Consider the following 56778-nt stretch of genomic DNA (forward strand, 5'->3'; position numbering starts at 1 on the left):
ACCGCACCGTCCTGACCCGCATGGGGGTGCTCAAGGACATCGAGGCGCTCCAGACCGGCGGCACCGACCAGGTGATCGTCGACGCGGACGGCCACAAGGTGGCGGTCATACCCGGCGAGTTCACCGGCGGCGAGATCGAGATCAAGCGCGGCGACCTGTCCAGGGTCTTCTACGAGAAGACCGCCGCGAGCTGCGAGTACGTCTTCGGCGACTCGATCACCTCGCTCACCGAGACCCCCGGCGGCGTGCACGTCACCTTCGAACGCTCCGCCCCCCGCACATTCGACCTGGTGGTGGGGGCGGACGGCATCCACTCCAACGTCCGCCGCCTCGCCTTCGGCCCCGAGGCCGACTACGTCAAGCACCTCGGCTACTACTACGCCCTGGTCGACGTCGAGGGGGACTTCGGCACGGTCTCGAAGATGTACAACGAGCCCGGCAGGATGGCCGCCGTCGGCGGGCCGAAGGCGCCCGCGTTCTTCGTCTTCGCCTCCGAGCGCCTCGACTACGACCGGTACGACATGCGGCAGCAGAAAAACCTGCTGACCCGCGCCTACGCCGGCATGGGCTGGCAGGGCCCGGCGCTCATGGAGGCGGTGCGCCGCTCCCCGGACGTCTACCTCGACTCCATCAGCCAGGCCTCCATCGACCGCTACAGCCAGGGCCGCGTGGTGCTGCTCGGCGACGCCGCGTACGGCAACACCCTGGCCGGCTTCGGCACGGGCCTGGCCGTGGTCGGCGCGTACGTGCTCGCGGGCGAGCTCAAGCGGGCCGGCGGCGATCACCGCGTGGCCTTCGCCCAGTACGAGGAGCAGTTGCGCGGATACGCCAAGATCGCCAAGAACGGCAACGCGGGCCCCTTCCTCGCCCCTCGCACCAGGAAGGGGATCCGGATGCGGAACTGGATCTTCAAGTACAACTTCCTGTTCGGTTGGATGATGAAGATGACCGACAAGTTCGCGAACGACATCGTCCTGAAGGAGTACTGAACTTTTTTCACATCTGTCACATCCAACCCACACATGAACAAGATTCAGCAGATTGCCGCCCTGTCCCTGCTGCCCGCCGCCGCGGCCCTGATCGCCCTGCCCGCCCAGGCCGCGGAACGCCCCACCTGCCCCGTCCCGACCAAGGCGGAGGCGAAGCGGTCGGCCGACAGCAAGATCGACAAGCCTGCCAGGGGCGCCACCGCCATCAAGGGGGTCCGCGTCAACCACATCCCGAAGGGCTTCACCTACGGCACGGTCGCCGTCAACAAGCACGACGGCATCACCGAGTACGGCTACCAGTGGTCCGACGACCGCGACGACGTGGACCGCAAGCACCGCTCACTCTGGGTCAGGGTCGTGTGCTGGCCGAAGGCGAGCAAGCCGGCGCAGCTCAAGAACGGGCCGTTCGACATCGGGACGTTCTCCGGCGACACCGAGACCGTGAAGATCGGCGGCCGTCAGGTGCTCACCCAGGAGGGCGACGGCGCGCTCGGCCACGGCCGGTACGCGGGCTGGGTCGAGCGCAAGGGAGTCGTCGTCACCGTGATGGCCAGCACGCCCCTCGTCCCCGAACTGTCGAAGATCATCGAGGGGATCAGGCTCTGAGCAGGCCGACCCCGCCGTCGATGCGGAGCTGCGGGGTGCCGTCCAGAAGGGGGATGTGGGGCTCGTCGTCGCCGAGGTGCCAGTCCTGGACGGGCACCAGGCCCGGCTCCATCAGCTCGAACCCGTCGAACAGCTCCAGCACCTCCTCCCGCGTCCGGAACCGCGCCTGCGCGGGGGTGCCGTGCGTCGCCATCGTGAGCTGGGCGATCGCCTCCTGAGCGCTCTCCGCCATCGCGTGGGTGGCCACCAGACAGCTGCCCGGCACCATGCGCTTCCTGAAGGCGGACACGATGCCGCCGGGGTCCTCCTCGTCCATCACGTAGTGGAGCACCCCGACCATCAGCACGCACACCGGCTGCTCGAAGTCGATCAGGCCGGTGACGCTGGGGTCGGAGAGGACGTCGTCGGGGCGGCGCAGATCCGCCTGGATGCTGGCGATGCCCGGCGAGTCGGCGAGCAGCACCTGCGCGTGCAGCCGCACCACGGGGTCGTAGTCCACGTAGACCACCCGGCAGGCCGGGTTCACCGAGCGGACGGTCTCGTGGATGCTGGGCGAGGTCGGGATGCCGGTGCCCAGGTCGATGAACTGCCGCAGGCCCTGCTTCGCCAGATGGCGGACGGCCTCGACCTGGAACTTACGGTTGGCCCTGGCCACCAGGCGGGTGTCCGGGGCGACCGCGAGAAGCTTCTCCGCCACTGCCCGATCGACCGCGAGGTTGTCCTTGCCGCCGAGCAGATAGTCGTACACCCGGGCGGAGCTGGGGACCGTGGGGTCCACACCGGGCGGAACGCGTTCTAGCTCGGTCACTGGGGGCCGTCTCCTTCCACGCGTGCGACTCCGAACGTCATACTACTCGGCAGTCCCGCACGTAATAGGGCATATTCAGCAGGCCCCCTTCAGCCGGGCCAGGATACCGAACAGAACAGGTTCTCGCCTGCCCGCCGATCAGGAGAAGCGGGTCAGGAGCCCCTCGGCGGCGGCGAAGCCGGCGACCACGTCGGCCGCCGTGCGCCGCTCGCGCACCATCCCCACGGCCTGCCCGGCGTAGATGCAGGCCGTGTCGAAGTCGCCTTCGGCCCGCGCCGCCGCCAGCCGGGCCGGGGCGTCGTCGTCCGCGGCCAGCTCGTCCTCCCGCCCCGCCCACTGGTCGAAGAACGCGTTGCGCAGCGCCCGCCCGCCGAACTCGGGCGGCCAGTCCAGGCGCTGGGCGATGTCGAACACCCGCCCGTACGCGGTGCCCGTCTCCTCGGCCGCCAGCAGGCGCTCGGTGGCCGCCGCCGAGAGGGCCGTCTCCGCACACCCCATGAAGGCCGTCCCCACCCAGGCCCCGGCGGCGCCGGCGGCCAGCACGGCGGCGAGCCCGCGCGCGGTCGAGATGCCGCCCGCCGCCAGCACCGGGACGCTCACCGCGTCGAGCACGCTCTGCAGCAGCGGCAGCGTGCCCACCGCGTCGCGCCCGTGACCGCCCGCCTCGGCCCCGCGCGCCACGACCGCGTCCACCCCGGCCTGCTCGGCCGCGCGGGCCTCGTCGGTCGTGCCCGCCTGGGTGACGACCGTGATGCCCGCCTGCCGCAGCTCCTCCACATAACGTGCGTACGGCCCGAAGCTCACCGAGACGAGCGTGGGCCGCAGCTCGAGCACGGCGTCGAACTGGGCCGGGTTGCCGGTCAGCGCCCAGGCCATGAGCCCGATCCCGTACGGACCGCCGCTCGCGACTGCGGCCTCCTTGGTGATCCACTCTCCCGTGGCCGCGCCGGCGACCCCGATCATGCCGAGCGCGCCCGCCTCGGAGACGGCGGCGGCCAGCCGGCCCGCGCCCACCCCCGCCATCGGCGCCCCCACCACGGGCACCGCCAGGCCGAACCGTTCGGTAAGCCATGTGCGCAAGGTCATCCCCCCTAGAAAACCCCTGTTGAGGCCAGTCTTCCACGGCCTTCCCGACCCCTGGACCGGAAAATAGAGCCGGATGACCGATGCGCTCGCGGCACACACCTGTGCATCCTGGTGGGGAACGGCTTTCGTTCCGCAGCGGAGAGGAGTCACGAGCGCATGGACAACGCGGCAGGCCGCCCGACCGTGGTCTTGGACAATGGCGTGGTCGGCAGGGTCATGCTGGCTCATCCCTCCAGGCGCGACCTCGTGCTCGTGCTCGGCATGGACGGCACCCTGCTCAGCTGCCAGCTCGACGACATCGCCTGCGTGGTCGGGGGCAAGCCCCTCTGCCGCGACGGCTGACCGGCGGGCCCCGACAGCACTCTAGGCACTGGTCACGATGCCGCCGATCAGGCTCGCGGCCGCGAAGTCGTTGGTGAGCCGGTTCTTGGTGAGCGCGAACGCGGTGCCGGTCGCCGTGTCGGCCCAGGCCGCGCTGCCGCCCGCGCCGGGCACCCCGAACACCGTCGGGCTCGCCTCGGCGGTCGAGCCGGGGCCGCCGATGCCGTACCCGAGCCCCCAGGTCGTCGGCATGCCGAACACCTCGTCGACCCCGCTGGAGGCGACCGCCGTCACCTCGCGCAGCCGCTCGGGCGAGATCAGCCGCGTCCCGTCCACCTCGCCGAGCAGCGCGGCGTACATGCGCGCGATGGCCCGGGCCGAGGTCTTGCCGCCCGCCGGGATGTCGGAGGACAGGTAGTCGGCGCGGTTGCCCAGCTCGGCGGTCGGCATCAGCGTCAACGGCCCCGCCTTGAACATCGGCAGGTCCGCCGGCATCTCGCCCCACGCCGCCGGGTCCACCGGCGCGTCCTCCAGCCTGGCCAGCCGGTGGTGCTCGGTCTCCGGCATCCCGAAGTAGAGCTCGTCCGCCACGCCCAGCGGGCCCGCCACGTCCTCCAGCAGCACCTGCGAGATGGGCTTGCCGGTGACCCGCCGGACGATCTCGCCGACCAGGAATCCGAACGTGTACGCGTGGTAGCCCACCTTCGTGCCCGGCTCCCACCACAGCTCGGCGTCCTCCAGCGCGGCGACCATCTTGTCCCAGTCGCAGACGTCCTCCGGCGTGGTGTCGAGCGGCACGCCCGGCACGCCCGCCGTGTGCGACAGCACGTGCCGTACGGTCACGCCCTGCTTGCCGTGCCGCCCGAACTCCGGCCACAGCTCCGCCACGGGGGTGTCGTAACCGAACAGGCCGCGCTCGGCCAGCACGTGGGCCACGGTCGCGGTGGCGCCCTTGCCGATCGAGAAGTTGTAGAAGGGCGTGTCAGCCGTGACGGGCCGCCCGGTCCCGGGGTCGGCCACGCCCGCCACCACGTCCACCACCTGGATGCCGTCCCGGTAGACGGCCACCTGGAGCCCGCGCTCCGCGCCCGACTCGACGAGCCTGTCGGCGGCTTCCTGCACCTGCTGCTGGAGATCACTCATGAGGGGTTCTGTCCTTTTCACTGTGAGAACTAGACGGTACCGTACTCACATTGGTACGGAACTGTCTAGTACTGTGTTTCCGTCGAAGGGCGAAGGGATGGGCATGGCACCGGAAGAGGACGGCCGCACGGCACGCAAGCGCAGGCAGATCATGGATGCGGCCCGGCCGGTGTTCCTGCGCAACGGCTACGTGGGCGCGAGCATGGACGAGGTGGCGGCGCTGGCGGCGGTCTCGAAGCAGACCGTCTACAAGCACTTCACCGACAAGGAGCAGCTGTTCACGAGCATCATCCTCGACACGACGACCCAGGTCGACGGGCTGGCCAAGCTCATCACCGCGGCCCTCGACGACAGCGAGGACCTGGCCGAGGACCTGGGCGAGCTGGCCCGCCAGTTCCTCGGCGCGCTCATGCGGCCCGACGTGCTCCGCCTGCGCCGGCTGGTGATCGCCGAGGCCGACCGGTTCCCCGACCTCGGCCGCACCTGGTACCAGCAGGGCTTCGAGCGCTCGCTGGAGACCCTGGCCGCCGCCTTCGAACGCCTCGCCGGCCGCGGCCTGCTCCGCCTGGACGACGCCGAGCTGGCCGCCCAGCACTTCGTGGGCCTGCTGCTGTGGATCCCGGTGAACAAGGTCATGTTCTGGGGCGGCGGCGACCACTACACCGAGGCCGACCTCGAACGGCTCTCCGAGGCCGCCGTCGCCGCGTTCCTGCGCGCGTACGGGGCCTCCCCGACCGGCAGGGCTAGGTCAGATATCTCCTGAGCCCGGCGGCCAGGGCGACGGCCATGCGCTCGCGGAAGCCGGGGTCGGACATCTTGGCCGCGTCGCCGCGGTTGCGCATGTTGCCGCACTCGATGAACACCGCCGGGCGCACGGAGAGGTTGAGCCCGCCCAGGTCGGTGCGGGTCTGCAGCCCGTCAACCCCGGTGTAGGTGGCGTACGGCAGGCCCGTGCCGTCCCGGTAGGCGTTCCTGATGTCCACCCCGAGCCGCCGGGACGGCTTGATGATCTGGTCGTTGTGCCCGGAGACCAGCCCCGGCATGATCACGTGGAAGCCGTGCCCGCTCGGCACGGCGCCGTCGCCGTGGATCGACAGGACCGCGTCCGCCCTGGCGTCGTTGCCGATGGCGGCCCGCTCGGTGACGCACGGGCCGACGCCCTTGTCGTCGGGCCTGGTGAGCACGACCTTGGCGCCCAGCTTCTCCAGGATCGGCTTGAGCCGGTTGGCGACGTCCCAGGTGAAGGCGTGCTCCGGGTATCCGGCGTTGGTCTGCGTGCCGGTCGTGTTGCAGGGCTTCCTGCCGGTGATGATGTCGACCTGCCGGTTGATCTCCGCGGGGTGCGCGGCGTTGCCGCCGTTGTGGCCGGGGTCGATCACCACGATCTTGCCCGCGAGCGCGCCGGGCGTCCGGCCGGGGGACGGCGTCGCGGGCAGCGCCGCCTCCTGTGCGGCGGGCACGGCGCCGCCGCACGCGGTGGCCAAGGCGGCCAGCGTGACGACCCACGCGAATCCGGTCCGGTACGCGCACATGATCCCGACCGTACCGGCTGCCGTGCGGCAAACCCAAGACCCGCCTGACCTGCGCGTTCGTGTCGCGGCTCGGGCTCGACCCGCTGGCGCGGCCCGCCCCGCTCGCGCCGGCCGTGATGGTCTGTCCGGCGGTGACGAACTTCGCGGCGCCGCGCGACGTACCTGAGGGTGATCCGCTGACCTGGATTCTGCCTGAGGTTTACGGGGTATCTGCGGTAATTGGGGTGATATGGGCGCCAAGGCGGCGACCGCCCAGGACGGCGTACGACGATGACGAGAGGAGCCTGGGCGATGAAGCAGCAGACGTGGGCGATGCGGCCGGTCATCCGCCACGCGACGGCGGACGACGCGGGACGGGTGGCGGAGCTCATCGCGACCGCGTTCTCCGGGCTGAGGGTGGTGCACTACCTCGTGCCGGAGCGCAGGGAGCGGCACCGGGTCATGACCGCCAACTTCCGGATCCTCGTGGACCACGCCGTCGAGCACGGGGAGATCCACCTCATCGACGACGGGCCCGCGGTCGCGGTCTGGTTCCCGCGCACCGCGCCGCTGCCCCAGCCGGCCGACTACGACCGGCGCCTGGCCGAGACGACGGGCGAGTGGGCCGATCGCTTCCGCGCGCTCGACGCGCTGTCCGAGGCGAACCATCCGGCGGAGCCGTACCACCATCTGGCCTTCCTGGCGGTCCACCCGGACCGCCAGAACGAGGGGCTGGGCTCGGCGCTGCTGCGCTACCACCACGCGCGGCTGGGCGGCGTGCCCGCGTATCTGGAGGCCAGCGACCCGCGCAACCGGGACCTGTACGCCCGCCACGGCTACCGGCAGGGTGAGCCGTTCGCGCTGCCGGACGGGACGCTGTTCTGGCCGATGCGGCGCCCGGCCTGAAAGTTTCAGAGTTTCCGCAGGCCGTTGACGGGACGGCGCCGGGAAAGGAGGATCGGAGGGCTCCGATTGGGAGCGCTCCCATCCCCCCTAAGGACCTCCATGACCCGAAGCCGGGCCGCCTTACTGGCCCTCCTCACCATGGTCGCCCTGTCCCCCGCCACGACGGCACTGGCGGACGAGGGACCCGAGCAGATCGTCAACGGCACCTTCGACTCCGGCACCGCCCCCTGGTGGAGCACCGCCAACACCACCCTCGCCATAGACGCGGGCCGGCTCTGCGCCGACATCCCCGGCGGCACCGCCAACCCGTGGGACGTGATCATCGGCCAGAACGACATCCCGCTGGTGGCCGGCGACACGTACGCGTACCGGTTCAGCGCCTCGGCGACCCCCGCCAAGGTCGGCAAGGCGCTGATCCAGCTCCCGGTGGACCCGTGGACGCAGTACCTGTCGGCGAACCCGGAGCTGAGCGTCTCGGGCAACGACTACTCCTACACGTTCACCGCCCCCGTGTCGCTGCCGAACTCCCAGGTCGTCTTCCAACTGGGCGGCAGCGCCGAGCCTTGGAGGTTCTGCATGGACGACGTGTCGCTCAAAGGCGGCGCCGACCCCGAGGTGTACGAGCCCGACACGGGCCCGCGCGTCCGCGTGAACATGGTCGGCTACCTCCCCCAGGGCCCCAAGAACGCCACCGTGGTCACCGCCGCGACCACGGCCCTGGACTGGGAGCTCAAGAACGCCGACAAGCAGACGGTCGCCAAGGGCCGGACCACCCCCAGAGGCGTGGACGCCAGCTCCGGCCAGAACGTTCACACGCTCGACTTCGGCTCCTACCGCAAACCCGGCAAGGACTACACGCTGACGGTCGACGGCGAGACGAGCCGGCCGTTCGACATCGCCTCGGACATCTACGACCAGCTCCCCACGGACGCGCTGAAGTTCTACTACACCCAGCGCAGCGGCATCGAGATCCTCGACAGCCTCAGGCCCGGCTACGGCCGCCCCGCCGGCCACGCCGGCGTCGCGCCGAACCAGGGCGACGCGAGCGTCCCGTGCCAGCCCGGCGTCTGCGACTACTCGCTCGACGTCAAGGGCGGCTGGTACGACGCCGGCGACCACGGCAAGTACGTCGTCAACGGCGGCATCTCGGTCTACCAGCTCATGGCCGCGTACGAGCGGGACAAGGCGGCCTTCAAGGACGGCCAGCTCGCCATCCCGGAGAGCGGCAACGGCCGGCCGGACATCCTGGACGAGGCCCGCTGGGAGCAGGAGTTCCTGCTGAGCATGCAGGTGCCGGAGGGCAAGCCGTTCGCGGGCATGGCCCACCACAAGATCCACGACCGGAACTGGACGGGCCTGCCGCTGCTGCCGCACCTGGACCCGCAGCCGCGCGAGCTGCACCCCACCTCCACGGCCGCCACGCTCAACCTCGCGGCCACGGCGGCCCAGGCGGCCAGGCTGTTCGCCCCGTACGACCCGGCGTTCGCGGCCAGGAACCTCAAGGCCGCCCGCAGGGCGTGGGCCGCGGCCAAGGCCAACCCGGCCAGGTACGCCGACCCGAACGACGGCACCGGCGGCGGCGCCTACAACGACGCCGACGTGAGCGACGAGTTCTACTGGGCGGCGGCGGAGCTGTTCATCACGACGGGCGAGAAGGAGTTCAAGGACTTCGTGCTGGCCTCGCCGCACCACACGGGCGACATCTGGCGTGACCGGGGCTTCGACTGGGGCAACACCGCCCAGCTCGGCCGCCTCGACCTGGCCACGGTGCCCAACACCCTGCCCGACCGGGCGCGGGTGCGGCAGTCCGTGGTGGAGGGGGCCGAGAAGTATCTGGCGGTCCAGCGGGCGCACCCGTACGGGCTGCCGTACAACCCGCCGGACTTCGACTGGGGCTCGAACAACCTGGTGCTGAACAACCTGGTCGTCCTGGCCACGGCGTACGACCTGACCGGCCACGAGAAGTATCGCGCGGCCGTGCGCGAGGGCATGGACTACATTCTCGGCCGCAACGCGCTCAACCAGTCGTACGTGACCGGCTACGGCGAGGTCGCCTCGCGCAACCAGCACAGCCGCTGGTACGCCCACCAGCTCGACCCGGCGCTGCCCAACCCGCCGCGCGGCACGCTGGCCGGCGGCCCGAACTCCGGCATCCAGGACCCGCTCGCGCAGCGGCTGCTGAAGGGGTGCAAGCCGCAGTTCTGCTACATCGACGACATCGAGTCGTGGGCCACCAACGAGCTGACCATCAACTGGAACTCCCCGCTGGCCTGGGTCTCCGCGTTCCTGGCCGACAAGAGCGGGCGGTCCGACTGCCGGGTGCGCTACACGGCGCACGGCTCGGGCACGTTCACCGGCCAGATCGTGATCGAGAACACCGGCAGGCAGAGCGTGGACGGCTGGACCCTGCGCTGGTCCTTCCCGGGCGGCCAGCGCGTCCGGCAGGACTGGGGCGCGGCGCTGTCGCAGTCCGGCCCGGTGGTGACGGCCAGGAGCGCCGGAAAGATCAAGCCGGGCAGGTCCGTGACGTTCGGCTTCGTGGCCACGAACCCCTCGGGCCCCAACCCGTCCCCCGAGGTCTTCCACCTCAACGGCGAGCGCTGCGGGTGACCCGCCCGCCCGGCGGCCTCTCCACGAGGGGCCGCCGGGCGTTGCGAACGCTCCGTTGAACGGAATACTGTCAACCCCATGCCCAGGGGAACCTCCGAAGTCAGCGAGCCGATGTTCTTCGTGCTCGCCGCCCTACGCGCCGGCCCGCTGCACGGCCACGCGATCAGCAAGTCGATCAAAGAGCTGTCGGCCGGCCGGGTCCAGCCGTCGGTCGGCACCCTCTACGGCATCCTGGAGCGCCTGAACGAGCGGGGCGTGATCACCGTGGACCGGGAGGAGACGGTCAACGGCCGGAACAGGCGCTACTTCCGGATCACCGACGAGGGACAGTCCCTGGTCGAGGCCGAGGCCAGACGCATGCAGCAGGCCGCCTCCCTCGTGCTGCGCCCCATCACATGACCGCTACCGTGCCCCAGCCCATGACGGCCCTCGAACGGCGCTACCGCCGGCTGCTGCTGGCCTACCCGAGGCAGTATCGCGCGGCGCACGGCGACGAGCTGCTCGAAGTCCTGCTGGAGTCGGCCGACCCCGGCAGGAACGTCCCGGTGCTCAGGGAGGTGTGGGGTCTGCTGGTGGGCGGCGTGCGTAGCCGCATCGTCCACTTGGCGACGGGCAGCGCGTGGGAGGACGGCGTGCACCTGGGCATCACGGCCGTGGCCGCCGCGAACCTGGCGGAGCTGCTGCCCTACGCGGGCGCGGTGCCGCTGTGGACGCTGCTGTCGGCGCTGGCACTGCTGGCCGTCCTGCGCGGCCGGCTGGCGGTGGCGTTCCCGGTCACGCTCGTCGCGGGCGTGAAGGCGGTCGCGGTCGCGGGTGGCTGGCAGGCGTTCGAGCCGACGCTGCTGCCGGTGTACCCGTCGGCCCTCACCGGGCGGGCCCTGTTCGAGGACAGCAGCCCCTTCGCCGTGGCCTGCGCGTACGCGGTGGTGCTGCTCGGGCTGCTGGTGCTCATGTCGAGAAGGCGGCAGCCGCCGCGGATCCGGTCGTGGTGGTGGCCGGCGGCCGTCGTGGCCGTCGCGTGGGCGGGCCCTCGGTGGATGGAGCAGGACACGATGTTCCCGATCAGCCTGAGCCGGATCGTGGCGGAGGCGGCGGCGTTCGGGCTGGCCATAGCGGGCTGCTACCTGGCGCGCGACCACCGGTGGGCGCTCGCGTCGGGCATCTACCTGCTGGTGAGATCGGTCGAGCTGACCGTCCACGCCGATGCCCTGTCCAGGCAGCACCTGGCCTACTGGGGCTTGCTGACCGTGCTGGCCCTCGGGGCCGCTTCCGTGCCGTTCCGGAGGCGGCGGCACTGCCTGGATTGACCATGCTCCGTTAAACGGAGTATGGTCTCCCGCCATGACGAGGAAGACGCTGCCTACCGCGCTGCTCGCCCTTGCCGTCCTCTGCGGCTGCGGGGGCGCCGCAGAGACCGCCGCCACCCCGCCGTCCCCCAGCGCGGCGACGGCGGCGGCCAAGGACAAGAAGCACCAGCTGGAAGCGGCCAAGGCCGACTGCATGAAGCAGAAGGGCTTCAAGTACGTCGCGTGGGTGCGGCCGGAGCCGCCCCAGAGCGACGAGGACCGCCGCCGGGACGCGGGCGACTACCAGGCCATGCGGAAATATCGCGAAAAATACGGCTTTGAGGTCTTCGCCGAGTACATCTACCCCAAGGAGCTGAACGCCCCGGCGGCCCAGGGGGAAAGCCCCGATCAAGACCCGAACATGAAGATCCAAGGGGCGCTCTCGGAGGCCCAGCTGGGCGCGTACCACAAAGCCAAGGACGCCTGCATGGCCACGGCGGGCAAGCAGGTCCTCGGCGTGACCCTGAAGTCGAGCCTCGACTACTACAACCAGATAGCCCTGACGAGGAAGCGCGCGACCGCCACCACGATCGACACCGACCCCAAGCTGGTGGAGCTGGCCACCGCCATGGCCACCTGCCTGAAGGGCAAGGGCTACGCCGTCACCGACACCACGCCGACGGCCCTGGCGAAACGCGGCCGGGACGTGTTCACCGCCCAGCAGGACAAGCTGGGCCGCGAGCAGGACGACACCGTGCCCGACATCGCGCCTCCGGCGAAGAAGGGCGAGAACCAGCCGATCCACATGCCGTCGCTCACCGCCGAGCAGGCCCGGCCCTACCTGGCCAAGGAGATCAAGGCCGCGCTCGACGACCTGGAGTGCGGCAAGGACTTCTACCCGGTCTTCGCGCCACGCAAGTCGGCGATCGACGCGCAGGTCAGGGCCCAGTTCGCCTACTGACAGCCCTGAACGGAGGACGGACTTCGCCATGCTCACCAGATTCACCATGACCGCCACCGCTCTGCTGGCGCTGGCCGCGCTCTCGGGCTGCGGGGGCGTCACCGAGAGCGCCGCGCCCTCGCCCAGCTCGACCGCCGCGGGCAAGGAGGTCCAGCTCGAGGCGGCCAAGGCCGACTGCATGAAGCAGAAGGGCTTCAAGTACGTCGCGTACGTGACGCCGCACGAGCCGGCCACCGAGGACGACAAGAGCCGCGTAGCTGGCAACTACCAGGCAATGCAGAAATATCGCGAAAAATACGGCTTCGGGGTCTTCGCCGAGTACATCTACCCCGACACCTTCAACACCCAGGCCGGCAGCCCCGAGAACAACCCGAACGGGAAGATCCAGTCGTCGCTGTCCAAGGCGCAGCTGCAGGCGTACCGGAAGGCGATGGACGCCTGCCAGGTCTCGGCGGCCAACAAGGTTCTCGGCCTGAAGCTGAAGTCGACGGAAGACTTCTACGAAGCGCAGTTCAAGGCCTCCGTCCGGGCCCGCAAGGACAAGCTGAACACCGACCCCGAGCTGGTCGAGCTGGCCACCGCCATGGCCACCTGCCTGAAGGGCAAGGGCTACGCCGTCGGCGACACCGCGCCGGTCGCCATGTCCGATCAAGGACAGAGGACGTGGCAGCTCAAGCAGGACAAGCTGGGCCGGGAGCAGATGGACGACGTGCCCGACGTCGCTCCCCCAGCCGAGGACGACAAGGTGCCGATGTACTACGTCCCGACGCTCACCCCCGAGCAGGCCAGGCCGTACCTGACCAAGGAGATCAGGCAGGCGCTGGACGATCTGGAGTGCGGCAAGGACTTCTACCGCGCCTACCTGCCGAAGGAACTGTCGGTCCAACGGCAGGTCAGCGCCCAGTTCGGCATGTGACCAGCTCATGAAGTCACCGCGCAAGCTCCTCACCGGCGTCGTCGCCGGAGTAGTGATCATCGCGGGCGCCGGCTGGGCCGTGGGCTCCCGGCTGCGCTCCCCCGCCGACGAGGCGGCTCGCCGCGCCGCGCCGCGGGCCTCGCTCGTCACCGCCGCCGTCGAGCGCCGCAAGCTCGTCAGCACCGTCGTGGTCAGCGGCACGCTGGAGTACGGCTCGCCCCTGCCGGTCACCCTGGCCGGGGCGGTCGGCGGCACGTCCGAGCAGCAGCGGGCCACCCGGGCGCCGCGCCAGGGCCGGCTCGCGGAGGGCGCGGTCTTCCTGGAGGTCAACGGCCGCCCGGTGTTCGCGCTGCGCGGGTCCGTACCGATGCACCGCACGATCGCCCCCGGCAGCAAGGGGGACGACGTCAAGCAGCTCCAGCGGGCGCTGCGCAGGCTGGGGTACGGCGGTCCCGTCTCCGGCGTGTTCGACCGGGCCACGATCGCCGCCGTCACCCGCATGTACACGAAGAAGGGGTACGAGGCGCAGCAGCCGACGCTGACCGACCGGCAGGCGTACGACACGCTGCGCAAGGCCGTACAGACCGCCCAGGAGACCCTCGCCGCCGAGAAGAAGGCGCTGGACCAGGGGCGCGACGTGCTGCCGATCAAGATGAGGCTGGCCAACGCCAAGGCGGACCTGAAGGCGGCCGAGCGTGCCCTCCGGGAGGCCGAGGCCCGGCTGGTGACGCCGGAGGACGAGACCAGGATGGCGGCGGCCGAGGCGGCCGTGCGCGCGGCGCAGGAGAAACTCGTGGAGGCCGAGCAGGCGCTGGCCGAGGCCAGGAGGCAGCCCACGCCGGCGGCCACCGCCACCGCCACCCCCCAGCCCACGGCCTCCACCGACACGAGCCTGCTGGAGCTGCGGGTCCAGAACGCCCAGGCCGACCTGGCGGCGGCCCTGGAGGCGCGCGAGCGGGTCGCGGAGGAGGCGCGGCAGGCCAGGGAGAAGAGCCTGGTGGAGCTGCGCAGGGCCGTGCGGACCGCGAAGGAGGCCAGGGCCACCGCCGAGCAGGCGCTGCGCCAGGCCAGGCAGCTCTCCCCGACCAGGCTCAAGGTGGCCAACGCCGGTAAGGACGTGGCGGCGGCCAAGGGGATGCTGGCCGAGTTCGCGCGCACGTACGGGACCTCCATCCCGCCCGGCGAGGTGGTGTTCCTGCCGAAGCTGCCCGCCCGGGTGCGCAAGGTCTCGGTCAAGCAGGGGCAGCAGGTCGAGAAGGAGGTCGCCACGGTGACCAGCTCGGCGTTCACGGTGACGGGGTCGGTGGAGGCGACGGAGGCCGAACTGCTGCGCACGGGCATGGAGGCGGCCATCGAGCTCGACACGGGCAAGACGTACAAGGCGCGCCTCACCGCGATCGGCGAGCAGGCCAAGGTGCCCGGCGCCGAGGAGGCCAAGGACGGGTCGGAGCCCGTCCTGATCACGCCCGCCTCGATGAAGGGGCTCAAGCCGGGCACGGCGGTGACGGCGCGGGTGACGGTGGGGGCGACCAAGGAGCCGGTGCTGGTCGTGCCGGTGGCGGCCGTGATCACGGGGGCGGACGGGAGGGCCCGGGTACGGGTCGAGTACGCCACGGACCGGACCAGGGACGTCGAGGTGCGCACGGGCCTGACCGCCGACGGGAACGTCCAGGTCGCCGGCGCGCTCAAGGAGGGCGACCGGGTGGTGGTCAGCGGTGCCTGAGCCGGTGATCTCGCTGGCGGAGGTCAGCAGGGAGTTCGCCGCCGAACCGCCGGTCCGGGCGCTCGACCGCGTCACGCTCCGGGTGGAACGGGGCGACTACCTGGCCATCGTCGGCCCGTCGGGCTCCGGCAAGTCGACCCTCCTGAACGTGCTCGGCCTGCTCGACCGCCCCAGCTCGGGCAGCTACCGCCTCGACGGCACGGAGACCACCACCCTGCGCGACGGGGCCAGGACCAGGTTGCGCGGCGACCGGATCGGCTTCGTCTTCCAGTCCTTCCACCTGCTCTCCCACCGCAGCGTGGTCGAGAACGTCATGCTCGCCGAGATCTACGGTCGGCATGCGCGTAGGAGCAGGCGGGAGCGGGCCCTGGCGGCGCTGGAACGAGTCGGCCTCGGCCACCGGACCGGGTTCGCGCCCGACCGGCTGTCCGGGGGCGAGCGCCAGCGCACGGCCATCGCCAGGGCCCTCATGGGCGAGCCGTCCCTGCTGCTGTGCGACGAGCCCACGGGCAACCTCGACAGCCGCAACACCGAATCGGTGCTCGACCTGTTCGACGAGCTGCGGGGGCAGGGGATGACGATCGTGGTCATCACCCACGAGCAGGAGGTCAGCGAGCGGGCCGGGCGCCGGGTGCGGATCACCGACGGCGTGCTGGTGGAGGAGGAGTGATGCACGTACGGGACCTGCTCGGGGAGGCCGTGGCCGGCATGCTCGCCCGGCCGGTGCGCTCGGCGCTCACCACGCTCGGGACCGTGCTCGGCATCACCACGCTGGTCATCACGCTCGGCGTGGCCGCCACCGCGGGCAACCAGATCGTCGGCCGCTTCGACGCGCTGGTGGCCACGGCCGTCACGGTGGAGGTGCCGGAGTCGCCGAACGCGCCGCTCGTGGAGTGGGACGCGATCGACCGGCTGACCAGGCTGCGCGGCGTCGAGTCCGCCGCCGCGCTGGCCGAGTCGGACGACAGCGCGAACCTGTCGGTGCGCTCCAACGACATCGTGGACCCGACCAGGGTCACCGCGCAGTCGTTGACCGTGCTGGCCGCGACGACCGGGCTGCCCGAGGCGGCGCGCGGCCGGATGGTGCAGGGCAGGTTCTACGACCTCGGGCACATCGAGCGGCGCGACCGGGTGGCGGTGATCGGCGACCAGGCGGCCAAGCTGCTCGGTGTAGGACGCCTCGACCGGGCGCCGGCCATCTTCATCGGCAAGCACGCGTACACGGTCATCGGCATCCTGGGCGATCTGCGCCGCGAGCGGAACCTGAGCACCGCCGTGTTCGTGCCGCCCACGGTGGGCAGGCAGTTCGGGCTGCGGGACGTCACCAGGGTGCTGGTCAACACGAGCCTGGGCGCGGCGGACCTGGTGGCCCGGCAGGCGCCGACCGCGCTCAGCCCGGGGAACGGCGACATGCTGCAGGTGGTCGCCCCGCCCAGCCCCACCAGGGCGCGTGACCAGGCGCAGGACGACGTCAACGCGCTCTTCCTGATCCTCGGCCTGGTCTCGCTCGTGGTCGGCGCGGTCGGCATCGCGAACGTCACCCTCGTCACCGTCATGGAACGCGTGCCGGAGATCGGCCTGCGCCGCTCGCTCGGGGCGGCCAGGCGGCACATCGCCGCGCAGTTCCTGCTGGAGTCGACGCTGATCGGCCTCGCGGGCGGCGTGATCGGCGCCAGCCTGGGCGTCGTCACGGTGGTCGCGGTGTCGGCCGCCAAGCAGTGGACGCCGCTGCTGGACGTGCGCCTGGCCGTCGCGGCGCCGGTGGCCGGAGCCCTGGTGGGCCTGCTGGCCGGGCTGTACCCGGCGCTGCGGGCGGCCAGGATGGAGCCGGTGGACGCGCTCAGGTAGCGTAGACGGCCGACAGGAACCGTACGAGCACCGCCTCCCTGGCGGCCGCGGGCAGCGCGTCCAGGATCGCGTTGACCGTCGCCATCTCCGGCTGCCCCGCCTCCGGCCGCAGGTCCACCCCCACGGAGGAGGCCAGCGCGGCGAAGTCCGCCTCGCCGAGCGCCTCCAGGTCCGTGGCCGCCACCAGCTCGACCAGCCCTTCGGGCAGCACGACGGGCCCCCGCTCCCGGGCGGCCTCGGCCGACTCGGCGATCACCTTCAGCATGTCCTCGACCCCCGCCAGCGTCACCCCGGTGACCGTGATGTGCAGGTTGGCCGGGATCCCGGCGTACGAGAGCTGCGGCTGCAGGAACCAGCCCCGCGCCCGCGCCTCGTCCGCCAGCACGAACACGTCGATCCCGTCCCCGGCGAACGCCACCAGCGACGACTCCGGCTCGCCGAGCACCCGCAGCCCGGGGATCCGCGCGAGCCCTTCGCGCAGCTTGACCGTCGCCTCCAGGGTCGCCCGGCCCAGCTCCAGGTAGCCCTCCTCACCGAGCGCCTGCAGCGTGGCCCAGGCGCCGCCGAGCGGCCCGGCCGACCTGGAGCTCTGCACGGTCGCGTTGACGATCGTGTAGCCGGGCCAGGCGGCGGAGGCGAAGTACGCCTTGCGCCGCATCGCGGGATCGGCGAAGAGCACGACCGAGGCGCCCTTGGGGGCGTACCCGAACTTGTGCAGGTCGCACGAGAGCGAGGTGACGCCCGGCACGGACAGGTCGAACGGCGGGACCGCCGCGCCCGCCGCGCGCAGCCACGGCAGCAGCCACCCGCCGACGCAGGCGTCCACGTGGCACGGCACGCCCGCCGCCGCGGCCACGGCGGCGACCTCCTCGACCGGGTCGATCACGCCTTGGGGGTAGGAGGGCGCGGAGGCGACGACCATGATCGTGTTCTCGTCGATCGCGTCCGCCACGTCGCGCGCCCGCACCTTGTACGTCTCCAGGTCCACCGGGACGGCGACGACCTCGACGCCGAGATAGTGGGCCGCCTTGTGGAAGGCGGGGTGGGCGCTCACGGCGAGCACCAGGTTCGGGCTGGCCTTACCCGCGGCGTCGCGGGCGGCCTTGACCGCCAGCATGATCGACTCGGTGCCGCCGCTGGTGAAGATGCCGTGGCCGCCGCCGAGCAGATCCGCGACCGCGCCGACGACCTGCCGCTCCATCTCGACCACGCTGGGGAACGCGGTCGGGTCGAGGCAGTTCACCTCCAGCATCTCGGCGTACGCCCGCGCCGCCGCCTCGTGGACCTCGGCCCGGCCGGTGTCGTAGACGTAGGCCGTCACCTGGCCGCCGCGCACGGGTAAGTCGCGCGACCTCATCCTGGCCACCTCGGCCAGCAGCTCCTCGGTGGTCCTCGCTCTGGGGTTCACGTGGGCTCCTTCGTGCGGGGGTCGCCGGGCAGGCCGAGCGTGCGGTGGACGCTCAGGTGCAGATGGGAGCGGAAGCGGCGCAGGGCGGCCCGATCGCCGGCGGCCCTGCGGCGGCCCTCCGCGTCCAGCACGCCGCCCTTGGCGAACCCGTGCACGGACCAGATGACCGTCCACATCGCGTACTCGAGATCGACCTGCTCGTCGATCAGCCCGGCCTCGACCGCGGGCCGGACGGCGGCGGTCACCGAGGCCACCAGCGGCTGCACGTACTCGCGCTCCAGCTCGGTGATGTCGCTGGCGTCGGAGAGCCAGCGGTGCATCCACAGGGCGGGCACCTCGGGGTTGTCCACGCAGAAGTCGAGGTAGTCGTCCAGCAGCCGGTGGATGGCCGCGACGGGGTCGTCACCGGGCAGCCGGGCGAGCGCCAGGTCCAGGGCCGCCTTCTCCGCCCGGTGCGCGCGCTCCATGACGGCCAGGTACAGCTCGCGCTTGCCACCGACGTGGTAGTTGACGGTGGCGATGTTCATCCCCGCCGCCTCGGCGATCTGGCGCGTGGAGGTGCCGTCGAAGCCGAGCGCGGCGAACAGGTGGGTCGCGGCCTTGAGGATCAGGTTGACCGGTCCGCTGTCCATGCGGCCGAAGGTAGTACCACCCTTACCTTTCGGTCAATCACTTGATGGAGAGCCGGCTCAGTCCGGCGCCCAGTACTTCACCATGATCTTGTCGAGCTGCTGCACGACCGGTTGCCAGCTCGGCGGCAGCGTGTAGCGGCTCACGCGGTGCTTCTTATAAACAAGCGTGTACTTGAGGAAGTCCGCCCCCTGCGGGGTGGCCTCGGACCGCCCGAGCTTCAGCCCCTTGAGGGACGTGCGCAGCCTGCGCTCCTCCTTCCCGGTCAGGCACTTGTCGACGGTCGGCCCCGTACGGTGGCTGAGCCGCACGCAGCCGTTCGCGTACACGACCACATGGTCGTTCAGCCCCGCGAAGCCGCCTTGCTTCCAGTAGTCGATCAGCACCTTCTTCGGCGCGACGGCCGCCTGCGCCGGGGCCTGGACCGCGGACACGGTGAGGGCCGGCAGGAGCACCGGCACGAGCACGATTCGCCACATCTTCTTCACACCTCCTTGGACGGATGGGAGCGCCGAACGGCTCAGTCTCAGCCGAACTGGTCGGCGTTCTCCTTGGTGGCCGGCTTCACGGGCACGGCCACCGCCTTCGGGAGGTCCTCCCCCTTGGCGGCCTTCACCGCGGCGTCCACCGCCTGCTGCCCCAGCAGCCTGGGCTGCTGGGCGACGGTGGCGGAGAGCGTGCCGGCCCGGACCGCCTTGATCGCGTCGGGCGTGCCGTCGAACCCGACCACCTTGACCTGCCCCCCGGCCCGGCCCCCCAGGGCCTTGACCGCGCCCAGGGCCATCTCGTCGTTCTCGGCGAACACGCCGGCGAGGCCGGGATGCGACTGGATCAGGTTCGTCATGACGTCCAGGCCCTTGGTCCGGTCGAAGTCCGCCGGCTGCCGGGCCACGACCTTGATCTCCGGGTACGCGGCGATGCCCTCGGCGAACCCCCTGCCGCGGTCGCGGGAGGCGGAGGTGCCCGGCACGCCCTGGAGCACGGCCACGCTCCCCTTCTCGCCGAGCAGCTTTGCCAGCTCCTGGGCGGCGAGCCGCCCGCCGGCCACGTTGTCGGAGGCCACGGTCTGGGCCACCTCGGCGCCGTTGACGCCGCGGTCGGCGGCGATCACCGGGATCGCGGCCCGGTCGGCCGCCTTGACCGCGGGGGCGGCCGCGTCGGAGTCGACCGGGTTGATGATGATCGCCTTCATGTTCTGGCTGGTGAAGTTCTGGACCTGGTTCACCTGCTGCGACGGGTCGTTCTGGGCGTCGGTGACGGTCAGCCTGGCGCCCAGCTTCTTGGCCTCGGCCTGCGCGCCGTCCCGGAACTGCACGAAGTACGGGTTGTTCAGCGTCGACACCGACAGGCCGATCTTGACGTCGCCCGTGGCTCCCCCGCCGCCGCACGCGGCCAGGCCGGCCAGCGCGACCCCCGCTATCAGCATGCGCATGATCTCTCCCCCTAAGTGGTTCCCCTGCGCCGCAGGGTGTCGACGAGCACCGCCAGGGCGATGACCACACCGATCACGACCTGCTGCCAGAACGCCGAGACCGACAGCAGGTTCAGGCCGTTGCGCAGGACGGCCAGGATGAGCGCGCCGACGAACGTGCCGAGCGCCCTGCCCTTCCCCCCGGACAGGCTGGCGCCGCCGATCACGACGGCCGCGATGGCGTCGAGCTCGTACCCGGCCGCGGCCTGCGGCTGCGCCGAGGCCAGGCGGCTGGCCAGCACGATCCCGGCCACCGCCGCGAAGCCGCCGGACAGCGCGTACGTGATCAGCTTCTGGCGGCCGACCTTGATGCCCGACAGGCGGGCGGCCTCCTCGTTGCCGCCGATGGCGTACATGGCGCGGCCCGCGTACGTGCGGTTGAGCATCACGGCGGCGATCACCCCCATGACCACCATCACGATCACGGGGACCGGCAGGACTCCGCCGGCCGTGTCGCCCAGGTGCGAGACGGCCTCCGGCATCGGGATCGGGCTGCCCTGCGAGATGACCAGGGCCAGGCCGCGGGCGATGCCGAGCATGGCCAGCGTGGCGATGAACGGCGGCAGCCTGCCGTACGCGATGAGGACCGCGTTGACCAGCCCGCACGCCACCCCGACCAGGAGGGACAGCAGGGTGGCCGGTGGCCACGGCAGGCCGGCGACGGTGGCGGTCCAGGCCAGGACGATCGCGGAGAGCGCCGCGACCGAGCCCACGGACAGGTCGATGCCGCCCGTCACGATCACGAACGTCTGCCCGAACGCGAGGATCGCGGTGACGGCGGCCTGGACGCCGACGTTGAGCAGGTTCGTCACGCTCAGGAAGTCGGGCGACAGCAGCGACAGCGCCACGACCAGCACCACGAGCGCCGCCAGCGCGCCGTTCTCGGCGAACCAGGCGGCCGCCGGCGACCGGCGGCCCGGGAGCGCGTCACTCGGCACGGGAACCCTCCACCTCTGACCGGCGGCCCAGGAGCGCATCACTCGGCACGGGAACCCTCCACCTCTGACCGGCGGCCCAGGAGCGCATCACTCGGCATGGGAACCCTCCACCTCCGCGACGGCCAGGGCCATCACGTCGTCCTGCGTGGCCCCGGCCGCGCGCAGCTCGCCGACGAGCCGCCCCCGCGCCATGACCAGGATCCGGTCGCTCATCCCGAGGACCTCCGGCAGGTCGCTGGAGACCATCAGCACGGCGTCCCCCTCGGCCGTGAGCTCGTTGACCAGTTCGTAGATCTCGACCTTGGCGCCGACGTCGATGCCGCGCGTCGGCTCGTCGAGGATGAGCACGCGGGCGTCGGCCACCAGCCACTTGCCGATGACGACCTTCTGCTGGTTGCCGCCGGAGAGCGTGCGCACCTCCTGGTCCAGCCCGGCCATCCGGATGCCGAGCCGCTCGGCCGCCTTCGCGGCGGCCGAGCGCAACCTGGCACGATCCACGAAACCGGCCCTGGTGGCGTCGCGCATGGTGACCAGGCCGAGGTTCTCGGCGACGCCCGCCTGCGGCACCAGGCCCTGGCCCTTGCGGTCCTCGGGCACGAGGCCGAGCCCGGCCTCCATGGCGGCGTGCACGTCGCCGGGCGGCAGCCGCGTCCCCCGCACGGTGACCTCGCCCTCGTCGTAACGGTCGGCCCCGAACACCGCCCGCACCACCTCCGTACGGCCCGCGCCCACGAGCCCGGCCATCCCGACCACCTCGCCGGCCCGCACCTCGAACGACACGTCGCCGAACGCGCCCCTGCGGGTCAGCCCGGACACCTCGAGCAGCGGTTTGCCCCGCCTGGGCAGCCGCCGCGGGTACTGCCGGCCGACGGGCCGCCCGACCATGAGGGCGACCAGCTCGTCCCTGCTGGTGTCCGCGGGGACCCGGGCCACGGACCTGCCGTCGCGCAGCACGGTCACCCGGTCGCCGATCTCGGCGATCTCCTCCAGGTGATGGGTGATGAACACGACCGCCACGCCCTCGTCGCGCAGCTGCCGCACGATCGCGAACAGCCGGGCGACCTCGCCCGTGGTGAGCACGGCCGTGGGCTCGTCCATGATCAGCACCCGGGCGTCCAGGGCCAGCGCCTTGGCGATCTCGATCATCTGCATGCGCGCGATGCCCAGCCCGGCGACCGGCGTACGCGGGTGCACGTCCACGCCGACCCGCTCCAGCAGCCCCCTGGCCTGCTGCTCCATGCGCCCGGTGGCCACGAACCCGAACCTGCGCGGCGGGCGGCCGAGCGCGAGGTTCTCCGCGACCGTGAGCTGGGGGACGAGGTTGAACTCCTGGTAGATGGTGGAGATCCCCAGCCGCTGCGCGTCGCCCGCGGTGCGGAGGTGCACCGGGCGGCCGTCCATCAGGATGCGGCCCGCGTCGGGGTGGCAGGCGCCGGAGAGGACCTTGATCAGCGTGCTCTTGCCCGCGCCGTTCTCGCCCAGCAGGACGTGCACCTCGCCGGTGCGCAGGCCCAGGTCCACGCCGTCGAGGGCGACCACGCCGGGGAAGGTCTTGCGCAGCCCCTCGGCCTTGAGAATCTCCTCGCTCACGTGGTGGTCCCTATCCGCTCACGAGGCCCGCGAACCACTGAAAGCCCAGGTCAGGGTTATTGCCTTGCTGAGTGGGGAGTGAAAATGGGATGACGTCCTCGCGCCTGCGCATCGGGGTGCCCGTCTCCCTGTCGGGCAAGCACGCCCGTTTCGGCGGGCAGGTCCGGCTCGGCCTCGAAGTCTGGCAGTCCTTCCACCCGGCCGTGGAGCTGATCGTCGAGGACGACCACAGCGAGCCCCGCTCCCTGGACGTCGTGCTCCCCCGGCTGGCGGGGCAGTGCGACCTGCTGCTGGGGCCGTACTCCACGCAGCTCATGCGGCGGGCGGGGCGCATCGGCGCGGCGCTCGACATGCTGATCTGGAACCACGGCGGTTCGGGCGACGACGTGCAGGCGGCCAACCCGGGGCACGTGGTCTCCGTCCAGACGCCGGCCGGCCGGTACGCCGAGCCGTTCGTGCGCCGGCTCGCGGAGAGCGGCGACCGCAGCCCGCTGCGGATCGTGAGCGGCAAGGGGCGCTTCGCCCTGCAGGTCGCGGAGGGCGCCGCGCGGGCCGCGCACGCGGTGGGCATCCCGGTGGTCTTCGGCGGGCCGGTGGACGACTCCTGGAATCTCTTCTGCGCCGGGGCCTTCGACGAGGACGTCGAGGTGGTCAGGCGGGCCGGGCGCGCCCGCACCATCTGCGCCGTGGCCGCCGGGGTGCGGGAGTTCGGCGCGGCCGTCGGCGACCCGCGCGGGATCTACGGCGTCGGCCAGTGGTTCCCCGGCGGCGGGGGCGAGGTGGCCTTCGGGCTGTCCGAGCGGGAGTTCGTGGCGGCCTACGAGAGGCGGACCGGGGTGCCGCCGAACTACATCGCGGTCCAGGGGGTCGCCGCGGCGATCATCGCGACGCACTGCGCCGCCCGGGCGGGTGGCACCGGGCGGGCGGAGCTGTGGTCGGCCGCCGCCGGCCTGGAGGCGGCGACCCTGTTCGGCGACTTCGCGATCGACCCGGGCACCGGGCTCCAGACCGGCCACCGGGCGGTGCTCACCCGATGGGAGAGCCAGGGGCCCGTGGCCGCCTGATGCCAGGCGGCTCCGGGGTCAGGTGGCTCCGGGGGTCACGATGGCGATGCCCAGGCACATCTCGTCACTGGTCCCGTCGCCCCACACCACGTACCGGGGCGGCAGCTTCCGCAGCTGGGGCAGCTGGGCGCGCAGGCCCGCGTCGTGCGTGCAGGTCACCCGTACGACGTCGCCCTTGCTGACCGTGACGGGCTCGGGCAGGACCCGCAGCGACTGGTCGTCGAAGTTGTACTCGGGCACGTCCAGGAGCGTCCGCGCCTTCGGCGTGCCGGGGTTGAGCTCGACCTTGATGGCGCGGCCGAGCAGGTGCATGTGGCCCGCCATGGCGTGGACCGTGGCGGTGCCCTCGACGGGCATGTCACAGTGCTGGGTCGGCCCCGGCTTGCTCGGGCCGCAGTACTTGGCGAGGAGCGCCACCTGGTCCTTCAGCTCCTCGCCGAACCTGGCGCCGACGTCCTTGACCGCGGCGGCCCGGTCGCAGAGCGGCCCCGACTCCTGCGGCGTGCACGGAAGCTCGACCGGCGCCTGGAACAGGGCGGTCTCCAAGGGCCGCAGGGACTGGTCCGTCACGCGGAGGCGGATGCCCGAGCGGTCGGTGCCCGGCTTGCCCGCCACGCCCAGCAGGTTGTAGTGGACCTGCATGACCAGCCGGCTGCCCGGCGGCAGCTCGTAGCCGTACCTGGGGTCGAGCAGCGTCTCGCTGGTGCCGGGGGCCCAGTGCGCCACCCATGAGGAGTCGCCGACGCCGTCGTCGCCGAAGCACGTCCAGCCCTGGCCGGGGGTGCGCTGGTCGATCTCGCGCGCCTTGGCGGCGTGCTCGGGGTCGATCCTGAAGAAGATCGCGTGGTGGACGAGGTCGAGGTTCTGGGGCTGGAACTGGGCGCCGGTCAGGAAGACCTTGCTCGCCGGCTTGGGGTCGATGAGGAAGCAGCGGTAGTCGTCCGTGCCGCCGTTGGGCGGGTTCGGCGTGTACGGCTCCGCCATCGTCAGGTTGACGAACCGTTCACCGGCCCGCAGCGGGACCGCCGCGACCGTGGCCTTGGCCGCGTGCCCGGTGTGACCCGGGTGACCGGCCGGCGTGGTGGTGCTCCGGGCGCCGCACGAGGCGAGCAGAACGACCGCGAAGAGCAGGGCGGCCGTCCGGGCGAGTCGATTCATACCTCAACACTCGCCCGGGAAGCGGCCCCGGGCATCCTGCCACGGGACGTTTCCGTTCGCCCCGTGGTAGGACTCCGGCATCCGACCTGAGTCGACACCGGGCTAGCCGGCGAGCTCCTCCAGCTGCTCGGGGGTGGCGCCGAGGCGCTCCGCCTCGGGCACCAGGGCGGCCACCTCGTCGCCGCGGCCCTCCTGCCTGAGCATCTCCGCGTACGCGTAGACGGCGCTCAGCCAGCCCGCGGCGATGCTCTCCTTGAAGTGCTCCTCGGCCGCCTTGGTGGCCCCGCGGCTCTGGTAGATCAGCGCCAGCTCCTCGTGCGCGGCGTTGGAGCCGTCCTCGACCGCCTGGTTGAGGTGCCCGACCGCCTCGTCCACCCGGTCGTTGGCCGCGAGGAACTCGCCGTAGTAGTAGTGGGCGCCCTCCTCGTCCTCTTCCAGGCCCGCCTGGAAGTCGGCCTCCGCCGCCTCCGTCTCGCCCTGGTCGGCCAGGAACCTGGCCCGCGTGACGTGCGCGTTCGGCACCCCGTCCGTCACGGCGCGGTCGTAGAGCGCGCGGGCCGCCTCCGTGTCGCCCATCTGCTCCTCGGCCGCGGCCAGCTTCAGCAGCGCCGTGGACCCGCTCTGGTCGCCGATCTCCAGGCCCTTGCGCAGCCACGCGGCGGCCGCCTCCGGGTCGCCGCGGTCGAGCTCCAGCCCGCCCAGGTTGCTGTACGCCAGCGCGTCGCCCTGCTCGGCGGCCCGGCGGAGCAGCTGCTCGGCCTCCTCCTGGCGGGAGTCGTCCTCGCTGAGGAAGGAGCCGAAGTCGTTCAGCGCCCCGCGCTCCCCGCGCTCGACCGCCTTCCGGTACCACGCCTCGGCGCGCTCGCGGTCGCCCACGGCGTCGGCCCAGATGGTGGCGGCGCGCAGCGCCCGGTCCGCCTGCTCCTGGAGCAGGGCGGCCTCCGCGCCGCGCCCGGTCTCCACGAGCAGGTCGGAGAGCCAGTCGAGGGCGTCCGGCTCGCCCTTGGCCAGGGCCTCGCGCAGCACGGACTCGGCCGCCTCGTCCTGCCCGAGGTGGAACAGCATCTCGCCGTGGCGCGTCGCCGCCCCGGGCACCCCCTGCCGCGCGGCCTCGGCGTAGAGGGCGGCGGCCGCCTCCAGGTCGTCCTCCTCAGCCAGCCGGTCGGCCCTGGCGAGCAGATCGTCAACGCTCACGTCGCACCTCCCGGATGGCGCTGTCGCGGTCAGCCATTATTTCTCCGCCGCTTGTTCGGGTTCAGCGGGATCCTACGCCGCCCGCCGTGATTGGCCGCCCCCTCGTGCCTGTCCTTGGAGGATTTGCGCGCGTTGCTGTCATGCGGTTTGCGGTTCTGCTGGTTGAGCCCATTGTCCTCGCCGCGCTTACCCTTGCCTCGACGCCCTCCGCTCTGGCCTTGGCCCTGGTCGCCATTGCCATTGCCATTGCCATTGTTATTATTATTGTTATTGTTGTTTTTCTTTTTGCCGAAAGTGGCGATGTTGGGGTTGTCCAGGTGGTCGCGGCCCGCGGTGGCCGGCCGCATCGGGACGTTGCGTCCGCCTGCGCCGGCGAGTGCGGGAGTGCCTCCGGGGCCGCCGGGGCGGCGGAGGTTGTCCAGGACGCGGCGCATGGGTTCGGTGATGCGGCGGCGGATGATGGGGGCGATGACTTTGCCGGTGCCTTCGCCGCCTTCGTGGAGGATCTTGCCGACGGCTCTGCGGGCCATGAGGGTGCGGGCGGTGGCGTAGGTGACGCCGAACGCGCCGCCGAAGGCGAGGGCTTTGTAGACGGCGACGGTGGTGGAGATGGCCTGGGTGCCGGCGGCGACCTTGACCGCCGAGACGACGGAGGCGCCGGCGTCCAGGACGGCGGGGGCCAGTTTCATGGCGTTGCCGGCCTGGGCGAGGTGGCCGCCGCCGTCGCCGCCGGTTCTGGCCCAGTGGGCCTGGGCGCTGGCGCCGCCCTCGCCGCGGTAGACCTGCTGCACCCCGCGCATCGAGGCATCGGCACCGCTGGCGGCCGGCACGCTCGCAGCCTGCGCGACCCGCGACGCGTTCCCCTCAGCCCTTACGTCGTCCTCGTCGAGGTTCGGCCACGGACCCAGCATCGCCATCATCCCGGCCGCCGCCGGGGGCAGGGTCACACCCATGTGCGGCCGAGCTGCTCGGTGTTCTGAACGTTGGCGGCCTCCGTCTCGGCCGTGTTCCTGACCGCCTTCTGCAGGCCCTCGCCGGTCCCGCTCATCTCCGCTGACAGTCCGGTGAGCGCGGCCATCGCCGTCGCGCGGCATTCGGCGTACGCGTTGGTGAAGACGGCGAACAGGCCGTCATCCCCCCAGGAGGACACCCCGTCCCCACGTGCCTTGAGCGGCTGGAGAGCGGCGTCGTAGTCCTCACCATGGGCCCTGATCCGCGAGGCTTCCTGCCCCACCGCCCCCAGAGCGATCTCGAGTCCCGTCATGGCGAATGACCATATAGTGACATATCACGGTCTGCGCAACATTTCGCGTTAATGAGCGCCACATCGCCGAGTAATGATCTTGCTGGGGTGTGTCTAGACTTGGCCACCTGGTCCGCTCTCCTGACCATCGGAGGTCGCCATGTCCTTCCCCACGCCCGAGCAGGACGCCGCATACCTGGAGGATTACTTCGCCCAGGGCCGGCGGGCCATCCGTGACCTGCGCGCGGCACAGGCCGCCATCCAGCAGTTGGAGGGCCAGGCCAAGAGCAAGGACGGGCTGATCGAGGCGGCCGCCGACGGGCTGGGCGGGCTGACCCGCCTGCGCATCGACCCGCGCGCCCTGCGGCTCGGCGAGGCGACGCTCGGACGTGAGGTGACCGCCGTGCTCCAGGCGGCGCAGGAGGACGCGGCCCGCAAGGCGGGAGCGATCGCGGACGAGGCCATGGGCGCCGCGAACCTGCCCGAGCCGCTCGACGAGACGTTCGTACGCCGGCGGGTCGAGCAGGCGGCCCGCGATCTTCTTTAGGCTCGGAGGCAAGTGTGTACGGCCATCCCTACGACCCGGCCAACATCAGGGAACAGGACGTGGACGAGGTCGCCCGCCAGGGTGAGCGGATGCTGGCCTGGCTGGAGACGGCCCAGGAGGACCTCGAAAAGATCGTCGGCACCGGCGAGGCGGCCGCCGGCCAGGTCAAGGCGACCGTCGACGTCAACGGGCGCGTCCTGGACGTCCGGTACGGCCCGCGCGCGACCCGCCTGAACAGCCACGAGCTGGCCGAGCAGACGCTCGCCGCGGTGGGCGAGGCGTGCGCGGACGCCCAGCGCCAGACCCAGGACCTCATGCGCGAGGCGCTGCCCGGCTACGACCCCGTGGAGGCGAACGCCCAGTTCGAGCGGGTGCTTGACGACTGGCGGTGACCTACGAGGTGGGGAACGTCGCCTCGACCCGGAAGCCGCCCTCCCGGTCCTCCCCGGCCTCCAGGGTGCCGCCCACCAGCTCCACCTGCCGCCGCAGGTCCGGCAGCCCCATCCCGGGCCCGGCGCCGCCGACCCAGGCGTCCGGCTGCCCGGGGGTGTTGCGCACGGCGATCCGTACCGATCCCGGGCGATAGCGCACCAGCACCAGGACCTCCGCCCCGGGCGCGTGCTTGCGGACGTTGGTGAGGGCCTCCTCGACCACCAGGTACGCGGTGCGCCCCACCACGCCCGAGACGGGCACCGGCGTGCCGTCCACCACCAGCTCCGCGGGGACGCCCGCGGAGGCCGACTCGGTGACCAGCGGCCGCAGGTCGGGCAGCGGCAGCCCCAGGTCGAAGCCCTCCCCGGTGCCGCGCCGCAGCAGCGCCACCATGTGGCGCAGCTCGTCCAGCGCCTCGAAACCGGTCGCCCGGATCTCCTCCGCCGCCGCCCGCGCGCGCTCGTCACGCGCCGCCATGGCCAGCACCCCGGCCTGCAGGACCATCCGGCTGACCCGGTGGGTCACGACGTCGTGCATCTCGCCCGCCAGCCGTTCGCGCTCGACCCGCTGGGACCGCTCCGCCAGCTCGCGGTGCAGGCGCTCCCTGACGGCCACGTACATGCCGTACAGGGTGGCCAGGGCGAGCGCCGCCTCGGTGCGCAGGATCAGCGGCAGGCGGTCGGGGAGTGACAGGACGGCCAGGGCCAGGATGATCACTGGCAGCCAGCATTGGATGCCGCGATACCGCTCGGCCGCGAACGCCATCGCGCCGTACGCGGCGAAGGCGCCCGTGGGCGGCCAGACCGGCGCCCCGTCCGGCAGCGGCACGTGCCAGACCACCGACAGCACGGGCAGGGCGATCGCCGTACCCGCGCTGACCCAGGCGACGGTGAGCGGTGCCCTGCGCGTCCAGAGCACCGGCACCGCCGCCGCGAGCAGGACCACGAGGACCGGGCCGGTGTAGCCGGTCGCCAGCGTCAAGCCTCCCGCGGCCAGGACCGCGACCGCGTCGATCGGCCGCGGACGGACACCGTCCACCGGCTCATCGTACGATCACGCACCGGCCCTGCCCAGCCTCCAGCCGACTGGGGTCAGATCTTGGTGATGCGGACGGCGTCGGCGATGACATAGCCCGTCCCCGAGGTCCACCGGCTCACCCCGACCACGTTGTACGTGCCCGCCGCCAGCGTGTACGTGCCCAGCACCCGCCACTGCCCGCCGCCGGTGCGCTGGTCCACGGTGACCGTCTGGTTCCCGCCGGAGGCGGCGACGATGTACGGCGTCGCGCTGTTGTAGCCGGAGTCGGCCGGATACCACACCTCCACCCGGTACGTCCCGGCGCTGGGGATGGTCGTCTGGTACCAGGCGGGATCGCTGGCCGAGACCGGGTTGGCGAAGCGGTAGTCGTCGCCGTGCAGCTGCCCGGAGAAGGCGGACGTGCCCCAGTTCGAGCTGGCGGTGAAGCCGGGGTCCGAGTTGTCGATCACGACGCTGAACCCGTCGCCGGACGATCCCACGGGCTTGCCCGCGCTGGGCGCGCTCTCCTGGTGCGTGCGGTTGAGGGCGGTCACGTAGTACGTGAACGCCCCGGAGGCGGCGGACGGGTCGGTGAAGGACGTCTTCCGCGTCGTCGTGACCAGGTTGCGGGCGTCGGCGAAGGAGCAGGGGTCCGCGGTGGACTGCAACCCGTTCACCCGGTACACCGCGTAGTACGTGCCCGAGCCCGTCCACGCGAGCTGGACGCCGGTCGAGCCCTGGGTGGCCGAGGTGATCGCGGGCGCGGGCGGCGCCGCCGCCGAGCCGCGGGCGGGCAGCAGCGCGGGCCTGGTGTAGTGGGCGTTCATCACCCGGGTGATCGACCCGATCCGGTCCGCCTTGACGTCCTTCGCGCTGAAGAAGATGTCCCCGGCCACCTCGGGATGCCGGCGGTTGTCGGTCAGGTGGTCGCTCAGCTCCGCCGGGTCCTGCCAGGCGGCGTCCTGCCCGGAGGCTCCGGCGCGGTAGGCGGCCTGGCCGACGACGAGCTGCACGCCGGTGCCCCGCACCTGGTCGGACCACCAGGCCGTGAGCACCTCGTAGGCGGCGGCGGAGAAGCCGATGTGCCAGTAGATCTGGGGCGCGATGTAGTCCACCCAGCCCTGCTTGACCCATTTGCGGCTGTCGGCGTAGATCTCGTCGTACGACTCCAGCCCCGACGTGCGCGAGCCCAGCGGGTCGCTCGCGGCGTTGCGCCAGATGCCGAACGGGCTGATCCCGAACGCCACGTGCGGCTTGGCGGTGTGAATGCGTTGGCCCAGCTCCTGCACGAGCAGGTTGACGTTGTTGCGCCGCCAGTCCGCGATCTTGCTGAACCCGCCGCCGTGCTGGGCGAACGTGCCCGAGTCGGGGATGGTCTGGCCGTCCACCGGATAGGGGTAGAAGTAGTCGTCGAGGTGCACGCCGTCCACGTCGTACTTGGAGACGGCGTCCATGATCGCGTCCTCGATGAAGGCGCGGACCGCCGGGATGCCCGGGTTGTAGTAGAGCTTCCCGCCGTAGGCGAAGCGCCAGTCGGGATGCTGCCGCGCCGGGTGCGTGGACACGAGCTTGTTCGGATCGGCGTGGTTGGCGATCCGGTACGGGTTGAACCAGGCGTGGAACTCCAGGTTGCGCGCGTGCGCCTCGTTGACCATGAAGGCCAGCGGGTCGTACCCGGGGTTCATGCCCTGGGTGCCGCTCAGCCACTGCGACCACGGCTCGAACGGTGACGGCCAGAACGCGTCGGCCGTGGGCCTGATCTGCACGACCACGGCGTTCATCCGCTTCTGCACGGCCAGGTCCAGCCACGCGCGGAACTCGGCCTGCTGCTTCGCCGCGCTCAGCCCGGTGTCGCTGGGCCAGTCGATGTTCGCGACCGTGGAGATCCACATGGCTCTGAGCTGGCGTTTCGGGGTGGCCGCGTCAGGCGTGCAGGCGGCCGCGGCGGCGGAGAAAGTGGAGGTCACAAGGTGGACGAGTACGGCGAAGGCCGCGAGAGCGGTACGCAGCGCGATCACGAAGAGAAGTTTCAGCGCGTTCAGAAGAAAGTGCAATAGTCTTCACCGCTTCGGTGGGGCCCAATCTCGGGGCGCAGAAACACGCACCACGTCAGGCGCGCCCGCTCTCTTTGCAGCGGCACTCATACCTCTTCCCCGGGGACGACCTCGACACCGGACGATCGCCGTCAAAGGGGCGAAAAGTTTCACCTAACACGCGAGTAATGTCAATTATCGACATATGTCAAGGCGTGCCATACGGTGGGCGCGTCTAGCGGTCCACCCCGGAGGTAGCGGGTTCCGCGCGCCGACGGTGCGCCGCTTACCACCAACGAGGAGCTCCCCATGACTCTCGCCCGCACGCGATTAGCGGCCCTCGCCACCTCGATCCTCGCCGTCCTCCTCATCGCCGCCGGCCAGCCCGCCCTGGCAGTGGCCAAGGACAGCCCGCTCCAAGCGGCGTTCGCCAAGGCGGCCGCCGCTCAGGACGTCCCCCGCGACCTGCTCGTCGCGCTCGCCTACGCCGAGACCCACCTCGACGGCCACAAGGGCGAGCCCAGCGCCAGCGGCGGATACGGCGTGATGCACCTGGTCAGCAACCCGACCAACCACTCGCTCGAGAAGGCCGCCGAGCTGACCAAGCTCCCGGCCGACAAGCTCAAGGCCGACGACGAGGCGAACATCCTCGGCGGCGCGGCCGTGCTGCGTTCCCTCGCCGACGGGCTGGGACTCGACGAGACGGCCAGGAAGGACGCCGGGCGCTGGTACCAGGCCGTGGCCAAGTACGGCAACGCCACCTCGCCCGAGCTGGCCCGCCTCTACGCCGACGCCGTGTACGAGCAGCTCGGCCTCGGCATCGACATCCGCGGCGTCCAGGTCAAGCCCCAGGAGGTCACCGCCGACCGGGGCGAGCTCGCCAAGGCCCGCCAGCTGAACGCGCAGGCGGAAGTGGCCAGCCCCGACTACCCGCCGGCCGCCTGGGTGGCCGCCAGCTCCAGCAACTACACCGCCTCCAGCCGCCCGTCGTCCTACGCCATCGACCGGGTGATCATCCACGTCACCCAGGGCTCGTACGCCGGCACCATCTCCTGGTTCCAGAACTCCGCCGCGCAGGTCTCCGCCCACTACGTGGTCAAGTCCTCCAACGGCGCCATCACCCAGATGGTGCGTGACAAGGACATCGCCTGGCACGCCGGCAACTGGACCTACAACACCAGGTCCATCGGCATCGAGCACGAGGGCTACGTCAACGACGCCTCGTGGTTCACCGACGCGATGTACCGGGCTTCCGCGGCCCTGACCAAGGCCATCTGCGACAAGTACGGCATCCCGAAGGACCGCAGCCACATCATCGGGCACAACGAGGTCCCGGGCGCGACCCACACCGACCCGGGCTCGTACTGGAACTGGACCACGTACATGAACTACGTGACCGGTGGCGGCACCCCGTCGTGGTCGACGACCATCGACAACACCACCTCCGGCCAGTTCACCGCCAGCGCGAACTGGGGCACCTCCACCTACTCCAGCCAGCGCTACGGCGCGGACTACCGCTACGCCGACCCCGTCGCCGCCAGCGATCCGGCGTGGTACTCGGCGACCATCCCGAGCGCGGGCACGTACCGGGTCGAGGTCTGGTATCCGGACGATCCCGGGTACAACAGCTCGGCGCCGTTCATCGTGGCGGCGTCGGGCGGCAACCAGACCGTCTACGTCGACCAGCGCTCCGGCGGAGGGGCCTGGAAGAGCCTGGGCACCTTCTCGCTCAGCGCCGGCACGTACAACGCCGTCGGCGTGAGCCGCTGGACCTCGGGCACGGGCTACGTCATCGCCGACGCGGTCCGCATCAGCCGGGTCTGAAGAAGTCCGTACGGCTCGCTCCCTTTGTGAGGGGGCGAGCCGTACTGATTTTTCTGTCCCGCTATGGTCATCTGGCATGACGGAACTTGAGACTTCAGGCCGCCCATGGCTGTAGTGCTCCCCCCAGAAGCCGCCGGGATGATGGCGATGCTGGGTCCGTGGCCGAACCTCGACGAGGACGACGTAAGGGCAGAGGGCAACGCGGCCCGGCTGGCCCAGGCCGCTAGCGTGCCGGCCGCCAGCGGTGCCGACGCCTCGATGCGCGGGGTGCAGCAGGTCTACCGCGGCGAGGGCGGCGCCAGTGCCCAGGCTCACTGGGCCAGAACCGGCGGCGACGGCGGCGGCCACCTGGCCCAGGCCGGCAACGCCATGAAACTGGCCCCCGCCGTCCTCGACGCCGGCGCCTCCGTCGTCTCGGCGGTCAAGGTCGCCGCCGGCACCCAGGCCATCTCCACCACCGTCGCCGTCTACAAAGCCCTCGCCTTCGGCGGCGCGTTCGGCGTCACCTACGCCACCGCCCGCACCCTCATGGCCCGCAGAGCCGTCGGCAAGATCCTCCACGAAGGCGGCGAAGGCACCGGCAAAGTCATCGCCCCCATCATCCGCCGCCGCATCACCGAACCCATGCGCCGCGTCCTGGACAACCTCCGCCGCCCCGGCGGCCCCGGAGGCACCCCCGCACTCGCCGGCGCAGGCGGACGCAACGTCCCGCTCCGGCCCGCGGGCCACGGTGCGCCGACCGGCCCCCGTTCCGTCCAGGACGGCATGGCCAGCATGGGCCGCAACAACAAGAAGGGCCGCAGCACCGGAGGCGGTCGCGGGTACGACACGCGGCACGCCGCAGAGCGCAAGGAACAGCGTGACATCAGCGACTCCGACGTCAACCGGACGCTGTCCGAAGGCACCAAGAAGCCCGGCAAGACGCCGGGGACGTCCGAGTACGAGGGGAAGGACGGCGTCGTCGTGATCCGGAACAACTCCACCTTTAAGATCGTCACCACCTTCAGGCGGAACAGGAACCGGGGTTGACGTGCGCATCGAACACGACGACGAGAACGACGTCGCCTACATCTACCTCGTGGACCGCATCGGGCCGGGCGAGGCGGCCAGGCAGATCGTGGTCGAGGCCGACGGGGTGCCGGGCGAGGTGATCCTCGACCTGGACGAGCACGGCGTGCTGCTGGGGCTGGAGATCCTCGGCGCGTCCCACGTCCTGCGGCCCGAGACCCTGGCCACGGCGGCACACGACGACGACGCCGACACCACCGAGTGACCCCGGTCTAGGCGGTGGCGCCGCCGTCGATCACGTGGTCCTGGCCCACGACGAAGCTCGACTCCGGCGACGACAGCCACAGCGCCGCCGCGGCGACCTCCTCCGGCGTGGCGACCCGGCCGATCGGCAGCGCGCCCCTCATGCGCTCGTCCCGCTCCTCCCGGGTCTCGCCGGGCCGCGTCGCCATGGGCGAGTCGATCGGGCCGGGGCTGACGGCGTTGATCCGTACGCCGTCCGCGATGTGGTCGCGGGCGGCGGTGCGGGTCAGGAAGCTCACCCCGGCCTTCGAGGCGGCGTACGCGGCGGCCCCGGGCAGCCGCCAGTGCGCGCCCAGGTTGGAGGCCACGTTGACGATGACCCCGCCGCCGTGGGCGCGCATGTGGGCGATCTCGTGCTTCATCGACAGGAACACGCCCTTGAGGTTCACCGCGAGCGCGGTGTCCCAGACGTCCTCGTCGTAGTCGGCCAGCGGCGCGAGCATGCCGAAGACGCCGGCCGCGTTGAGCGCGACGTCGAGCCCCCCGTACCGGGAGACCGCGGCCTCGACCATGGCGGCGACCTCGGCCGACCGCGTGACGTCCACGGCGAACGCGCTCGCCCGCCCGCCCCGCTCCTCGATCACCTTCACGACCTCGGCCAGCCTGGCCGTGTCGCGCCCCGCGACCAGCACGGAAGCGCCCTCACCCGCGTACGCCAGCGCCGCGGCCCGTCCCAGGACGCCGCTCGCGCCGGTGACCAGGGCGACCTTGCCCTCAAAGCGATTCATCTATTCCATACCAATCGTTCTCAAATTTGGATGGCAACCATGGCCTGCTCGACCGCGTCGCGCAGGCGGCGCGGATCGGGGTCGGCCCGGCCGAGGACCTTCACGCCCTGCAGCAGCACGAGCAGGAACCTGGCCAGCGCGTGCGGGTCCTTGCCCGCCGGGATCTCGCCCTGCGCCCGCGCCCTGACCAGGGTGGCGGCGAGCAGGGCCTCCAGCCCCGCCCAGCTCTCCGTCACCTTGCGGGACACGGCGGCGTCGCGCGTGGCGAACTCCACCGCCGTGTTCACGACCATGCAGCCCCGCCGCAGCTCGTCGGCCAGGCACTCCGCGACGTACGAGTCGAGGAAGGCCCGGACGGCGGGCAGCGCGGGCCCCGGCTGGGACAGCCGCTCGACCACGTTGTGCTGCTCCAGGTAGCGCTCCAGCGCCTTCAGGTAGAGCTCGCGCTTGCCGCCGAAGGTGCCGTAGATGCTCGCCCTGGCGATCCCGAGGTGCTCCACGAGGTCCGCCATCGACGTCGCCTCGTATCCGCGTTCCCAGAACAGCTCCAGAGCCTTCTGCAACGCGACCTCGGGATCGAACTCCTTGCTCCTCGCCACGGGTGCCAAGCTAGCACATTTGAGAACGATCGATCCAGTTACCTAGGAGTGAGCACCCATCGCCAGGAGCCGTCCTTGTCGGAGTCGCGGTTCGCGCTGAGCTGCGTCGTCCGCCGGCCGTCCACGCTCACCAGGACCAGCCCGTTGTTGAACTCGCTCTGGCACGACCCGGCGCACCCCAGGGCGAGGACGTTGTCGTCGTCGGCCCAGGCGTGCAGCTGCAGCACCTTTTGCTGTCCGACGACCTGGCCCGTCCCCGCGTCCGTGATCTTGGTCGGCAGGCCGTCGGGGCCCAGGACCAGGCGGCCGTTCGGGGAGGTCGCCGAGATGCCCGAGTAGTCCACGTACCGCTCCCCCTTGGGCCACTCCGCCTCTTCGCCGTCGAGGGTGTAGAAGACCCGGTCCGGAGTGGTGCTGGTGGGGGCCCAGAGCATCGTGCCGTCCAGGCTCCAGCCGAGATCCTGCCGGCCGTTCCCGTTGAAGATCTTGTCGTCGGTGAGCATCGCGTCGGCCATCGGCGGCAGCTCGTGGTAGGCGGCCGTTCCCGCCTCGGCATCCACGATGTAGTAGCCGGTACGGGGGCTGTACCCGGTCGGGTCCACGTGGTCGCCCTTCCCCCGCTCGACGTCCGGATAGCTGGAGTACGCCGTGGCCAGGACCTTTGTGCCGTCGGGGGACCACGCGACCGACCCGACCGGGTGTTCCAGGTCGATCCACTTGAGGATCTGCCGGGTGTTCAGGTCGAGGATGCCCAGCCGCCTGCTGATCAGCTCCCCCTCCAGCACGGCGGCCACCTGCAGCCCCGGAGCCACGTCCACCCAGGCCCACGAGGTCTCCTCGTAGCCCTCGGTCCGCGGGTCGTACAGCGACCAGGTGCGCCTGACCCGCTGCTCGTCGTCCGAGACCCGCTCCAGCCTGGTGGTGTAGTACGCGGACACGGCCATGCGTCCCGCGGCGATCAGCTTCACCGGCGGGCTGTGCTCCGTGTCGGTCCGCACGTCGGTCGGCGCGGGCGACGGGCGAGGGGGCAGCGTGACGCCGGTGGCCGCGTGCATGGTGGCCTGCGGGTCGCGTAGGGCCGGCTCGGTGCCGCGCAGGCCCACGGCGAACACGGCGACCGCCGTCACCAGCCCCACGGCCACCGCCGCCATGCCGGCGGGCTTCCAGGCGCGCCTCCGCAGCGCCCGGTCCGCCAGGTCGTGCGGCACCCTCGTCTCGTCGGCCCACTCCTGCAACGTGTCCCTGAGCAGTCGTGTCATTGGGCCACCTCCAGTTCCCGGGCCAGTTCGGGGGCGATCTCGCGCAGGCGGGCCAGCGACCTGTGCGCCGTGCTCCTGACCGTTCCGACGGAGCAGCCCAGCGCCCGGGCCACCTCCCGCTCGGGCAGGTCCTCGAAATACCGCAGCACCAGCACGGTGCGCTGCCGCGCCGTGAGCCGCGCCAGCGCCGACCGCAACACCATGCGCAGCTCGCTCTGGTGGTTGAGGTCCCGGTCCGCCAGCTCGGGCGGCGCCGCCTGCACGACCTCGCCGCGCCGCCGGCTCGCCCGCCACCAGCTGATCTGCTGGCGGTACATGATCTGCTTGGCGTACGCCTCGGGCGCCTCCACCCGCCGCCACCGGCTCGCCAGCTTCGCCAGCGCAGCCTGCACCAGGTCCTCGGCCGCGTGCTGGTCACCACCGGTGAGCAGGAACCCGAGCCGCATGAGTGCGGGGGAGCGCGCAGAGACGAACTCGCGGAAACGTTGTTCGTCCGCGACGTCCACGATCACCTCCAGGGGATAGTCGTCACCCCCTCAGACGCCCTCTGGCCACCCCGCTATGCGTCTTCCACCAAAGCCAGAGGGTTGGGTACGGGCACGGCCCGCATGTCGCCGCCCCCGGCGTTCAGCCAGCGCAGGAGCAGGTTGGCCTTGGCCGGGATGTGGGTGGCGGCCAGCAGATCGCGCAGCTCGTCCGGATCCCCGTGATCCTTGCCGCACCCCGTGAACACCGTCCTGGCCCGTGCCCACAGCTCCTCCCGCAGCCCCGGATGGCGCTCGGCGACGGCCCCCGCGATCTCGCAGAGGTTGTTGGTCACCAGGCAGTACACCAGCCGCTCCCACGCCCGCGCACTCCCGACGCCCTTCAGCGACGGGTGCCGCTCCGCGACGAGCTTGACCCCCTCGTGGTCGCGGAAGAGGGCCTGCGCGGGAAGCCCGCGCTCGTCGACCGCGATCAGCACGTTCTGCAGGTGGCACTCCAGCACGACGCCATGGTGGAAGTAGGCGTGCAGGAGCGGGGGCACCACGTGGTCCAGGTACCGCTCCCACCACACGAGCGCCAGCTCCTCGCCCAGCCCGTCGAGCGGGTTGCCGGGGAAGCCCTCGCTGATCCCCGCCGCGAGCAGCACGGTCAGCCCCGGGCGCACGTGTTCGCGCAGCCCGTCGCGGACGATCACCGCCAGCGCCTCCCCGCCGTCCCCGTCCAGCTCGGCGCTGCGGTAGCCGCGGTCGCGCAGCACGGCGGGCCGGGCCACGTGGTCGGGCAGGTCGTCGAACGCCTGTCCGACGACCTCGGCGACCACGGCCAGCCGGTTCAGGTCGCGCAGCCACAGCCGCCGGAGGTCGTTCGTGATCCGCACGTCCAGGCTGAACTTGCAGAACAGGTCCAGCTCGGGGAGGTACACCGTACGGATCGACGAGGTCGGCGAGGCGCGAACCCCGGTGACGCCCACGTGGCGAAGCGGCGGGCCGCCCAGCAGCGCCACCTGCCAGGGGTGCGCGGGCAGCAGGGCCAGGCCGTCGCCGGGAGGCGGCCCCAGCCGGTCGAGCGCGCCCGCCTCCCCCGCCTCCACCAGCTGCCCGGCCGGCACGCCGAACAGCGGCAGCGCGAAGCTCGCGTACGCCTCCGGCGAGTACGGGAGCCAGGCCCCGGGACCGGCCCCGCCGCGGGCCTTGGGCGCGGGGTGGTAGCGATGGCCGGCGACGAGGGCCTGTTCGGAACGCAGGTAGAGGTCCGCGGGCGGCGTCGCGGCCCGCCTGGCGGCCAGCAGGGCGGCCATGACGTCCCGGCTGTGCGCGATCTCGGCGGCCAGCGTGTCGTTGCCGGCCCCGGTCCCCGCACGCAGTTCGGCGGCCGTCAGCGCGACCAGGTCGTCCAGGGAGAGCGGGCGCCAGCCGTCGGGGGTGCGCCGCTCGGCCCGGTCCGGGAACCGCCCGCCGGCGACGCGCAGCAGCCGGCCGGTCGCGGGCAGCAGGAAGGCGCCGGCGCCGGCGGGCCGGGCCACTTCGCGGATCAGGCAGTTGAGCAGTGCCGTCGTCGCGAGGTTCGCGGCGTCTGTCTGTGCCTCTCGCGGGAGAGGGAGAAGGCCGTCGGTAGGTGCCATGGCGACCTTATCCCTACCCTTTGTCCGTATTGGTGCCAACAGGGTAGCCACTGGGTGGGTTTTCTGGAAATGGTGGGAATTATGAGGCGTTGGGAGGCGGAATTCGCGGCCGACCTTTCCCTGGTGCGCCCGGACCTCTCGGCGGCGTACATGGCGGCCCTCCCGGACGCGCGGGCCGCCGTACTGGGCCGCCTCTGGCGCGGCCTTCTCCACGAACCGCTCCCCGGGCTCCTGCCCACGCGGGGACAGGCCCGCGTCGAACTGGCGGACGGCCGCGTGCTCACCGGGCGGGCGCGGCAGCCGTACGACCTCGGGGGCGAGCCGGCGCTCTGGCTGGACGGCCACCCCCACACCCACCCCGCCGAACTGCTCGCCGCCCTCGGCCTGCCCGGCACCGCCGGGCTGGTCGAGGACCTGGACAACGGCGTGGCCTCGCTGGCGCTGTCCCGCGCGGAGCCCGCCCGCGTCCCGGCCACCCCCGAGGAGTACGAGCAGAGCGTGGTGGACGGCCATCCCTACCACCCGGGCTGCCGCAGCCGCCCGGGCGTCTCCGTGGCGGAACAGCTCGCCTACATGCCGGAGCACCACGCCGTCGTCCACCTGGACCTGCTCGCGCTGCCCGCCGCGGACTGCCTGGTCTCGGGCCCGTGGCCGGCCACGCTCATGAACGGCGACCGGCTCCTGCTCCCCGTGCACCCCTGGCAGAGCGCCCACGTGCTGCCCGCCCTGGGCCTGCGTCCGCACGTCACGGGCGCCGTCCCGGCCCGCCCGCTGATGTCCGTACGGACCCTCGCCCCTCTGGACGGCGGCCCGCACGTCAAGACGGCGTTCAGCACCCGGATGACCTCCGGCGTCAGGGACATCTCCCCCGGCTCGGTACGCGACTGCGTCCACCTGTCGGACCTGCTCTCCACCCTGTCCGCCCGGCTGGGCGGGCGGCTCGGCATCGCCCGCTACCTGGCCGGCGCCGCCGGGAAGGTGAACGGCGAGCACAGCCCCGACGTGTCGGCCATGCTCCGCGAGCCGACCGGGAACGCGATCCCCGTCGGCGCCGTCACCCGCGCGACCGTGCGGGACCCGGCGGCCTGGCTGGCCGCGTTCGCCCGGCTGGTCTGGAGGGACGCCCTGGGCCTGCTGGGGCTCGGCGTGGCGCTCGAGGCGCACGGCCAGAACCTGCTGGTCGAGCTCGGCTCGGACGGCCTCCCGCGCCGGCTGGTCTACCGCGACCTGGCCGACGTCAGGATCAGCCCGGCCAGGCTCGCCCGCCACGGGATCGAGGTGCCGCCGGTCAGCGCCCGGCTGCTCACGGACGACCCCGGGGCGCTGCACGCCAAGCTCTTCGGCGGGCTCGTCGGCACCACGTTCGGCAGCCTGATCGCGCTGTTCTGCCAGGGCGACCGGGCCGCCGAGTCCCGGCTGTGGGACGTCGTGGCCGCGGCCGCGCGCGCCGCGGAGTTCCCGTGCGCCGAGGACCGCCGGGCCCTGTTCGGCCCGCGCCTCACGGTCAAGGCCCACCTGCTCGCCCGTCTGGAGGGCGCGCCGCCCGGCGACAGCTGGACCAGGCTGCCCAACCCGCTCGCTGCGTAACGGGTCAGCGTTTGTCGGATCAGGGGGCGAGTTCGGCGATGGGGAGGCGGCGGAAGGCGATGCTCTCGTACGGGCCGAAGTCGCCGGTCTCGAACAGCAGGCCCACCGTGTCCCCGTCCACCCGGACCAGGTCGGAGTAGGCCGCCGGCAGCCCCGACACCGTGTGCGCGACCCGCCAGGTCACCCCCAGGTCGTCGCTGGCGCGTACGGTCATCAGCGCCCGCGCGTCCGGAGCGGCCGGCCCCGAGAACAGCAGCACGTCCGGCGACGAGCACCACAGCGTGCTGCCCTCCACCACCGGCCCCACCAGCCCCGCCTGGGGCCGGAAGGGCAGCATGAGGGTCTGGCCACCGTCGGCCGAGTAGGCGTCGGCCCTGGTGCCGGGGGCGGTGGACTCGGTGCGGGTGTTGAGGTAGAGGCGGCCGTCCGGCAGCTCGGTGGCCGTGGTCTCGTTGACGTTGACGTATCCGTCCGGGTTGTCGTCGACGTACCCGATGCGCCAGGTCTGGCCGCCGTCGTCGCTCAGCAGCCCGTGGCCACCGTTGTACTTGCCCTCGGTCCCGTTGTCGGGCCCGGCGGGCGGCAGCGAGTGGTTGGCGGGCACCACGATCCGCCCGCTGCGCAGCGCGACGGCGTGCCCGGGAGCGGTGGCGTACCAGCGCCACTCGGAGCGCTTCACGCTGCCGGTGATCTCGCGGGGCGCCGACCACGTGACCCCGTCGTCCGAGCTGAGCTGCACGAACACCCGCCGCCCGTCGGCCGCCGCCACCTGGCCGCGCCGGATCTTGTCCTCGGTGGCCTGCGGCCCCTGCCTGACGAAGACCAGCACGATCCGGCCGTCGGCCAGCGCCACGGGCGCGGGGTTGCCCGCGGTCCCCCGGCGCGGCTCCGTGGCGACCACCTGCAGCGGGCCCCACGTCCTGCCGCCGTCGGTGGAGCGCCTGAGCACGACGTCGATGTGGCCGGAGTCCCCGGCCGAGGCGTGCCGCCCCTCCGCGAACGCCAGCACGGTGCCCGCCTTCGTCACCACCGCCGCAGGGATCCGGTACGTGTTGTAGCCGTCCGTCCGCTGCCGGTACGGCACCGACGTCGGGTAACGATCCGCCATGCGGGCACGCTACGGCCGCCGGGTGAACGAGACGTGAAGATGAGTGTGACAGGCGGTGGAGGAGGGATGTAAGCGACAGAGGGGGCATCCGACCGGCCTGCCCCCAGCAGGGCCGGGCCGGCGGCATGAAAGAGTTCGGTTCATAAGCGAGTGCTTCTGGAGGCGTGGTGGCTGACGAGTTCGACGTCATCGTGATCGGTGGCGGTCCCGCCGGTGAAAACGTCGCGGACCGGGCCGTCCGCGGCGGCCTGACCGCGGCGATCGTCGAGGAGCGGCTGGCCGGCGGCGAGTGCTCCTACTGGGCGTGCGTCCCCAGCAAGGCGCTGCTGCGGCCGGTCGACCTGATGGGCGAGGTGGCGAGGGTCCCCGGGCTCTCGCTGGGGCCCCTCGACGTGGAGGCCGTGCTGGCCCGGCGCGACGAGGCCGTCTCGAACTACAGCGACTCCGGGCAGGTGGGCTGGATCGAGGGCGTGCCGGCCGAGTTCGTACGCGGGCACGGGCGGCTCGACGGCCCCAAGCGCGTACGCGTCACCACCGAGGACGGCGGCGAGCGGGTGCTGACGGCCCGGCAGGCCGTCGTCCTGGCCACCGGCAGCACGGCGGCCGTCCCCCGGGTTCCCGGGATGGTCGAGGCCGAGCCCTGGACCAGCCACGAGGTGACCGCGGCCCGCTCCGTGCCCGAGCGGCTGGCCGTGCTCGGCGGCGGCGTGGTCGCCTGCGAGATGGCCCAGGCCATGCACGGGCTCGGCGCGCGGCAGACGACCGTCCTGGTGCGCGGCGGCGGGCTGCTGGCCAGGATGGAGCCGTTCGCGGGAGAGCTGCTGGCCGACTCGTTCGCGGAGGCGGGCATCGAGGTGCGCACCCGCACCGACGCCGTCAGGATCGAGCGCCCCGAGCGCGGCGGGAAGGTGACGGTCCACCTGTCCGAGGGGCCCCCGGTGGAGGCCGACGAGCTGCTGGTCGCGACCGGCCGCCGGCCCGCCACCGGCGACATCGGGCTGGGCACGATCGGCCTGCCCGACGGGAAGTACGTCGAGGTGGACGACAGCATGCGGGCGACCGGCGTCCCCGACGGCTGGCTGTACGCGGTCGGCGACGTCAACGGGCGCGCGCTGCTCACCCACATGGGCAAGTACCAGGCCAGGATCTGCGGTGACGTGATCGCCGCGCGGGCGCGTGGCGACGAGCTGCCCGCGATGCGGGATCTGGCGGACGGGTTCGGCGCGCCGCAGGTGGTCTTCACCGACCCGCAGGTCTGCGCGGTCGGCAGGACCGAGGCGGTGGCCCGGGAGGAGGGGTTCCGGGTGCGCGTGGTGGACTACGAGCTGGGCTCGGTCACCGGGGCGTACCTGCTGGGCGACGGCTACCGCGGCCGGGCCAGGGCCGTGGTGGACGAGGACAGGAAGGTGCTGCTCGGCGTCACGTTCGTCGGGCCGGGCACGGCCGAGCTGCTGCACGGCGCCACGATCGCGGTGACGGCCGAGGTGCCGCTGGAGCGCCTCTGGCACGCCGTCCCGTCCTTCCCGACGGTCAGCGAGGTGTGGCTGCGCCTGCTGGAGGCGTACGGCCTCTGACGCCCGGAGGGGTCAGCGGCGGGGGGTCGAGAAGCGCGGGTGCGAGAGCGACGGCGAGCCGCGGGCCGGGTCGTCCAGCATCAGCTCCGCCACCGTCTCCTCGACGCTCTCCCGCAGCTCCACATGCGACAGCAGGTCCGTCAGCCGCAGCACCGACAGCAGGTGGTCCGACGGCCGGACCACGATGATCCGGCCGCTCCCCTGCTCCTCCATCCGCTGCATCGCCATGGCCAGCACCCCAATGATGGACGAGTCGTAAAAGTCCAGATCACCAAGATCGAACACGAGCACGGGTCCCGCGCTCCAGTCCCACACGGCGTTGATGCGGGCACTGAAGCGGACCCGGCCCGCGTGGTCGAGCTCGCCGCCGGCGCGCAAGACCGTGCAATGGAGGTGCCGGATCGTCTCGATGTACAAGCCGTTCCTCACATAAGAACGACTGCCCCCTGAGCGGCATAATCACGGATTGTCGCGATTTTTTAGGCGGCGGGGCCTTCCGGGTGGCCGAGCGGCCCGTCCAGCAGCTTGCGCAGGATCGCGGCGAGCCCGCCCGAAACGCCCATGGCCGTCAGATCGAGGCCAGGCCGCTCGCAGCCGACTCCAGCGTCGGCACCGCGCCCAGGCACTGGCCCATCATCACCAGGTACGGCGAGTTCGTGGGGCTGGGCAGCGTGAGCTCGGTGATGTTGCCGTCCGTGCGCAGCTCGGGCAGCCCCGCGTCCCCGTCCCTGATGCTGATGACGCGCTCCACCGGCGGCGCCGCGATGCCCAGCAGCTTCCTGGTGGCGTGACGCATCCAGCGCCACTCGCTGTTGACCCGCCGCCACGTCGCGGGGATGAGGCTGGCCGGCTCCGCCTTCGTGCCCAGCCTGAGCGTGAGGCGGCCGCTCGACCCGAACGTGTCCTTGAGCACCGGGTTGACCACGAACATGCCCGCGCGCAGCACGCGCGTGCCCTGCCGGTTGCGGTTGGCCAGGCCGCCCGCGCTGATCAGCGAGCACACCTCGCAGCGCAACCCGTCGAGCGTGTCGGGGTCGAAGTCCACCGCCGGCGGCTCCTCGAACACCACCTTGTCCAGCCGCAGCCCGGCCACGCCGTCGGCCATGACGTGCCCCGACACGGCCTGGCGCACGTCCTCGCAGACCCCGTCGCCCTCCGTGATGTCGAGCACCTCGACGCAGATCAGCCCGTCGTCGGGGATCTCCTCCGCCGTCAGGTCGAAGGCCACCTGGGCGTGCGCCCGCCGCCCCCTGAGCAGCACGCACTGGCGCAGCCGGCCCTGGGAGCGCACCTGTACCAGGCGCGGCTGCAGGCCGAGCGGCTCGGTCCTGCCGGCGTACCAGCCGCTCACGGACCGGTCGTCGGTGGACAGCGACACCAGCACCCGCAGCGGGCGACCCTGCGCCGAGACCTTGAACCCGGCCAGCCCCGAGGTCTCGAACCTGCCCACGATCGAGCTGCCCCGCTGCAGCCTGTCGATCACCTGCAGCGCGGCGATCTGGCCGCTGCGCAGGTGGACGGGCGGGATCGCGGGGAGGATCAGCTGGTCCAGCTCGGTGGCGGATCCTGGGGTGCTCATGGGGTGCTCCTCGTGAATGACGACTCTTCCGGCTCGTGGAAACTGCTCATGGGGTCTTCGTCGGGGCGGACGACATCGCCGAACCGTGGGAACCGGTCAAAGGTGTTCCTGATGAACGGCCCCGCCGGGTCGTGGAAGTCGAAGCGCGTGAGCATGGGTTCGCGCCTGGTCCACATGCGGGCGACCGCGCTGTAGAGAGGGTCTCCGTCGCGCTCCACGTGCCACAGGTTCACGGCCAGCGCCCGCGCGTAGTCGACGCCGTACTCCCAGTGCGGCAGGAGCTGGGTGGGCACGTCCGCGCCGCAGCGGCGCAGCCAGAGCCACAGGCGGGCGCGGTCGCGCTGCTCGGGCTCCAGGATGGACTCGCCCTTCTCGTGCTTGGCGATGGCCTCGTCCAGCCACAGGCGGATGTCCGACGGGTCGCGCGCCACGTGCGTGCCGCCGCAGGAGCTGCCCACCGACCAGCCCGCCTGGACGACCGGGATGCCGAACGCGGGCAGGTCGCTGTCGCTGAACGTGACGCCCACGTCCGCCATGCTCCACAGGAGGTTCGTGGACAGGGCGCCCGTCACGCACCTCACCCGGGAGTGCGGGTAGCCGACGGGGTCGAGGAACAGCCAGTTCGCCGAGGGGTCCGACGAGGCGAAGTCCACCGTCGACTGGAACAGATCGGTGTCCTCGCCCGGGGTGTGGCCGAAGACCGCGATGGTCGGCCGGTTCGGGTCCAGGCCCAGGCGGGCGCAGCCGTAGTCGCGCAGCTGGCGGCGCTCGGTCTCCGTGCGGATCTGGTAGCCGCTCTTGGCCCGCCAGGCCGTCCGCTCCGCGCCCGGCCTGATCAGGTCCCGGTACGGCCAGACGTGCCGCTCGAAGAACGCGCCCACCCTGGCGGGCAGCTCCTCGCGGAACGAGCAGGGCCCCTGGTCGGGGAAGATCGCGTACGCCTTGAGCGACCCTGTCCCGTGGACGTGCACGACCGGGATGTCCCTGATCACGTACGGATCCGCCCGGCTGGTGACCAGCGCGGCCGGCGGCACCCTCGGCCGCCCGTCCCCCTCGGCCCCGAACACCTCCGCCAGCCTCCGCCACTCGGGCTCGACCAGCGCGAACAGCCGCGCGGAGAGCAGCTCGCAGACCGCCTTCGCGACCATGAGCGTGCGGACCACGACTCTGATGTCCTGGTCGAACGCCTCGGCCACGACGCAGCTCTCACCACTGGGACTCTCGCCCCAATATGTCCTCGCAGCAGCGAGCAACCGATCGAAATGCTCGCCATCTCCGGCACGACGCATAAGTCCCCCCACCATGACCGGCAGGAAACAGACATTGCCAGACGGGCACACGCCCACCCGCGCGTCAACACGCTTCTTTGCCCGCACCTGGCAGAAACTGAAGATCGTCACACGTGCCACAGCGGCCCCACGCAGCACGATCCGGCGTTACGACGCCAGAGCCGGAAAAATCCCGCTTCCCGGCGCGAACAAACTCGCCCCAAGCAGCGTCCAAGCTTTTACCGAGAGCACGTCATGGCGGGGTTTAGGATGCACCCTAATGCCACGAGGGGGAGGTTTTACCACCATGGGTTCCCGTTTGTCGAGTATCGCGCGCCTGACCGGGGCGGCGGCAGCGGCTGGTGTGGTCGCCGCGGCCATCGCACTGCCCGCGGTCGGAGGCACCGGAGCGATGTTCGTCTCGGCATCCGAGGATCTGGGCATCAAGGCACGGGACCTCAAGGAGCCGCCCCTCGCGGAGCGGACGACGGTGCTGGACGCCACGGGCAAGCCGATCGCGACGTTCTACGAGGAGTACCGCGAGAACGTCAAGCTCGAGGACATCGCCGAGATCATGAAGACGGCCATCATCTCGATCGAGGACTACCGCTTCTACGAGCACGGCCCGATCGACATCGAGGGCACCGTCCGCGCCCTGGCCAAGAACTTCGCCTCGGGCGGCATCGCCCAGGGCGGCTCGTCCATCACCCAGCAGTACGTCAAGCAGGTGCTGCTCAACTCGGCCACCACCGCCAAGGAGAAGAACGCGGCCCTCGAGGCCAGCTACGCCCGTAAGCTCAACGAGCTGCGCTACGCGATGGCGATCGAGCAGAAGTACACCAAGGACCAGATCCTCGAGAAATACCTGAACATCGCGTACTTCGGCGCCCGGGCCTACGGCATCGAGGCGGCCGCCAAGCGCTTCTTCGGAGTCAAGGCCGCCGACCTGACCCTGCCCCAGGCCGCCACCCTGGCCGGCGCCGTGCAGGACCCGCTGCAGACCGACCCCAGCCGGGGCAAGGAGTTCAAGGAGCGGCTGCTGTCCCGGCGCAACGTCGTGCTCGACCGGATGGCCGAGCTGAAGAAGATCACGCCGGAGCAGGCCGCCGAGGCCAAGGCCACCAAGCTCGGCTACAGGGGCACCCTGCTGCCCGGCGGTTGCGAGGCCAGCGACTTCCCGTACTTCTGCATGTACGTCCGCAACGAGATCCTCAGCAACACGGACTTCGGCAAGACGAAGAAGGCCAGGACCGCGTTCCTCAACCGGGGCGGCCTGGAGATCAAGACCACGCTCGACCCGAAGATGCAGAAGGCCGCCGAGCGGGCGATCAAGAAGCACGTGTTCGCCTCCGACAACCCGGTCGCCTCCGAGGCGCTCGTCCAGCCGGGCACGGGCGCGATCAAGGCCATGGCCGCCAGCCGCAAGTACGGCACCAACAAGCGCAAGAACGAGATGTCCTACAACCTCGTCGCCAACGCGGAGCACGGCGGCGGCACCGGCTTCCAGGCGGGCTCGACGTTCAAGACGTTCACCCTGCTCACCGCGCTGGGCCAGGGCATGAAGATCAACGACGGGATCTCGGTGGGCGACGGCTACCGCGCCCCCGCCTACTGGTCGTTCAAGAACTGCAAGAGCCAGAACATGGGCGAGCCGGGCTTCACCGTCACCAACGCCGAGGGCGGCGGCGGTGGCTTCAAGTCGCTGGCCACCGGCACCTGGGGCTCGGTCAACACCTTCTTCATGGCGCTGGAGCAGAAGGTGGGCCTGTGCAACGTGGTCAAGACGGCCAAGTCACTGGGCATCGAGCGCTCCGACGGGCTGCCCCTGCAGGAGTACGAGACGTTCACGCTCGGCATCAACGAGATGGACCCGGTGACCGTGGCCAACGCGTACGCCGCGATCGGCGCGCGCGGCAAGTACTGCGAGCCGATGGCCATCTCCTCGATCAAGGACCGCTACGGCAAGGTCACGAACTACAAGCCCAAGTGCAAGCAGGCGCTCGACCCCGAGGTCGCGGACGCCGCCTCCAGCATCCTGTCCGGCGTGTTCACCAAGGGCACCATGAAGGGCGTCGGCGGCATCGGCCGGCCGGCCGCCGGCAAGACCGGCACCACGGACGAGCAGTCCACCGCCTGGTTCGCCGGGTACACCCCCGACCTCGCGGGCGCGGTCAGCATCGGTGACCCGCGCGGCGCGGTGACGCACAAGCTGAACAACATCACCATCGGCGGCCAGTACTATCCCTCGGTCTTCGGGGCCTCCATCCCGGGGCCGATCTGGAAGGACACCATGCTGTCCGCGCTCAAGGGCATCCCGGCGACGGACTTCACCCCGGTGAACACCGCGCGCTTCGGCGGCTGCGGTGCGAGCTGCCAGCCCCGGCAGCCGGTGCGCCCCCAGCCGGAGGACAACACGGACGGCCCACTCGACGAGGCACAGATCGGCACAACGGTGACCCGCTGACCGGATACGGCGAAAACAGACACGCAAATATTGCGTGATCAACGTTCGACACAAAAACAACTGTCGGCCGGCAGGGCCTCTAGCTGAGCAAATTCGGAGTGCGTCCGCACAATGGGACGCACTCCCAGCAAAGGCCCTATTAACAGCGACGAAACATTGGTAACGTGGGAGCGCTCCCAGGATCTTTTCCGCGAGGTGCTCCATGACCGAGCAGCCCACACTGGCACAGGTGGCGGCCGCTGCAGGGGTTTCCCCCGCGACCGCATCTCGAGTCCTCACGGGCTCGGTGCGGGTCAGTACCTCGACCCGCCGGCAAGTCTACGACGCCGTGTCCCGCATGGGATACGTCCGCCAACGAGCCCCCAGGGGAACGGCCGCCAAGACCATGGCCGACGGCGTCACGGTGGTGATCTGCGACCACCTTCCACGCCTGTTCTCCGAGCCCTACTACGCACGGCTCCTGTCCGCCGCAGGGGCCGTGATCGCCGAACACGGCACCCATCTCATGGTGACCACCGTCACGCCCACGTCGTCCGTACTGCCCGCGTTGTCCGGGGCCGTGCTGATCGTGGGCGCGCGCGAGCGCCACCCCCTGGCGATCAAACTGTCCACCTCGGGCGTCCCGGTCCGCAACATCGGCCGCCCGCCACACGATCTCAAACTCCCGTACGCCGACGTGGACAACCTCGACGGCGGGCGCCAGGCGGCGGAGCACTTCCTGCTGTCCGGCCGCCGCAACGTCGCCGCCATCGGCGGGCCACCATCCTTGCCCGGCGCACGCGACCGATTAGAGGGCCTGGTACGCACCCTCAGGCAACAGGGCGCGCCCGACGTGCCCGTGGCCTACGGGGACTTCACCGCGGCCTCCGGCACCCACGCCATGCAGTGGCTGTTACGCCACGCCCCAGGTCTGGACGCCGTCTTCGTCGCCTCGGACCTGATGGCGGCAGGCGCGATCCAGGCACTACGCAGGGCCGGGCGCAAGGTGCCGGCGGACGTGGCGGTGATCGGGTTCGATGACGCCCCGGTCGCCAGGCACACCGTCCCGGCCCTGACCACCATCCGCCAGCCCGTCGAGGAGCTCGCCACCGTCGCCACCCGGCTGCTCCTGACGGGGGCCGCGGGGATCGACCCCGTACTCCCTACAGAACTGGTCGTCCGTGAGTCGGCTTGAGCCGGGGGACGTACTGGCCCGCAGGTATCTGTTGCTGGATCCGCTGGCCCGCGGGGGCATGTCGGTCATCTGGCGTGCCTTCGACCAGTCCCTGCACCGGATGATCGCCGTAAAGGTGCTCACCGCCTCACTTCATGCCGGCGGCGGCGAGCGCGTCAGCGCCCGCAGCGAGGCGCGCGCCGCCGCCCGGTTCATCCATCCCGACTCCATCGACATCTACGACTACGGCGAGACCGTCACCACCAACGGCGGCGTCGCCGCCTACGTGGTGATGCCGCTGCTCGACGGCACGCCGCTGGCCGAGCGCATCGAGCAGGGTCCGCTGCCGTGGACCGAGGCGGCGGCCATCGCGCTGCGGCTGGCCCGGGTCCTGATGGCCGGGCACGCCCGCGGCCTGGTCCACCGGGACGTCACGGCCGAGAACGTGCTGCTCACCGCCGACGGGCCCAAGCTGCTCGACTTCGGCATCGCGGCCTGGGCCGGGGATCCCGACGACGAGCGCGGCACCCCTCCCTACGTCGCCCCCGAACGGCTGCTCGGCGCGCCGACCCATCCCGCGGTCGACGTGTACGCCCTCGGCGTGCTGCTGCACACCATGCTCACCGGGCGGACGCCGTACCCGGAGACGACGTGGGAGGAGATCGAGGCGGCGCGCAGGACGTATCCACCGCCCCGCGTCGCCGGCGTGCCGTACGCCGTGGCCTCGCTCTGCCAGCGCTGCCTGGCGGACCGGCCGGACCGGCGGCCGACCGCGGCCGAGATCGTCTCGGCGCTGACCTCCGCGCTCGGCGCGGCGAGCCTGGCTCGGCACGTCAGACGCGGCCTCACGGTCGCCGGTTCGGCGGCCGTCGCGCTCTCGGCCCTGCTGTGGTTCCAGCAGACGGGGCTCCAGCCGCACCCGCCAGAGCCGACGCCGACGCCGGAGGTGTCGGTCAAGACGTCGCCGACCACCCGGCTGATCGAGAGCTCGCCGGCCACGGCGATCAGCATCGAGCAGGCCGTGGACGGCTTCAACACGGTGCTGGAGGCCAGGACGCCGTGCGGCGCGACCGACGCGGACGTGGTGCTGGACCTCAAACAGGTGCTGCGCGGTGCGGTGGGGCCGCACGGCCCGAGCGTGGCGAGGACGGACAGCCTGCGCCGGAAGCTGTCCGACCGTTTCGGCGAGGGGCGGCTCGCACCCGCCTGCCTGAGCGAGCTGCAGGCCAGGCTCGACGACATCGACGCCGCGCTCGATCGGGATTGACGGCCCGGGTTGAGGAGGGGTACGGCAGCACCCGCCGTACCCCTCTAATACGCGGTCCGTACCCCTCGCAAAGCACGCCGCGCGCCACATCCCCCGATGGGAGCGCTCCCAGAGTAGCGTCTGCACCGGATATGACCAAGATCGAATGAAAGTTTCACGGCGCGTTGTCGACGTCGTGCGGGGCGTGATTCAATGCGGTGGCCGGGCGGGCTGCTCGTGGGGCAGGTTTCCTCAAGTCGTCAGCGCAAGGGAATCCCCATGAGGTTATTCAAGTCGGCGGCGATCACCGCCGTCATGGTTCTGATCACGACTGTCCTGATGGTGCCCACGCAGGCACTGGCCCACGGGGTGTCGATGTTCCCCGCCGCGAGGACGTTCCTGTGCTGGCAGGACGGCCTGCGGGAGAACGGCCAGATCATGCCCTACAACCCCGCGTGCGCGGCGGCCGTCGCGCAGAGCGGCACGACCCCGCTGTACAACTGGTTCGCTGTGCTGCGCTCCGACGGCGGGGGCAGGACCACCGGGTTCATCCCCGACGGGCAGCTCTGCAGCGGCGGCACCGGCGGCCCCTACGACTTCTCGGCCTACAACGCGGTGCGCAGCGACTGGCCGCTGACCCATCTGACCGCGGGCGCGACCATCCAGATGCGGCACAGCAACTGGGCCAAGCACCCCGGCGCCTTCAACTACTACATCACCAAGAACGGCTGGAACCCCAACGGGCCGCTGAAGTGGTCCGACCTGGAGCCGTTCGGCAGCGTCACCAACCCGCCCGACACCGGCCCCGCCGGCGCGCTCAACTACTACTACTGGAACGCCCAGCTCCCGTCCGGCAAGACCGGCCGGCACATCATCTACACGATGTGGGTGCGCTCCGACAGCAACGAGAACTTCTACAGCTGCTCCGACGTCGTCTTCGACGGCGGCAAGGGCGAGGTCACCGGTGTCGGCCCGGGCCAGAGCACGCCCACCGCCACCCCGACGGTGACGCCGACGGTCACGCCGACGGCCGGCCCGGCCGCCTGCACCGCCACGTGGAAGGCCACCGACACCGGCTGGGCCGGCCACTTCCAGGGCGAGGTGACCGTGAAGAACACGAGCACCTCCTCGATCAACGGCTGGACCGTCAAGTGGACGTACTCCGGCGGGCAGGGCTTCGACGGCTCGCCGTGGAACAGCGTGCTGTCCGGGCAGCCGCCCAACGTGGTGGTCAAGAACGCCACCTACAACGGGCAGCTCGCGCCGAACGCGACCACCACGTTCGGCTTCAACGCCACCGGTTCGATCCCCAACCCGGCCCCGGCCCTGACCTGCACCAGCCCGTGATCAAGTCACGTCGCGGGCTTGCCGCGGCACTCATCACCCTGGCCGGCCTGGCGCTGGCCGGGGTGATGTTTTTCGCCGCCCGCCAGCCGTCGTCGCAGCTGAACCGGGAGCTCGCCGCCCAGGTGACGCTCATCCTCGAGCAGTCCTCGCTCGACGAGCACCACGCGCACGGCCACGACTTCGACTCGCGCGTCGTGTGCGCGGTGGAGCCCTTCGGGTTCGATCCGCCCACCGCGACCTCCCTCGTCGAGGTGAAGTGGGTGTACGCGCGCCACATGTGCGCGGTCACCGGCGCGGGCACCGACTGGGCCACCTCCGTACGGGCCGCCGGCCCGATCGCGGTACGCGTCGGCATCCCTCCCCTGGTCCGGGTGCCGGAGCCGGGCGCGGGCTACCCGGACCGCGTCAAGCGCCTCATCCCGGCCCGCTACCACGAGGCGGCCTTCGCCGAGTTCCAGGACGAGGACGCCATCGACGCCGCCCGCCAACGCTTCGCCGAAGCCACAAAGGCCCAGGCCAAATAGCCGTTGCTGTGGTTTGCGAGGGAGCGCCGTTGCCTGGACTGAGGAGCGTCGGGAGCGCAGCGACCAGAGCGACGAGGGAAGGCAACGGATCCCAGCGACCGAGCCGCCTCTGCGGAGCAGAGGCCATAAATACAGACGCGGCCGATTGGAGGTATCGGCCGCGTCCGTCCCATCCGGGCGGGATGGTTCGTTGGGCAGGGATGTTGTTTCGCCTCACCTCCTCATACGCAGCAATCCGACAGGCGGTTCAGTTGGCACACGTGTACCCGGACGGCACCGACGTGTTGCCGCTCGGCCGGCTCGCCTGCACCCCGAAGCTCGTGGTGGCGTTGGGCGCCAGAGTGCCGTTGTAGCTCAGGTTCTTGGCCGTCACGGTCTGGCCGCTGACCGTCACCGTGGCGTTCCAGGAGCCGGTGAGCGTGTGGCCGACCGGCAGCGTGAAGGTCACCGTCCAGCTCGACCTGGTCGAGGTGCTGGTGTTGGTCACGGTCACGGGCTGCACGACGTACCCGGTGCTCCACTGGCTCTGCACGGTGCCGGCGGCCGTGCAGCCGCCGCCGGTGCCGCCGCCGCTGAGCGTGGTGAACGACGCCGTGGGCGACGCGGCGGACTGGTTGCCGGCCGCGTCCCTGGCCTTGACGTACACCTGGTACGTGGTCGCCGGCGTCAGCCCGGTCAGCGTGATCGAGTTCGTCGCGGTCGAGCCGAGCGAGGTCCCGGTCGAGGTGTAGACGTCGTAGCCGGTCACGCCCACGTTGTCCGTGGCGGCGGTCCAGGACAGGTTCGCCCCCGACGAGGTGATGCCGGACGCCGACGGGGTGCCGGGCGTGCTGGGCGGGGTCGGGTCGGTGGTGCCGCCGCCGTAGATCGAGGCCTGCTTGGAGGTGGCGGCGATGCCGTTGGCGCCGTTGAACAGCCGCCGGCCCCAATCCGTGAGCTGGGTGACGTCGAAGTTGGTGACCTGGTCGAGGTATTCGACGCCGCCGCCGTTGCCGCTCCACGACCAGCCCAGGTAGCCGAGGCCGCGGCTCACGGCCTGGGCCATGATCGTGTCCTCGTCCGGGTTGCCGTCGGAGTGGTTGAAGCCGAACTCGCCGACGACCAGCGGCAGCCCCGCGGTCTTGAACGCGTCCATGTACGCGTTGATCTCCGCGGCCGTGTCGAAGACGCCGTACATGTGGATGGAGAAGATCGTGTTCTTGGCCGGGTCGCTGTCGAAGACCGCCCGCGCGTTGTCGCGCATGCCGAACTGCCAGTCCTGACCCCAGTTGGGCGCGTCCACCATCAGCGCGTGCTGGAAGCCGTTGCTGCGCAGCTTCTGGATCGCGGCCGTGGTGGCGGCGGCCCAGCCCGGGGTGACGGCGTTGTTGCCGATCGGCTCGTTGCCGATGTTGACGATGACGTAGTCCTCCTGGCCGACCAGGGCGGACTTGACGCTGATCCAGTAGTTGGCGGCCTGGTCGAGGGTGTAGGCGCCGCTCTGCTCGCCGTACCCGGTGGTGTCGTGGTTCTCCAGCACGCAGATGAGCTTGTTCTGCTTGCAGAGGGAGACGACGTTGGCCACGTCGGAGACGCTGTTGGGGGTCCAGCGGCCGCCGCTCAGCACGACCCGCACCGTGTTGGCCTTCAGCGACTTGATGTCCGCGAACGCCTTGGTCTGCGACGGGTACCACGTGTGCGCGTGGCTGGTGCCGCGCATGACGAACTCCTGGCCGTTGGCCTCCACGATCTTCGTACCGCTCACGTGAATGCCGACGGCGGCGTTCGCGGGGGCGACGGGGGCGACGAACATGGCGAGGAGGCAGGCCAGCGCGGTGATCAGGGATCTCATGTGCTGCCTTTCACTGAGCTGTGGAACCGCCCCCGCCGCTACTGCGGCGGGGGCGGGGTCTTCACTCAGGCGGGAGTGCAGGTGATGGGGTCGGGGACGGTGGGTGTGCCGTTGGCGATGAAGCCGAACGTGGTGGTGGCGCCGGGGGCGAGCGCCCCGTTGTACGCCTCGTTCCTGACGGTGACGCCGGACCCCGACTGGGTGTGCTTGCCGCCCCAGAGCTGGGTGATCTGGTTCGCCGACGTCCAGGCGACCGTCCATCCGGTGGTCGCCGAGGTGCCGTTGTTCTTCACCGTCACCTCGGCCTGGAAGGCGCCGCCCCACGAGCTCGTCACCTTGTACGTCGCCGCGCACCCGCCCGTGGGCTGCGGCGTCGTGTTCGTCGTGGTGAACGCGGTGCCGTCGGACGACGCCGAGGCGTTGCCCGCCGCGTCCCGCGCCACCACGGAGGCGGTGTAGGAGGTGCTAGGGGTGAGCCCGCTCAGGTTGAAGGACGCGCTCGTGGCCGTGCCTACCTTTTGGGACCCCAGGTAGACGTCATAGCCGCTCACGCCCACGTTGTCCGTGGAGGCGGTCCAGCTCAGCTTCGCCGTCGAGCCCGTGATCTCGGAGACCGCGGGCTTGCCCGGCTTGCTGGGCGCTGTCGTGTCCTGCTCCTCCGGACCCGGGGGCTCACCCCAGATCTTGGTCGCGCCGCTGTAGAGGGTGATGTTCCCCGTGCGCACCGGCGTCGCGCCGGGCGTGGTGGGGATGTTCCGGTACGACCAGTCGTTCGCCGGGTCCCACGTGCCCGCGCTGGCGATCCTGAACTGCACCTCTCTGCGGTGCTGAGACTGCCCGGCCGGGGCGATGGCCTGCCCGGAGCAGTCGATGTTCACGTAGTACGTGGTGCCGCTCGCCTGGTGCAGCGTGGGCGCCTTGCACTGCGTGTAGGCCGACGACACGGTGATCTGCGAGGCCGTCGTCGTGCCGTCGAGCGTGAAGTAGTAGCGGAACGAGCCGTCGGACAGCACCCTGGCGGGCCAGGCCGACTGGTTGCGGACGATGGCCTTGATCTCCGTGAAGTTGCTGCCCGAGGCGTTCACGCCCGCCTCGACGAAGAGCTCGGGACCGTCCGGGGTCTCCGCCACGGGGAAGTTCGCCGCGGGCGCGCCGCCGTACTCCTTGTAGAGCCGGGCCAGCGCGCTGGTGAATCCGGCGTTGTAGTCGGTGGCGACCTCGTTCATGACGTAGTCGTCGCGCTTGTCGGTGTAGGCGTCGTTCGGGTCGGGCGGTCCGCCGACGAGCGCGCCGTACAGGGTGTGGCGGGTCTGCTCGGGGTTGGTGATCTGGTCGGTCCACGAGCCGTGCGCCGTGCGGTGGTGCGGGTTCTTGGGCGGGTTGGCGCCGAACCCGATCAGGTACGAGGAGTTGCGCGGGTTGTCACCGAGCGCGTAGTTGATCTGCCGCACCGCGAAGTCGTGGTAGCGGGCCTTGCGCGTGGCGTCGGTGATGGTGTCGCTGTGCACGAGCGCCGCGAACGAGGTGTTGGCCGCGTACCGCAGCGAGCCCCACCGGTCGAGCACGGCCTGGCCACCCGGCGAGTACGCCACCTTCGCGCCGTTCACGCCGACCGTCCACCAGTCGAGCCAGCGGTTGGCGTCGTCCAGGTAGCGCTGCTTGCCGGTCAGCTTGTAGAGCAGCACGTACGCGCCGTACGACTTGTCGTCCCACGCGATCGTCCACTTGTATGACTTGGTGGTGGTCTGCGGTTCGTTGCCGAGGTTGTCGTATCCGGTCTCGGCCTTGGCCAGGTAGGAGGCGTCGTTCGTGGCCCGGTAGAGCCAGATC

General features: G+C 71.4%; 53 protein-coding genes (2 of these 53 running past the window's edge). 26 read left to right on the forward strand and 27 right to left on the reverse strand.

What is annotated here, in order from left to right:
• Both HD596_RS11385 and HD596_RS11390 read left to right on the forward strand, forming a co-directional pair.
• Nucleotides 1-989, forward strand: the 3' portion of a protein-coding gene (locus HD596_RS11385; protein WP_185069227.1) for an FAD-dependent monooxygenase. It extends 154 nt beyond the left edge of the window; only the last 989 of its 1143 coding nucleotides appear in the window; the start codon falls outside the window, past its left edge; the stop codon is at nucleotides 987-989.
• Nucleotides 990-1022: 33 nt separating this feature from the next.
• The gene (locus HD596_RS11390) at nucleotides 1023-1595 is read left to right on the forward strand and encodes a hypothetical protein (protein ID WP_185069228.1); all 573 of its coding nucleotides are present in this window, start codon (nucleotides 1023-1025) and stop codon (nucleotides 1593-1595) included.
• Here HD596_RS11390 and HD596_RS11395 read toward each other — a convergent pair.
• Nucleotides 1585-2403 (reverse strand): SAM-dependent methyltransferase, encoded by an 819-nt coding sequence (locus tag HD596_RS11395; RefSeq protein ID WP_185069229.1) that lies wholly within the window; start codon nucleotides 2401-2403, stop codon nucleotides 1585-1587. The genes HD596_RS11390 and HD596_RS11395 overlap by 11 nt on opposite strands.
• Before the next feature lie 138 nt (nucleotides 2404-2541).
• The gene (locus HD596_RS11400) at nucleotides 2542-3483 is read right to left on the reverse strand and encodes an NAD(P)H-dependent flavin oxidoreductase (RefSeq protein ID WP_246554358.1); all 942 of its coding nucleotides are present in this window, start codon (nucleotides 3481-3483) and stop codon (nucleotides 2542-2544) included.
• A 162-nt stretch (nucleotides 3484-3645) separates the two neighbouring features.
• Between HD596_RS11400 and HD596_RS11405 the strand changes: the two genes are divergently transcribed.
• Nucleotides 3646-3831: a hypothetical protein gene (locus HD596_RS11405; RefSeq protein WP_139629749.1), complete on the forward strand. Its 186-nt coding sequence runs from the start codon at nucleotides 3646-3648 to the stop codon at nucleotides 3829-3831.
• A gap of 21 nt (nucleotides 3832-3852) precedes the next feature.
• Here the strand turns inward: HD596_RS11405 and HD596_RS11410 are convergent, their stop codons facing one another.
• Nucleotides 3853-4953, reverse strand: a complete 1101-nt coding sequence (locus HD596_RS11410; RefSeq protein ID WP_185069231.1) for a serine hydrolase domain-containing protein — start codon at nucleotides 4951-4953, stop codon at nucleotides 3853-3855.
• 103 nt (nucleotides 4954-5056) lie between these two features.
• Here HD596_RS11410 and HD596_RS11415 point away from each other — a divergent pair, with 103 nt between their 5' ends.
• The gene (locus tag HD596_RS11415) at nucleotides 5057-5716 is read left to right on the forward strand and encodes a TetR/AcrR family transcriptional regulator (protein ID WP_185069232.1); all 660 of its coding nucleotides are present in this window, start codon (nucleotides 5057-5059) and stop codon (nucleotides 5714-5716) included.
• On the opposite strand, the gene HD596_RS11420 is transcribed toward HD596_RS11415, so the two are convergent.
• A complete protein-coding gene (locus HD596_RS11420; protein WP_185069233.1) occupies nucleotides 5697-6485 on the reverse strand; it encodes an N-acetylmuramoyl-L-alanine amidase in 789 nt (262 codons plus the stop codon). The two genes, HD596_RS11415 and HD596_RS11420, sit on opposite strands and share 20 nt — an antisense overlap.
• A gap of 291 nt (nucleotides 6486-6776) precedes the next feature.
• On the opposite strand from HD596_RS11420, the gene HD596_RS11425 reads away from it, so the two are divergent.
• From HD596_RS11425 to HD596_RS11465, 9 genes are all read left to right on the forward strand, one after another.
• Nucleotides 6777-7370, forward strand: a complete 594-nt coding sequence (locus HD596_RS11425) for a GNAT family N-acetyltransferase (protein WP_221519288.1) — start codon at nucleotides 6777-6779, stop codon at nucleotides 7368-7370.
• 99 nt (nucleotides 7371-7469) lie between these two features.
• A complete protein-coding gene (locus tag HD596_RS11430; protein ID WP_185069234.1) occupies nucleotides 7470-9980 on the forward strand; it encodes a glycoside hydrolase family 9 protein in 2511 nt (836 codons plus the stop codon).
• A gap of 78 nt (nucleotides 9981-10058) precedes the next feature.
• On the forward strand, nucleotides 10059-10379 hold the full coding sequence (locus HD596_RS11435) for a PadR family transcriptional regulator (RefSeq protein WP_185069235.1): 321 nt from the start codon (nucleotides 10059-10061) through the stop codon (nucleotides 10377-10379).
• On the forward strand, nucleotides 10376-11287 hold the full coding sequence (locus tag HD596_RS11440; protein ID WP_185069236.1) for a hypothetical protein: 912 nt from the start codon (nucleotides 10376-10378) through the stop codon (nucleotides 11285-11287). Before HD596_RS11435 ends, HD596_RS11440 begins: the two co-directional genes overlap by 4 nt.
• Nucleotides 11288-11321: 34 nt before the next feature.
• The gene (locus HD596_RS11445) at nucleotides 11322-12227 is read left to right on the forward strand and encodes a hypothetical protein (protein ID WP_185069237.1); all 906 of its coding nucleotides are present in this window, start codon (nucleotides 11322-11324) and stop codon (nucleotides 12225-12227) included.
• 28 nt (nucleotides 12228-12255) lie between these two features.
• The gene (locus HD596_RS11450; RefSeq protein ID WP_185069238.1) at nucleotides 12256-13143 is read left to right on the forward strand and encodes a hypothetical protein; all 888 of its coding nucleotides are present in this window, start codon (nucleotides 12256-12258) and stop codon (nucleotides 13141-13143) included.
• Nucleotides 13144-13150: 7 nt separating this feature from the next.
• Nucleotides 13151-14866, forward strand: a complete 1716-nt coding sequence (locus tag HD596_RS63695) for a peptidoglycan-binding protein (RefSeq protein WP_185069239.1) — start codon at nucleotides 13151-13153, stop codon at nucleotides 14864-14866.
• A complete protein-coding gene (locus HD596_RS11460; protein WP_185069240.1) occupies nucleotides 14859-15536 on the forward strand; it encodes an ABC transporter ATP-binding protein in 678 nt (225 codons plus the stop codon). The genes HD596_RS63695 and HD596_RS11460 overlap by 8 nt, the downstream gene beginning before the upstream one ends.
• The gene (locus HD596_RS11465; RefSeq protein ID WP_185069241.1) at nucleotides 15536-16714 is read left to right on the forward strand and encodes an ABC transporter permease; all 1179 of its coding nucleotides are present in this window, start codon (nucleotides 15536-15538) and stop codon (nucleotides 16712-16714) included. The genes HD596_RS11460 and HD596_RS11465 overlap by 1 nt, the downstream gene beginning before the upstream one ends.
• Here the strand turns inward: HD596_RS11465 and HD596_RS11470 are convergent.
• From HD596_RS11470 to HD596_RS11490, 6 genes are all read right to left on the reverse strand, one after another.
• Nucleotides 16707-18071 (reverse strand): pyridoxal phosphate-dependent decarboxylase family protein, encoded by a 1365-nt coding sequence (locus HD596_RS11470; RefSeq protein WP_185078416.1) that lies wholly within the window; start codon nucleotides 18069-18071, stop codon nucleotides 16707-16709. The genes HD596_RS11465 and HD596_RS11470 overlap by 8 nt on opposite strands.
• Before the next feature lie 47 nt (nucleotides 18072-18118).
• Nucleotides 18119-18754, reverse strand: a complete 636-nt coding sequence (locus HD596_RS11475; protein ID WP_185069242.1) for a TetR/AcrR family transcriptional regulator — start codon at nucleotides 18752-18754, stop codon at nucleotides 18119-18121.
• A gap of 57 nt (nucleotides 18755-18811) precedes the next feature.
• On the reverse strand, nucleotides 18812-19231 hold the full coding sequence (locus tag HD596_RS11480; protein WP_185069243.1) for a hypothetical protein: 420 nt from the start codon (nucleotides 19229-19231) through the stop codon (nucleotides 18812-18814).
• A 47-nt stretch (nucleotides 19232-19278) separates the two neighbouring features.
• Nucleotides 19279-20184: a substrate-binding domain-containing protein gene (locus HD596_RS61605; RefSeq protein ID WP_246554360.1), complete on the reverse strand. Its 906-nt coding sequence runs from the start codon at nucleotides 20182-20184 to the stop codon at nucleotides 19279-19281.
• A gap of 11 nt (nucleotides 20185-20195) precedes the next feature.
• Nucleotides 20196-21161 (reverse strand): ABC transporter permease, encoded by a 966-nt coding sequence (locus tag HD596_RS61610; RefSeq protein ID WP_313043628.1) that lies wholly within the window; start codon nucleotides 21159-21161, stop codon nucleotides 20196-20198.
• An 87-nt stretch (nucleotides 21162-21248) separates the two neighbouring features.
• Nucleotides 21249-22751 (reverse strand): sugar ABC transporter ATP-binding protein, encoded by a 1503-nt coding sequence (locus HD596_RS11490; protein ID WP_185069244.1) that lies wholly within the window; start codon nucleotides 22749-22751, stop codon nucleotides 21249-21251.
• Nucleotides 22752-22840: 89 nt separating this feature from the next.
• On the opposite strand from HD596_RS11490, the gene HD596_RS11495 reads away from it, so the two are divergent.
• Nucleotides 22841-23815, forward strand: a complete 975-nt coding sequence (locus HD596_RS11495) for a type 1 periplasmic-binding domain-containing protein (protein ID WP_185069245.1) — start codon at nucleotides 22841-22843, stop codon at nucleotides 23813-23815.
• Between the two features lie 18 nt (nucleotides 23816-23833).
• Here HD596_RS11495 and HD596_RS11500 read toward each other — a convergent pair whose 3' ends face one another.
• The 4 genes from HD596_RS11500 to HD596_RS11515 form a co-directional block, all read right to left on the reverse strand.
• A complete protein-coding gene (locus HD596_RS11500) occupies nucleotides 23834-24973 on the reverse strand; it encodes a monooxygenase (protein ID WP_185069246.1) in 1140 nt (379 codons plus the stop codon).
• Between the two features lie 102 nt (nucleotides 24974-25075).
• Nucleotides 25076-26167, reverse strand: a complete 1092-nt coding sequence (locus tag HD596_RS11505; protein ID WP_185069247.1) for a tetratricopeptide repeat protein — start codon at nucleotides 26165-26167, stop codon at nucleotides 25076-25078.
• A 29-nt stretch (nucleotides 26168-26196) separates the two neighbouring features.
• The gene (locus HD596_RS11510; RefSeq protein ID WP_185069248.1) at nucleotides 26197-27120 is read right to left on the reverse strand and encodes a hypothetical protein; all 924 of its coding nucleotides are present in this window, start codon (nucleotides 27118-27120) and stop codon (nucleotides 26197-26199) included.
• On the reverse strand, nucleotides 27111-27431 hold the full coding sequence (locus tag HD596_RS11515; RefSeq protein ID WP_185069249.1) for a hypothetical protein: 321 nt from the start codon (nucleotides 27429-27431) through the stop codon (nucleotides 27111-27113). The genes HD596_RS11510 and HD596_RS11515 overlap by 10 nt, the downstream gene beginning before the upstream one ends.
• Nucleotides 27432-27570: 139 nt before the next feature.
• On the opposite strand from HD596_RS11515, the gene HD596_RS11520 reads away from it, so the two are divergent.
• The gene (locus HD596_RS11520) at nucleotides 27571-27957 is read left to right on the forward strand and encodes a YbaB/EbfC family nucleoid-associated protein (RefSeq protein ID WP_185069250.1); all 387 of its coding nucleotides are present in this window, start codon (nucleotides 27571-27573) and stop codon (nucleotides 27955-27957) included.
• A 14-nt stretch (nucleotides 27958-27971) separates the two neighbouring features.
• Nucleotides 27972-28349 carry a YbaB/EbfC family nucleoid-associated protein gene (locus HD596_RS11525; protein ID WP_185069251.1) on the forward strand — a complete coding sequence of 126 codons (378 nt, stop codon included), beginning with the start codon at nucleotides 27972-27974 and terminating at the stop codon, nucleotides 28347-28349.
• Nucleotide 28350: 1 nt separating this feature from the next.
• On the opposite strand, the gene HD596_RS64720 is transcribed toward HD596_RS11525, so the two are convergent.
• A complete protein-coding gene (locus tag HD596_RS64720) occupies nucleotides 28351-29427 on the reverse strand; it encodes a sensor histidine kinase (protein ID WP_185069252.1) in 1077 nt (358 codons plus the stop codon).
• Between the two features lie 53 nt (nucleotides 29428-29480).
• Complete coding sequence (locus HD596_RS11535; RefSeq protein WP_313043635.1) at nucleotides 29481-31424, reverse strand: family 10 glycosylhydrolase; 1944 nt, start codon at nucleotides 31422-31424, stop codon at nucleotides 29481-29483.
• A gap of 324 nt (nucleotides 31425-31748) precedes the next feature.
• Between HD596_RS11535 and HD596_RS11540 the strand changes: the two genes are divergently transcribed.
• The 3 genes from HD596_RS11540 to HD596_RS11550 all read left to right on the forward strand — a co-directional run bounded on the left by HD596_RS11540 (nucleotide 31749) and on the right by HD596_RS11550 (nucleotide 34536).
• Nucleotides 31749-33263, forward strand: coding sequence for a golvesin C-terminal-like domain-containing protein (locus tag HD596_RS11540; protein WP_185069253.1), 1515 nt, complete (start codon nucleotides 31749-31751; stop codon nucleotides 33261-33263).
• A 105-nt stretch (nucleotides 33264-33368) separates the two neighbouring features.
• Nucleotides 33369-34292, forward strand: coding sequence for a DUF4258 domain-containing protein (locus HD596_RS11545; protein WP_185069254.1), 924 nt, complete (start codon nucleotides 33369-33371; stop codon nucleotides 34290-34292).
• Between the two features lies 1 nt (nucleotide 34293).
• A complete protein-coding gene (locus HD596_RS11550; RefSeq protein WP_185069255.1) occupies nucleotides 34294-34536 on the forward strand; it encodes a DUF2283 domain-containing protein in 243 nt (80 codons plus the stop codon).
• A gap of 7 nt (nucleotides 34537-34543) precedes the next feature.
• Here HD596_RS11550 and HD596_RS11555 read toward each other — a convergent pair whose 3' ends face one another.
• From HD596_RS11555 to HD596_RS11575, 5 genes are read right to left on the reverse strand one after another with little or no spacing between them, the layout of a single operon-like run.
• Nucleotides 34544-35302, reverse strand: a complete 759-nt coding sequence (locus tag HD596_RS11555; protein WP_185069256.1) for an SDR family NAD(P)-dependent oxidoreductase — start codon at nucleotides 35300-35302, stop codon at nucleotides 34544-34546.
• Between the two features lie 20 nt (nucleotides 35303-35322).
• A complete protein-coding gene (locus HD596_RS11560) occupies nucleotides 35323-35901 on the reverse strand; it encodes a TetR/AcrR family transcriptional regulator (RefSeq protein WP_185069257.1) in 579 nt (192 codons plus the stop codon).
• Nucleotides 35902-35939: 38 nt separating this feature from the next.
• Nucleotides 35940-37160, reverse strand: a complete 1221-nt coding sequence (locus HD596_RS11565; RefSeq protein ID WP_185069258.1) for a hypothetical protein — start codon at nucleotides 37158-37160, stop codon at nucleotides 35940-35942.
• Entirely contained in the window at nucleotides 37157-37666 is a 510-nt protein-coding gene (locus HD596_RS11570; protein WP_185069259.1) for a SigE family RNA polymerase sigma factor, read from the reverse strand. The genes HD596_RS11565 and HD596_RS11570 overlap by 4 nt, the downstream gene beginning before the upstream one ends.
• Nucleotides 37667-37719: 53 nt before the next feature.
• Nucleotides 37720-39267, reverse strand: a complete 1548-nt coding sequence (locus HD596_RS11575) for an IucA/IucC family C-terminal-domain containing protein (protein ID WP_185069260.1) — start codon at nucleotides 39265-39267, stop codon at nucleotides 37720-37722.
• Between the two features lie 81 nt (nucleotides 39268-39348).
• On the opposite strand from HD596_RS11575, the gene HD596_RS11580 reads away from it, so the two are divergent.
• Nucleotides 39349-40854, forward strand: a complete 1506-nt coding sequence (locus tag HD596_RS11580) for an IucA/IucC family protein (protein ID WP_185069261.1) — start codon at nucleotides 39349-39351, stop codon at nucleotides 40852-40854.
• Between the two features lie 19 nt (nucleotides 40855-40873).
• Here the strand turns inward: HD596_RS11580 and HD596_RS11585 are convergent, their stop codons facing one another.
• A complete protein-coding gene (locus HD596_RS11585; RefSeq protein ID WP_185069262.1) occupies nucleotides 40874-41962 on the reverse strand; it encodes a sialidase family protein in 1089 nt (362 codons plus the stop codon).
• A 167-nt stretch (nucleotides 41963-42129) separates the two neighbouring features.
• On the opposite strand from HD596_RS11585, the gene HD596_RS64725 reads away from it, so the two are divergent.
• Nucleotides 42130-43536 (forward strand): dihydrolipoyl dehydrogenase family protein, encoded by a 1407-nt coding sequence (locus tag HD596_RS64725; RefSeq protein WP_313043644.1) that lies wholly within the window; start codon nucleotides 42130-42132, stop codon nucleotides 43534-43536.
• Nucleotides 43537-43548: 12 nt separating this feature from the next.
• Here the strand turns inward: HD596_RS64725 and HD596_RS11595 are convergent, their stop codons facing one another.
• The 3 genes from HD596_RS11595 to HD596_RS11605 all read right to left on the reverse strand — a co-directional run bounded on the left by HD596_RS11595 (nucleotide 43549) and on the right by HD596_RS11605 (nucleotide 46311).
• Nucleotides 43549-43953 carry an STAS domain-containing protein gene (locus HD596_RS11595; protein WP_185069263.1) on the reverse strand — a complete coding sequence of 135 codons (405 nt, stop codon included), beginning with the start codon at nucleotides 43951-43953 and terminating at the stop codon, nucleotides 43549-43551.
• Nucleotides 43954-44104: 151 nt separating this feature from the next.
• A complete protein-coding gene (locus tag HD596_RS11600; protein WP_185069264.1) occupies nucleotides 44105-45115 on the reverse strand; it encodes a hypothetical protein in 1011 nt (336 codons plus the stop codon).
• Nucleotides 45112-46311 carry a hypothetical protein gene (locus HD596_RS11605; RefSeq protein ID WP_185069265.1) on the reverse strand — a complete coding sequence of 400 codons (1200 nt, stop codon included), beginning with the start codon at nucleotides 46309-46311 and terminating at the stop codon, nucleotides 45112-45114. The genes HD596_RS11600 and HD596_RS11605 overlap by 4 nt, the downstream gene beginning before the upstream one ends.
• A 391-nt stretch (nucleotides 46312-46702) precedes the next feature.
• Here HD596_RS11605 and HD596_RS11610 point away from each other — a divergent pair, with 391 nt between their 5' ends.
• From HD596_RS11610 to HD596_RS11630, 5 genes are all read left to right on the forward strand, one after another.
• Nucleotides 46703-48847, forward strand: a complete 2145-nt coding sequence (locus tag HD596_RS11610; RefSeq protein WP_313043648.1) for a transglycosylase domain-containing protein — start codon at nucleotides 46703-46705, stop codon at nucleotides 48845-48847.
• Nucleotides 48848-49049: 202 nt separating this feature from the next.
• The gene (locus tag HD596_RS11615; RefSeq protein ID WP_185069267.1) at nucleotides 49050-50021 is read left to right on the forward strand and encodes a LacI family DNA-binding transcriptional regulator; all 972 of its coding nucleotides are present in this window, start codon (nucleotides 49050-49052) and stop codon (nucleotides 50019-50021) included.
• Nucleotides 50008-51267: a serine/threonine-protein kinase gene (locus HD596_RS11620; RefSeq protein ID WP_185069268.1), complete on the forward strand. Its 1260-nt coding sequence runs from the start codon at nucleotides 50008-50010 to the stop codon at nucleotides 51265-51267. The genes HD596_RS11615 and HD596_RS11620 overlap by 14 nt, the downstream gene beginning before the upstream one ends.
• Nucleotides 51268-51525: 258 nt before the next feature.
• Nucleotides 51526-52593, forward strand: a complete 1068-nt coding sequence (locus tag HD596_RS11625; protein ID WP_185069269.1) for a lytic polysaccharide monooxygenase — start codon at nucleotides 51526-51528, stop codon at nucleotides 52591-52593.
• Complete coding sequence (locus HD596_RS11630) at nucleotides 52590-53117, forward strand: hypothetical protein (RefSeq protein ID WP_185069270.1); 528 nt, start codon at nucleotides 52590-52592, stop codon at nucleotides 53115-53117. The genes HD596_RS11625 and HD596_RS11630 overlap by 4 nt, the downstream gene beginning before the upstream one ends.
• A gap of 247 nt (nucleotides 53118-53364) precedes the next feature.
• On the opposite strand, the gene HD596_RS11635 is transcribed toward HD596_RS11630, so the two are convergent.
• A complete protein-coding gene (locus tag HD596_RS11635) occupies nucleotides 53365-54948 on the reverse strand; it encodes a cellulase family glycosylhydrolase (RefSeq protein WP_185069271.1) in 1584 nt (527 codons plus the stop codon).
• A gap of 65 nt (nucleotides 54949-55013) precedes the next feature.
• On the reverse strand, nucleotides 55014-56778 hold the 3' portion of the coding sequence (locus tag HD596_RS11640; RefSeq protein WP_185069272.1) for a glycoside hydrolase family 9 protein. Its footprint extends 752 nt past the window's final position; the window shows 1765 of its 2517 coding nt (coding positions 753-2517); the start codon falls outside the window, past its right edge; it ends in the stop codon at nucleotides 55014-55016.

Origin of the sequence: Nonomuraea jabiensis (genome assembly GCF_014204795.1) — a bacterium.
Taxonomy (GTDB): Bacteria; Actinomycetota; Actinomycetes; order Streptosporangiales; family Streptosporangiaceae; genus Nonomuraea; species Nonomuraea jabiensis.

Excerpts from the sequence above, each read along its gene's own strand:
- HD596_RS11430 (WP_185069234.1), top strand. The coding sequence starts at position 7,470 with ATGACCCGAAGCCGGGCCGCCTTACTGGCCCTCCTCACCATGGTCGCC.
- HD596_RS11435 (WP_185069235.1), top strand. The coding sequence starts at position 10,059 with ATGCCCAGGGGAACCTCCGAAGTCAGCGAGCCGATGTTCTTCGTGCTC.
- HD596_RS11410 (WP_185069231.1), bottom strand. The coding sequence starts at position 4,953 with ATGAGTGATCTCCAGCAGCAGGTGCAGGAAGCCGCCGACAGGCTCGTC.
- HD596_RS11390 (WP_185069228.1), top strand. The coding sequence starts at position 1,023 with ATGAACAAGATTCAGCAGATTGCCGCCCTGTCCCTGCTGCCCGCCGCC.
- HD596_RS11615 (WP_185069267.1), top strand. The coding sequence starts at position 49,050 with ATGACCGAGCAGCCCACACTGGCACAGGTGGCGGCCGCTGCAGGGGTT.
- HD596_RS11500 (WP_185069246.1), bottom strand. The coding sequence starts at position 24,973 with ATGAATCGACTCGCCCGGACGGCCGCCCTGCTCTTCGCGGTCGTTCTG.
- HD596_RS11565 (WP_185069258.1), bottom strand. The coding sequence starts at position 37,160 with ATGACACGACTGCTCAGGGACACGTTGCAGGAGTGGGCCGACGAGACG.
- HD596_RS11425 (WP_221519288.1), top strand. The coding sequence starts at position 6,777 with ATGAAGCAGCAGACGTGGGCGATGCGGCCGGTCATCCGCCACGCGACG.
- HD596_RS11475 (WP_185069242.1), bottom strand. The coding sequence starts at position 18,754 with ATGGACAGCGGACCGGTCAACCTGATCCTCAAGGCCGCGACCCACCTG.
- HD596_RS11440 (WP_185069236.1), top strand. The coding sequence starts at position 10,376 with ATGACCGCTACCGTGCCCCAGCCCATGACGGCCCTCGAACGGCGCTAC.
- HD596_RS11635 (WP_185069271.1), bottom strand. The coding sequence starts at position 54,948 with ATGAGATCCCTGATCACCGCGCTGGCCTGCCTCCTCGCCATGTTCGTC.
- HD596_RS11480 (WP_185069243.1), bottom strand. The coding sequence starts at position 19,231 with ATGTGGCGAATCGTGCTCGTGCCGGTGCTCCTGCCGGCCCTCACCGTG.
- HD596_RS11585 (WP_185069262.1), bottom strand. The coding sequence starts at position 41,962 with ATGGCGGATCGTTACCCGACGTCGGTGCCGTACCGGCAGCGGACGGAC.
- HD596_RS11445 (WP_185069237.1), top strand. The coding sequence starts at position 11,322 with ATGACGAGGAAGACGCTGCCTACCGCGCTGCTCGCCCTTGCCGTCCTC.
- HD596_RS11405 (WP_139629749.1), top strand. The coding sequence starts at position 3,646 with ATGGACAACGCGGCAGGCCGCCCGACCGTGGTCTTGGACAATGGCGTG.
- HD596_RS11575 (WP_185069260.1), bottom strand. The coding sequence starts at position 39,267 with ATGGCACCTACCGACGGCCTTCTCCCTCTCCCGCGAGAGGCACAGACA.
- HD596_RS11540 (WP_185069253.1), top strand. The coding sequence starts at position 31,749 with ATGACTCTCGCCCGCACGCGATTAGCGGCCCTCGCCACCTCGATCCTC.
- HD596_RS11470 (WP_185078416.1), bottom strand. The coding sequence starts at position 18,071 with ATGAGGTCGCGCGACTTACCCGTGCGCGGCGGCCAGGTGACGGCCTAC.
- HD596_RS11555 (WP_185069256.1), bottom strand. The coding sequence starts at position 35,302 with ATGAATCGCTTTGAGGGCAAGGTCGCCCTGGTCACCGGCGCGAGCGGC.
- HD596_RS11515 (WP_185069249.1), bottom strand. The coding sequence starts at position 27,431 with ATGACGGGACTCGAGATCGCTCTGGGGGCGGTGGGGCAGGAAGCCTCG.
- HD596_RS11415 (WP_185069232.1), top strand. The coding sequence starts at position 5,057 with ATGGCACCGGAAGAGGACGGCCGCACGGCACGCAAGCGCAGGCAGATC.
- HD596_RS11600 (WP_185069264.1), bottom strand. The coding sequence starts at position 45,115 with ATGAGCACCCCAGGATCCGCCACCGAGCTGGACCAGCTGATCCTCCCC.
- HD596_RS11450 (WP_185069238.1), top strand. The coding sequence starts at position 12,256 with ATGCTCACCAGATTCACCATGACCGCCACCGCTCTGCTGGCGCTGGCC.
- HD596_RS11465 (WP_185069241.1), top strand. The coding sequence starts at position 15,536 with ATGCACGTACGGGACCTGCTCGGGGAGGCCGTGGCCGGCATGCTCGCC.
- HD596_RS11580 (WP_185069261.1), top strand. The coding sequence starts at position 39,349 with ATGAGGCGTTGGGAGGCGGAATTCGCGGCCGACCTTTCCCTGGTGCGC.
- HD596_RS11420 (WP_185069233.1), bottom strand. The coding sequence starts at position 6,485 with ATGTGCGCGTACCGGACCGGATTCGCGTGGGTCGTCACGCTGGCCGCC.
- HD596_RS11545 (WP_185069254.1), top strand. The coding sequence starts at position 33,369 with ATGGCTGTAGTGCTCCCCCCAGAAGCCGCCGGGATGATGGCGATGCTG.
- HD596_RS11510 (WP_185069248.1), bottom strand. The coding sequence starts at position 27,120 with ATGGGTGTGACCCTGCCCCCGGCGGCGGCCGGGATGATGGCGATGCTG.
- HD596_RS61605 (WP_246554360.1), bottom strand. The coding sequence starts at position 20,184 with ATGCGCATGCTGATAGCGGGGGTCGCGCTGGCCGGCCTGGCCGCGTGC.
- HD596_RS11520 (WP_185069250.1), top strand. The coding sequence starts at position 27,571 with ATGTCCTTCCCCACGCCCGAGCAGGACGCCGCATACCTGGAGGATTAC.
- HD596_RS11625 (WP_185069269.1), top strand. The coding sequence starts at position 51,526 with ATGAGGTTATTCAAGTCGGCGGCGATCACCGCCGTCATGGTTCTGATC.
- HD596_RS11495 (WP_185069245.1), top strand. The coding sequence starts at position 22,841 with ATGACGTCCTCGCGCCTGCGCATCGGGGTGCCCGTCTCCCTGTCGGGC.
- HD596_RS63695 (WP_185069239.1), top strand. The coding sequence starts at position 13,151 with ATGAAGTCACCGCGCAAGCTCCTCACCGGCGTCGTCGCCGGAGTAGTG.